At 71.0% G+C, this 57671-nt stretch carries 47 protein-coding genes (2 of these 47 running past the window's edge); 28 read left to right on the top strand and 19 right to left on the bottom strand.

Translation table 11 applies throughout. From position 1 onward, the window contains the following. Positions 1-45: the 3' end of an MDR family MFS transporter gene (locus BLS25_RS05680; RefSeq protein WP_074694727.1), read on the top strand. Its footprint begins 1428 nt before the window's first position; the window shows 45 of its 1473 coding nt (coding positions 1429-1473); its start codon lies beyond the left edge, outside the window; the stop codon is at positions 43-45. A gap of 63 nt (positions 46-108) precedes the next feature. Beyond that, positions 109-1365: an alpha-hydroxy acid oxidase gene (locus BLS25_RS05685; protein WP_074694728.1), complete on the top strand. Its 1257-nt coding sequence runs from the start codon at positions 109-111 to the stop codon at positions 1363-1365. Between the two features lie 105 nt (positions 1366-1470). On the opposite strand, the gene BLS25_RS05690 is transcribed toward BLS25_RS05685, so the two are convergent. The 5 genes from BLS25_RS05690 to BLS25_RS05710 all read right to left on the bottom strand — a co-directional run bounded on the left by BLS25_RS05690 (position 1471) and on the right by BLS25_RS05710 (position 5923). Next, positions 1471-1656: a hypothetical protein gene (locus BLS25_RS05690; protein WP_176786314.1), complete on the bottom strand. Its 186-nt coding sequence runs from the start codon at positions 1654-1656 to the stop codon at positions 1471-1473. Further along, the gene (locus BLS25_RS05695) at positions 1653-2252 is read right to left on the bottom strand and encodes a hypothetical protein (protein WP_074694730.1); all 600 of its coding nucleotides are present in this window, start codon (positions 2250-2252) and stop codon (positions 1653-1655) included. The genes BLS25_RS05690 and BLS25_RS05695 overlap by 4 nt, the downstream gene beginning before the upstream one ends. A 131-nt stretch (positions 2253-2383) precedes the next feature. Continuing rightward, complete coding sequence (locus BLS25_RS05700) at positions 2384-3985, bottom strand: MFS transporter (RefSeq protein ID WP_074694731.1); 1602 nt, start codon at positions 3983-3985, stop codon at positions 2384-2386. 106 nt (positions 3986-4091) lie between these two features. Continuing rightward, a complete protein-coding gene (locus tag BLS25_RS05705; protein WP_074694732.1) occupies positions 4092-5465 on the bottom strand; it encodes an MFS transporter in 1374 nt (457 codons plus the stop codon). Continuing rightward, positions 5462-5923: a MarR family winged helix-turn-helix transcriptional regulator gene (locus tag BLS25_RS05710; protein ID WP_074694733.1), complete on the bottom strand. Its 462-nt coding sequence runs from the start codon at positions 5921-5923 to the stop codon at positions 5462-5464. The genes BLS25_RS05705 and BLS25_RS05710 overlap by 4 nt, the downstream gene beginning before the upstream one ends. A gap of 87 nt (positions 5924-6010) precedes the next feature. Between BLS25_RS05710 and BLS25_RS05715 the strand changes: the two genes are divergently transcribed. From BLS25_RS05715 to BLS25_RS05745, 7 genes are all read left to right on the top strand, one after another. After that, positions 6011-6859 carry an alpha/beta fold hydrolase gene (locus BLS25_RS05715; protein WP_074694734.1) on the top strand — a complete coding sequence of 283 codons (849 nt, stop codon included), beginning with the start codon at positions 6011-6013 and terminating at the stop codon, positions 6857-6859. 291 nt (positions 6860-7150) lie between these two features. Continuing rightward, positions 7151-7999, top strand: a complete 849-nt coding sequence (locus BLS25_RS05720) for a carbohydrate ABC transporter permease (protein WP_176786315.1) — start codon at positions 7151-7153, stop codon at positions 7997-7999. Next, positions 7996-8928 carry a carbohydrate ABC transporter permease gene (locus BLS25_RS05725; protein WP_074694735.1) on the top strand — a complete coding sequence of 311 codons (933 nt, stop codon included), beginning with the start codon at positions 7996-7998 and terminating at the stop codon, positions 8926-8928. The genes BLS25_RS05720 and BLS25_RS05725 overlap by 4 nt, the downstream gene beginning before the upstream one ends. Positions 8929-8970: 42 nt before the next feature. Further along, positions 8971-10287 (top strand): extracellular solute-binding protein, encoded by a 1317-nt coding sequence (locus BLS25_RS05730; RefSeq protein ID WP_074694736.1) that lies wholly within the window; start codon positions 8971-8973, stop codon positions 10285-10287. A 1-nt stretch (position 10288) separates the two neighbouring features. Further along, a complete protein-coding gene (locus tag BLS25_RS05735; protein ID WP_074694737.1) occupies positions 10289-12109 on the top strand; it encodes a BNR-4 repeat-containing protein in 1821 nt (606 codons plus the stop codon). 65 nt (positions 12110-12174) lie between these two features. Continuing rightward, positions 12175-14430 carry an FAD-dependent oxidoreductase gene (locus tag BLS25_RS05740; RefSeq protein WP_074694738.1) on the top strand — a complete coding sequence of 752 codons (2256 nt, stop codon included), beginning with the start codon at positions 12175-12177 and terminating at the stop codon, positions 14428-14430. Between the two features lie 85 nt (positions 14431-14515). Further along, complete coding sequence (locus tag BLS25_RS05745; RefSeq protein ID WP_074694739.1) at positions 14516-15409, top strand: LacI family DNA-binding transcriptional regulator; 894 nt, start codon at positions 14516-14518, stop codon at positions 15407-15409. A 44-nt stretch (positions 15410-15453) separates the two neighbouring features. On the opposite strand, the gene BLS25_RS05750 is transcribed toward BLS25_RS05745, so the two are convergent. After that, the gene (locus tag BLS25_RS05750; protein ID WP_056224428.1) at positions 15454-16248 is read right to left on the bottom strand and encodes a DeoR/GlpR family DNA-binding transcription regulator; all 795 of its coding nucleotides are present in this window, start codon (positions 16246-16248) and stop codon (positions 15454-15456) included. A gap of 47 nt (positions 16249-16295) precedes the next feature. On the opposite strand from BLS25_RS05750, the gene BLS25_RS05755 reads away from it, so the two are divergent. The 8 genes from BLS25_RS05755 to BLS25_RS05790 all read left to right on the top strand — a co-directional run bounded on the left by BLS25_RS05755 (position 16296) and on the right by BLS25_RS05790 (position 25470). Continuing rightward, on the top strand, positions 16296-17294 hold the full coding sequence (locus tag BLS25_RS05755) for an acetylxylan esterase (RefSeq protein WP_074694741.1): 999 nt from the start codon (positions 16296-16298) through the stop codon (positions 17292-17294). Next, the gene (locus tag BLS25_RS05760; protein WP_074694742.1) at positions 17291-18262 is read left to right on the top strand and encodes an acetylxylan esterase; all 972 of its coding nucleotides are present in this window, start codon (positions 17291-17293) and stop codon (positions 18260-18262) included. The genes BLS25_RS05755 and BLS25_RS05760 overlap by 4 nt, the downstream gene beginning before the upstream one ends. Positions 18263-18513: 251 nt before the next feature. Continuing rightward, entirely contained in the window at positions 18514-19713 is a 1200-nt protein-coding gene (locus BLS25_RS05765) for an inositol-3-phosphate synthase (protein ID WP_074694743.1), read from the top strand. Next, positions 19710-20576, top strand: coding sequence for an SCO3242 family prenyltransferase (locus BLS25_RS05770; protein ID WP_074694828.1), 867 nt, complete (start codon positions 19710-19712; stop codon positions 20574-20576). The genes BLS25_RS05765 and BLS25_RS05770 overlap by 4 nt, the downstream gene beginning before the upstream one ends. Next, entirely contained in the window at positions 20573-22039 is a 1467-nt protein-coding gene (locus BLS25_RS05775; protein ID WP_074694744.1) for an EboA domain-containing protein, read from the top strand. The genes BLS25_RS05770 and BLS25_RS05775 overlap by 4 nt, the downstream gene beginning before the upstream one ends. 1 nt (position 22040) lies before the next feature. Further along, positions 22041-22925 carry a TatD family hydrolase gene (locus tag BLS25_RS05780; protein WP_074694745.1) on the top strand — a complete coding sequence of 295 codons (885 nt, stop codon included), beginning with the start codon at positions 22041-22043 and terminating at the stop codon, positions 22923-22925. Next, positions 22922-24091 carry a metabolite traffic protein EboE gene (gene eboE, locus BLS25_RS05785; RefSeq protein ID WP_235556904.1) on the top strand — a complete coding sequence of 390 codons (1170 nt, stop codon included), beginning with the start codon at positions 22922-22924 and terminating at the stop codon, positions 24089-24091. The genes BLS25_RS05780 and eboE overlap by 4 nt, the downstream gene beginning before the upstream one ends. Then, positions 24088-25470: an alkaline phosphatase family protein gene (locus BLS25_RS05790; RefSeq protein WP_074694747.1), complete on the top strand. Its 1383-nt coding sequence runs from the start codon at positions 24088-24090 to the stop codon at positions 25468-25470. The genes eboE and BLS25_RS05790 overlap by 4 nt, the downstream gene beginning before the upstream one ends. A 362-nt stretch (positions 25471-25832) precedes the next feature. Here BLS25_RS05790 and BLS25_RS05795 read toward each other — a convergent pair whose 3' ends face one another. From BLS25_RS05795 to BLS25_RS05805, 3 genes are all read right to left on the bottom strand, one after another. Continuing rightward, complete coding sequence (locus BLS25_RS05795; RefSeq protein WP_074694748.1) at positions 25833-26837, bottom strand: sugar phosphate isomerase/epimerase family protein; 1005 nt, start codon at positions 26835-26837, stop codon at positions 25833-25835. A 38-nt stretch (positions 26838-26875) separates the two neighbouring features. Continuing rightward, positions 26876-28066 (bottom strand): Gfo/Idh/MocA family protein, encoded by a 1191-nt coding sequence (locus BLS25_RS05800; protein WP_074694829.1) that lies wholly within the window; start codon positions 28064-28066, stop codon positions 26876-26878. 92 nt (positions 28067-28158) lie between these two features. Then, the gene (locus tag BLS25_RS05805; protein WP_056224412.1) at positions 28159-29208 is read right to left on the bottom strand and encodes a substrate-binding domain-containing protein; all 1050 of its coding nucleotides are present in this window, start codon (positions 29206-29208) and stop codon (positions 28159-28161) included. A 299-nt stretch (positions 29209-29507) separates the two neighbouring features. Here BLS25_RS05805 and BLS25_RS05810 point away from each other — a divergent pair, with 299 nt between their 5' ends. The 3 genes from BLS25_RS05810 to BLS25_RS05820 all read left to right on the top strand — a co-directional run bounded on the left by BLS25_RS05810 (position 29508) and on the right by BLS25_RS05820 (position 33311). Continuing rightward, on the top strand, positions 29508-30983 hold the full coding sequence (locus BLS25_RS05810; RefSeq protein WP_056224410.1) for a sugar ABC transporter ATP-binding protein: 1476 nt from the start codon (positions 29508-29510) through the stop codon (positions 30981-30983). After that, positions 30980-32029, top strand: coding sequence for an ABC transporter permease (locus tag BLS25_RS05815; protein WP_056224409.1), 1050 nt, complete (start codon positions 30980-30982; stop codon positions 32027-32029). The genes BLS25_RS05810 and BLS25_RS05815 overlap by 4 nt, the downstream gene beginning before the upstream one ends. A 100-nt stretch (positions 32030-32129) precedes the next feature. After that, positions 32130-33311: an ROK family transcriptional regulator gene (locus BLS25_RS05820; protein ID WP_056224407.1), complete on the top strand. Its 1182-nt coding sequence runs from the start codon at positions 32130-32132 to the stop codon at positions 33309-33311. A 605-nt stretch (positions 33312-33916) separates the two neighbouring features. On the opposite strand, the gene BLS25_RS05825 is transcribed toward BLS25_RS05820, so the two are convergent. From BLS25_RS05825 to BLS25_RS05845, 4 genes are all read right to left on the bottom strand, one after another. Next, positions 33917-35116 (bottom strand): hypothetical protein, encoded by a 1200-nt coding sequence (locus BLS25_RS05825; RefSeq protein ID WP_074694749.1) that lies wholly within the window; start codon positions 35114-35116, stop codon positions 33917-33919. Between the two features lie 74 nt (positions 35117-35190). Continuing rightward, positions 35191-36462 carry a hypothetical protein gene (locus BLS25_RS05830; protein WP_056224402.1) on the bottom strand — a complete coding sequence of 424 codons (1272 nt, stop codon included), beginning with the start codon at positions 36460-36462 and terminating at the stop codon, positions 35191-35193. A 17-nt stretch (positions 36463-36479) separates the two neighbouring features. Then, positions 36480-37508, bottom strand: coding sequence for a sugar phosphate isomerase/epimerase family protein (locus tag BLS25_RS05835; RefSeq protein WP_235556903.1), 1029 nt, complete (start codon positions 37506-37508; stop codon positions 36480-36482). Between the two features lie 86 nt (positions 37509-37594). Continuing rightward, positions 37595-41128: a PQQ-dependent sugar dehydrogenase gene (locus BLS25_RS05845; protein ID WP_081349697.1), complete on the bottom strand. Its 3534-nt coding sequence runs from the start codon at positions 41126-41128 to the stop codon at positions 37595-37597. Positions 41129-41545: 417 nt separating this feature from the next. Here BLS25_RS05845 and tatA point away from each other — a divergent pair, with 417 nt between their 5' ends. Both tatA and BLS25_RS05855 read left to right on the top strand, forming a co-directional pair. Then, on the top strand, positions 41546-41785 hold the full coding sequence (gene tatA / locus BLS25_RS05850) for a twin-arginine translocase TatA/TatE family subunit (protein WP_056224398.1): 240 nt from the start codon (positions 41546-41548) through the stop codon (positions 41783-41785). A 53-nt stretch (positions 41786-41838) separates the two neighbouring features. Continuing rightward, positions 41839-42249: a twin-arginine translocase TatA/TatE family subunit gene (locus BLS25_RS05855; RefSeq protein ID WP_074694750.1), complete on the top strand. Its 411-nt coding sequence runs from the start codon at positions 41839-41841 to the stop codon at positions 42247-42249. On the opposite strand, the gene BLS25_RS05860 is transcribed toward BLS25_RS05855, so the two are convergent. Next, entirely contained in the window at positions 42162-43085 is a 924-nt protein-coding gene (locus tag BLS25_RS05860; RefSeq protein ID WP_056224397.1) for a LysR family transcriptional regulator, read from the bottom strand. The genes BLS25_RS05855 and BLS25_RS05860 overlap by 88 nt on opposite strands. Positions 43086-43157: 72 nt before the next feature. On the opposite strand from BLS25_RS05860, the gene BLS25_RS05865 reads away from it, so the two are divergent. Further along, the gene (locus BLS25_RS05865; RefSeq protein ID WP_074694830.1) at positions 43158-44135 is read left to right on the top strand and encodes a DMT family transporter; all 978 of its coding nucleotides are present in this window, start codon (positions 43158-43160) and stop codon (positions 44133-44135) included. Here the strand turns inward: BLS25_RS05865 and BLS25_RS05870 are convergent. Genes BLS25_RS05870 through BLS25_RS05880 form a run of 3 tightly spaced genes read right to left on the bottom strand, consistent with a single transcriptional unit; the run spans position 44083 to position 45979 of the window. Further along, positions 44083-44343, bottom strand: a complete 261-nt coding sequence (locus BLS25_RS05870; protein ID WP_074694751.1) for a hypothetical protein — start codon at positions 44341-44343, stop codon at positions 44083-44085. The two genes, BLS25_RS05865 and BLS25_RS05870, sit on opposite strands and share 53 nt — an antisense overlap. Continuing rightward, on the bottom strand, positions 44340-45362 hold the full coding sequence (locus tag BLS25_RS05875; protein WP_218128159.1) for a WxL protein peptidoglycan domain-containing protein: 1023 nt from the start codon (positions 45360-45362) through the stop codon (positions 44340-44342). Before BLS25_RS05875 ends, BLS25_RS05870 begins: the two co-directional genes overlap by 4 nt. Next, a complete protein-coding gene (locus tag BLS25_RS05880) occupies positions 45359-45979 on the bottom strand; it encodes a hypothetical protein (RefSeq protein WP_056224391.1) in 621 nt (206 codons plus the stop codon). The genes BLS25_RS05875 and BLS25_RS05880 overlap by 4 nt, the downstream gene beginning before the upstream one ends. A 462-nt stretch (positions 45980-46441) precedes the next feature. On the opposite strand from BLS25_RS05880, the gene BLS25_RS05885 reads away from it, so the two are divergent. The 5 genes from BLS25_RS05885 to BLS25_RS05905 all read left to right on the top strand — a co-directional run bounded on the left by BLS25_RS05885 (position 46442) and on the right by BLS25_RS05905 (position 55158). Beyond that, positions 46442-49789: a 3-keto-alpha-glucoside-1,2-lyase-like domain-containing protein gene (locus BLS25_RS05885; RefSeq protein ID WP_143017834.1), complete on the top strand. Its 3348-nt coding sequence runs from the start codon at positions 46442-46444 to the stop codon at positions 49787-49789. A 71-nt stretch (positions 49790-49860) separates the two neighbouring features. After that, positions 49861-52023, top strand: a complete 2163-nt coding sequence (locus tag BLS25_RS05890) for an MMPL family transporter (protein ID WP_074694753.1) — start codon at positions 49861-49863, stop codon at positions 52021-52023. Positions 52024-52032: 9 nt separating this feature from the next. Continuing rightward, positions 52033-53082 (top strand): lipoate-protein ligase LplAB, encoded by a 1050-nt coding sequence (locus BLS25_RS05895; RefSeq protein WP_056224387.1) that lies wholly within the window; start codon positions 52033-52035, stop codon positions 53080-53082. Further along, positions 53061-54032 (top strand): DNA-methyltransferase, encoded by a 972-nt coding sequence (locus BLS25_RS05900; RefSeq protein WP_235556902.1) that lies wholly within the window; start codon positions 53061-53063, stop codon positions 54030-54032. The genes BLS25_RS05895 and BLS25_RS05900 overlap by 22 nt, the downstream gene beginning before the upstream one ends. Before the next feature lie 142 nt (positions 54033-54174). Next, entirely contained in the window at positions 54175-55158 is a 984-nt protein-coding gene (locus BLS25_RS05905) for an LLM class F420-dependent oxidoreductase (RefSeq protein WP_056224383.1), read from the top strand. Positions 55159-55249: 91 nt separating this feature from the next. Here BLS25_RS05905 and BLS25_RS05910 read toward each other — a convergent pair whose 3' ends face one another. Continuing rightward, complete coding sequence (locus tag BLS25_RS05910; RefSeq protein WP_074694754.1) at positions 55250-56713, bottom strand: carboxylesterase/lipase family protein; 1464 nt, start codon at positions 56711-56713, stop codon at positions 55250-55252. Positions 56714-56873: 160 nt separating this feature from the next. Beyond that, a protein-coding gene (gene galK, locus BLS25_RS05915) for a galactokinase (RefSeq protein ID WP_056224379.1) crosses the window boundary here: on the bottom strand, positions 56874-57671 show its 3' portion. The gene runs 366 nt beyond the window's last position; 798 of the gene's 1164 nt are visible here — the last part of the coding sequence; its start codon lies off the right edge, out of view; it ends in the stop codon at positions 56874-56876.

Here is a 57671-nt window from a genome sequence, read left to right on the forward strand (position 1 = left end):
ACGCCGAAGCAGGTCGACGGGGTCGAGGGGACGCCGGCGCACTGACGCTGGTCGTGGGGCCCTCTCGCGCGTACGATGTGGTCTGACCACATTGACGAGAGGGTCCCCATGGTTCAGCGTCAGCTGCCGAAGGTCGGCGAGCTCCTCGAGCTCATGCAGTTCAAGAAGCCCGAGCTCGACGCGCGCAAGCGCCGCCTCGACGCCGCGCTCACGATCGCGGACCTGCGCACGATCGCCAAGCGCCGCACGCCCAAGGCCGCGTTCGATTACACCGACGGCGCCGCCGAGGGCGAACTGTCGCTCGACCGCGCCCGCCGCGCGTTCGAAGACGTCGAGTTCCACCCCGACATCCTGCGCCCCGCCGCCGACGTCGACACCTCGTGCCAGATCCTCGGCGGTCCCTCGGCCCTGCCCTTCGGCATCGCGCCCACGGGCTTCACGCGTCTCATGCAGACCGAGGGTGAAACGGCCGGTGCCTCCGCGGCCGCGGCCGCCGGCATCCCGTTCACGCTCTCGACCCTCGGCACCACCTCGATCGAGGGCGTGAAGGCCGCGAACCCGGTCGGTCGCAATTGGTTCCAGCTCTACGTCATGAAGGACCGCTCGATCTCGTACGGTCTCGTCGAGCGCGCGGCGAAGGCGGGCTTCGACACCCTACAGTTCACCGTGGACACCCCCATCGCCGGCGCGCGCCTGCGCGACAAGCGCAACGGCTTCTCGATCCCGCCGCAGCTGACGGTCGGCACGATCGTCAACGCGATCCCGCGCCCCTGGTGGTGGATCGACTTCCTCACCACCCCCAAGCTCGAGTTCGCCTCGCTCAGCACCACCGGCGGCACCGTCGGCGAGCTGCTGAACGCCGCGATGGACCCCACGATCAGCTACGACGACCTCGACGTGATCCGCGGCATGTGGCCCGGCAAGATCGTCGTCAAGGGCGTGCAGAACGTGACGGATGCCGCACGCTTGGTCGACCGGGGTGTCGACGGCATCGTGCTCTCCAACCACGGCGGGCGCCAGCTCGACCGCGCGCCCATCCCCTTCCACCTGCTGCCGAAGGTCGTGCGCGAGGTCGGCAAGGACGCCACGGTCATGGTCGACACCGGCATCATGAACGGCGCCGACATCGTGGCATCCATCGCCCTCGGCGCGAAGTACACCCTCATCGGCCGTGCCTACCTCTACGGCCTCATGGCCGGCGGGCGGCAGGGCGTCGACCGCACGATCGCGATCCTGCGCAGCGAGATCGAGCGCACGATGACCCTGCTGGGCGTCTCGTCGCTCGACGAGCTCGAGCCCCGCCACGTCACACAGCTCACGCGGCTCGTGCCGGTGGCCGATCAGGCGGTCGACGCGCGGGTGTGACGCCCGCTGCGCACCCTCGGTGATTCGCGCATCCTCAGCCGAAGAGGGCGGGATGCCGCTGAGGTCGTGCGGATCGCTGAAGATCTGCGAGGGCGAGACCCCCCGTCACCGACAGAACGGCCGTCCGAATCCGAACAGCACGCCGCCGACGGCGACGCCCTCGTCCGACCCCGTCGACCACTGTTCGCCCACGTTCGTGCGTACGGTCACCCGATCTGTGCGGAACAGCGAATACGACCCGTCGTCGGGCACCCTCGCGGCCCGGAACCACGGGGGGATGTCGGCGATCACGACGCGTCCGTCGACCAGCAGGTCGAAGCTGCGGGGCTCCCACCCCTCGTACGCCCAGGCCACCACCGCTCCGCGTCGGCGAGCGTCCACGTGATGCGGAACGTCCGCGTCTCGCTCGTGTCTCCGGCCGGACTCCAGGTGGCCGCCCCTGAACCGTACGAGGAGTGCGCGCCGGTGGAGCCCGAGAGACGCCCGTCGAACACCGTGCTCTGCGGGATGAAGCCGTCGCAGGTGCCGAAGCCTGCCCCGGTCCCCTGCTCGACGCGGAGGATCAGGTGGTCGGCCAGGCCCGCGGTGCCCGACACGTCGTCGGCGTACAGGCGCACCTGCGAGGCCAGGCTTCCGGTCGAGGTGACGGCGATGCAGTTCGTCTCGCCGTCGCCGGGCTTGGCGTTGCCCGCGGTGAACAGCGCGCGGCCGGCATCGTCGTCGTCGAGCTGGGCGGTTCCCGCCCGCCAGCTGTTCTGCTGGTTCGACCCGGTGTCGGAGAAGGCGGCGTACGAACTCGTCGACACCAGGACGCCGGCCGCGATGAAGGCGGCGGGTACGGCGATCGCGGGGGCGATGCGAGAGGAACGGCGTGTGAATTTCGGCATGATGAATCTCCCCCCGAGATCAGTAAGCGAATCAGACACCCGCACGATAGGGGAGCGAACCGGTCGCTTCGCGCAGCGGCTTTCGGCTTGACAGGCCCCCCGGAGACATGGCATCCATTCGAGTGAATGGACTAATCGGCTCGCACCTCATTGTCCTCGCGACGACGCGCGGCTGCCCCGAGCGTCAGCGTCGAGGCGAGGCCCAGGGTGAGGAACGCGGCGGCGGTGAAGGCAGCGGCTTTCGTGCCGTCGCTGAACGCCGCGCGGGCGTTGATCGCGAGATCCCGGGTCTCAGGTGACGCATCGAGGCCCGCGATCGCCGCTCCGGCGCTGTCGACCACCTGTGAGACCACCTGATCGCGCTCGGCCGCGGCGATGCCGCGATCGTCGAGAGTGGATGCCAACACCCCCGCCGTGGTCGAGAACAGCACGGTGCCGAGGATGGCGACGCCGAGCGCTGCTCCGAGCTGTCGCGACGTCGACTGAGTGCCGGAGGCCTGGCCGCTCGCGGACGGCGGGACGTCGGCCAGGACCACGCCCGTGAGCTGCGCCGTCGCCAGGCCCACGCCGAGCCCGTACACGAAGAGGAAGGGGATGAGCGGGCCCCAGACGGCATCCGGCCCGATGGTGAAGGCGACGCCGGCGACGCCGATGATCTCGGCGAGAAGCCCGCCGCGCACGATCCAGACCGGAGCGACCTTGCCGCTGAGGGCGCCCGCGACCCCGCTGGCCACGAACGACCCGATCGCCAGCGCGAGCAGCAGCAGGCCCGTCTGCAGGGCGTCGAAGCCCACGACGAACTGCAGCCAGAGGGGGAGGGCGAGGATGATGCCGAACTCACCCAGAGACACGACGGCCGCGGCGATGTTGCCGTTGCGGAACGAGGTGATCCGGAACAGATCGAAGGCCAGGAGCGTCGAGCGACCGTGACGCTGGCGGCGGAGGCCCCACGCGGTGAACGCGACCAGGGCGACCACGGCCACCGCGAAGGCGATCGGCACGGGCGAGATCGGAAGCGGCCAGCTCCCGTCGCCGATCGAGGGGGCGGTCGCGACCGTCCACCATCCGTAGGTGCGCCCCTCGATGAGTCCGAACACGAGCGGGGCCATGGTGAGCACCGAGAGCAGGGATCCGACTCCGTCGATGCGCTCGGCCCGATCGCTGCGCGATTCGGCGACCGTGAGGGCGACGCCGATCACGATGATGACGCCGAGCGGGATGTTGATCCCGAAGGCCCATCGCCACGAGAAGGCTGTGGTCAGCCAGCCGCCGAGCAGGGGGCCGACGGCCGCCATGCCGCCGATCGTCGAGCCCCAGACGGCGAAGGCGATGCCGCGCTCGCGGCCGCGGAAGGTGGCGTTGATGATCGACAGGGTCGTCGGCAGGATCATCGCACCGCCGACTCCCTGGACCAGGCGCGACAGGATCAGCAGCCCTCCGGTGGGGGCCGTGGCCGCGGCGATCGAGGCGCCCGCGAAGATGATCACGCCGAGCAGCATGAGCCGGCGTCGCCCGAATCGGTCGGCGAGGCTGCCGAAGACGAGCAGGAAAGATGCGAAGACGAGGGTGTAGGCCTCTTGGACCCACTGCACCTCGGTCGACGAGATCTCGAGCTCTTCGACGATCGAGGGCACGGCGACGTTGACGATCGTCGAGTCGACGATGATCAGCGACACGGCGATGCTGATGAAGACGAGCCCCGCCCAGCGGCGCCCTGCCTGTGTTCCGTTCATGTCGCTAGCTTATCTAGCTAAATGCGTCGACGCGAGGGGTTGCGCGCGCGACCATGACCGCCTCCGGCGAACGCGGGGCGCGACCTCTCGAATCGGGCGTTCGCCCTCAGTCCCCGTGACGCGGGCGAGGCGTCGCTCGCGGCGAGCGCTCGCCCGGGGGCAACGGGATCGGCGTGGTTCCGGCGATCTCGTCGCTGAAGTCCTCGGGTTCGGGTGCGATCGTGGTGATCGGACGCGTCTCATCGAGCGTGAGGCGGAACCGCTTCGTCTCGTGTCGGTGCAGGCGGCCCGACAGTGCCGTCCAGGTCGCGCCGATGCCGCACGCGATGACCGCCACGACGGCGGCGAGGGCGATCGCCACGCGCGGGCCGAACTCCGCCGCCACCGCGCCCACGATCGGCGCGCCCACGGGCGTCCCTCCGAGGAGGATCGCCATGTACAACGCCAGGACCCGACCGCGCAGGACGGGATCGGTCGTCGTCTGCACGTACCCGTTCGCCGTCGTGAGCGTCGTGACCACGCAGAACCCCGTCAAGACCAGGGTGGCCGCGTACGCCCCGTAACTGGGGGCGAACACGGAGAGAGCGGATGCCACGGCGAAGCCGCCGGACCCGACGATCACGACCCGCATCCGGGCGCGTTCCCGCCGCGCGGCGAGGAGCGCGCCCGCGAGCGAGCCGATGGCGACGAACGAGCTCAGGAGTCCGAAGCCATCCGCACCGCGGCCGAATTCGAGCGCCATCGTCGAGGCGAAGATCGGGAAGTTCATGCCGAAGGCCCCGAGCAGGAACACCATCACGAAGATGACGACGAGGTCGGGTCGCCGGGCGACGTAGCGGAAGCCGTCGGCCAGTCGCGCCGGGCCGCCGCGGCGGTGGCGCGCCACGAGTTCGTGCGGCCGCATCACGAAGAGCGCCGCCAGCATGGCGACGAAGGTGATCGCGTTGACGAGGAACACCCATCCGGTGCCCACGATCACGATCATCACGCCCGCGGCGGCCGGGCCGATCAGGCGGGCCATGTTGAAGGACGCGGCGTTGAGCGCGACGGCATTGGACGCGTTCTCTTGGGACACGAGGTCGGACACGAAGGCCTGGCGCGCCGGGTTGTCGAAGGCGGTGACCACGCCGAGGGCCAGTGCGAACCCGAACATCAGCGGCAGGGTCATCGCTCCGCTGAGCAGCAGGACGCCGAGCGTCACGGCCAACAGCAGCAGGGCACTCTGCGTGCACATGATGAGCTTGCGGCGGTCGAAGCGGTCGGCGACCCACCCGGTGACGCTCACCAGCAGGAGCGGGGGAGCGAACTGCAGGGCCATCGTGACGCCCATGGCCGCGGCGTCGTTGTCGGTCAGCTGGGTGAGGACGACCCAGTTCTGGGCCGTGGACTGCATCCAGGCGCCGACGTTGGAGACGAGGGCTCCGATGAACCAGACGCGGTAGTTGAAGATCGACAGCGACCGGAACATCGACGTGCTCATCTGTCGGCCACCTTCCTCATGATCGTCGTCGCTCGAGCGAGAACCTGTCTTTCTTCGGCGGAGAGCTCGGCGAGAGCCTCTTCGACGAAGGCGTCTCGTCGGCGCACCGTTTCGTCGACGATGCGGCGCCCGAGGTCGGTGAGGTCGATCGTCACGCGCCGGCGATCGATCTCGTCGGGGATGCGCGAGATGTATCCCGCCTCCTCGAGGAGCGACACCGTGCGGTTCATCGAGGGTGCCGTGACGCGCTCCCGGTCGGCCAACTGCCCGAGTGTGTGAGCGCCGTGAACGGTGAGGGCGGCGAGGACGGCGAATTGCCCGTCGCTCATGGTGTCGACGGCGCGCTGGGCCCGGAGGCGGCGCGCGAGCCGGAATGTCGCCATCCGCAGCTCGGACGCCGCCGCACTGTGGTCAGAACTCAGGTCGGTGAGGGGGGATTCGTCGACGCGATCATTCATGTTCCTCTGGACAGGGTAGCTCATTAGCCTTGCTAAGGGAATGGTCGGGCGGGGTCGCCGACGGGGCCGCCGCCCTAGACTCCCCCCATGCCCGAGTTCGACGACGCCTACGGCATCCGCATCGTCTACGACGTGTACGAGGCGGTCGAGCCCCGCGCCGTCGTGCAGCTGCTGCACGGGGTGGGCGAGCACGCCGGCCGCTACGGCGCCCTCATCGAGGCCCTCGTCGGCGCGGGCTACACCGTCTACGCCGACGACCATCGCGGCCACGGCCGCACGGGGCTCGGGCAATGGGGAGGCGATCACGCCAAGCTCGGGCGTCTCGGCCCCGGCGGTCTCGGCGCCGCCCGCGACGCGGTGTGGACCCTCACGCAGCGCATCCGCGAGGAGCACCCCGACCTGCCGCTCGTGCTGCTCGGACACTCGTGGGGCTCGTTCCTCGCGCAGATGCTGCTCGATCGGCATCCGGATGCCTATGACGCGGTCGTGCTGAGCGGCTCGGCCCTGCGCTGGCCCGGGTCGTTGAACGCGGGTGACCTGAACGCGCCATGGAAGCACCTCGGCGGTTCCGGAATGCAGTGGCTCTCGAGCGATGAACAGGTGGGTCGCGACTTCGTCGCTGATCCCCTGACGACGTCGACGCCCCTCGCGCGCCTGTTCGGACCCCTCGAGACGCTCAAGCTCATGGGGCGCCCTCGTCGCGACCTCGGCCGCGACGTGCCGATGCTGCTGATGGTGGGTCGCGATGACACCGTGGGCGGCCCGCGCAGCGTGCACCGCCTGGCCGACGCGTACCGGCGGCGGTCGGGGCTGACGGATGTGACGACCCTGGTGTATCCCGGGGCGCGGCACGAGATCTTCGCCGAGCGCGAGCAGGCCGCGGTGCGCGCCGATCTGCTGGCGTGGCTCGACGAGCGGATCCCGTCGCGCGTCTGACCGCGTGGGGCTGTTCGTCGTCGTGCAGACTCGTTCGAACATGCGAAATAACAAGAACACTCACTAACTCACACGTCGTGATCTAAGCGTTACTCGCGCGAATTGACCTCGTCGCGCTGACCGGCGAAGCTGAAGTCGCCGAAAGCGGGATAAACCGCCTCGATCGGGCCACCTGGTCCCTCATTGCCGAGGAAAGCGCACATCGACGTGACGACTCTAGATACACCAAAAATCACACAAACAAACAAAAGCTCACGTCGGGCCAGTCGGCCCGAGCGGCTCGGAAACGGGATGTTCGCCGTGCTGCTGGTGGTGCCGGGTATGGCGCTCATGGCGGTCGTCGTCGCATACCCCCTTGTCTCTGCGCTGGTCACCGCGTTCTTCACGCAGAGCCTCGTGCTGCCCGGGCGCGAGTTCGTCGGCCTCCAGAACATCGTCGACGTGCTGGAGGACGACTTCTTGCGTCTGCTCGGACAGACGCTCGTCTTCACCCTGGGCACGACCATCGCCCCCTTCGTGATCGGCTTCGCCCTCGCGCTCGCGCTGAACACGCAGATCCGTGGATCGAAGGTGTTCCGCGGCCTGATGCTCATCCCCTGGCTCGTGCCCGGCGTCGTGGTGTCGTTCCTGTGGATGTGGATCTTCAACGCCAACTACGGCGTCATGAACGCGATCCTCGAACCGCTCGGGGTCTCACCGCAGGCCTGGCTCGCGCAGCCCGGAACCGCGATGTTCGCCGTGATCGTCGCGAAGACCTGGCAGTCCTTCCCCTGGATGATGGTCATGCTCCTCGCGGGCCTGCAGACCGTGCCGCGAGAGCTGCACGAAGCCGCCGAGATGGACGGCGCGGGAACGGTCCGCCGCTTCTTCTCGATCACCGTCCCGCAGATCGGCGGGATCATCGGCCTGGTGCTGCTGCTGGAGTTCATCTGGAACTTCCAGCACTTCGACATCATCTACGTGCTCACCGGCGGCGGCCCCGCCGGCTCCACCGAGACCTTCGCCACCTCGGTGTACGAGACCGCCTTTCACGGCTTCGACCTCGGCCGCGCCGGCGCGCTCGGCCTGCTGTGGCTCGTCCTGCTGATGGCGCTCGTCGTCGTCTACGTCCGATTCTCCGAGAGGAGTGAGAAGCGATGACCAGCACCGCCCTCCCCACCGTCGCCCCTGCCCCCGAGGCCCCGCCCGTCGTCGTCGACGCTCCCGCGCGTCGCCGCCGACGCCAGAGCTCAGGCCTGCGCTCCGATCGTCCGGGAGTGCGCCTCGCGTCATGGGCCGCGCTGATCGTGTGCGGCGGGTTCGCCCTGCTGCCGGTCTACTGGCTGCTCGCGACCTCGCTCACCCCTCGCGATCAGGTGTTCTCGTACCCGCCGAAGCTGTTCCCCACCGAGATCACCTTCGACGCCTACATCTCGCTGACCTCCAACCCGCAGCTGTTCACCTACCTGCAGAACAGCGTGATCGTCTCGGTCATCACGGCCCTGCTCTCGGTGATCGTGTCGGCCTACATGGGCTACTCGTTTTCGAAGTTTCGCTACCGCGGTCGCCGGCAGCTGATGTACTTCGTGCTGGCTTCGCAGATGTTCCCGCAGGCCCTGTTGCTGGTCACCCTCTACAGCGTGTTCAGCGCCTACGGCCTGCTCAACACCTACACCGCTCTCGTGCTGTCGTTCACGACGTTCACGCTGCCGCTGTGCGTCTGGATGCTGAAGGGCTTCTTCGACACCATCCCCGATGAGCTCATCGAGGCCGCCCGCGTCGACGGCGCCTCGCGGCTGCGCACCATCCACTCGATCGTGCTGCCGCTGGCGGCCCCGGGGCTCGTCGCCGCCGGACTCTTCGCCTTCGTCCGCGGCTGGAACGACTTCATCTTCGCCCTGACGCTCGCCGGTCCCGACAAGCAGACGCTCCCGCCCGGACTCGTCAACACCTACGTCGGCGAGGCGGCCACCGCCTGGCCTGAACTCATGGCGGCATCGCTCGTGGTGTCGCTCCCCGTGGCCGTGGCGTTCATGCTGCTGCAGCGGTACCTGGTCAGCGGTATGACGGCCGGCGCCGTCAAGGGCTGACCCCGACTTCTCTCTCTGCTCGCCCTGTCAAGGAGGACACCTATGTCTACGTCTCTGCCCAACCCGCTCATCACGCGCCGTCGCGCGCTGCAGTTCTTCGGCATCGGTGCCGCGGCCGCAGCGCTCGCCGGATGCGTCCCCACCGGAAGCAGCGGCCCCGCCGCCGGCGCGGCGGGACTGAACGGCGCCGACCCCACCGATTTCGCGTTCGCTTCCTGGTCCCTCACCGAGGAGTCCGCCAAGCCGGCGCTCGAAGGCACGCTCTCGTCGTACGAGAAGGCCAAGGGCGTCGCGGTCAAGCGCACCGCGTTCCCGTACAACGAGTACATCAACCAGCTCATGCTCCAGGTGACCGGCGGGCAGTTCACCGGCGCCGCGCACGTCGACGTCGCGTGGCTCGGCAGTCTCGCGGCCACCGGAAAGCTGCAGGACGTCTCGGCGTTGGCATCCGGCCGCGGATACACTTCGTCGGCTCTGCAGGCGGCCACGTTCGACGGCGTGCAGTACGCCCTGCCGTGGACCATCGGCGCGATCGGCCTGATCGCCAACTCCGAGACCCTCGGCAAGGCGGGCCTGTCGGCCGACGCGTTCCCGACCACGGTCGACGAGTTCGAGAAGGCCCTCGTCTCACTGAAGGGCCTCGGCGGGGGACTCATCCCCTACGCCGCGTCGACCAAGGCCGCGCAGCTGAAGGACATCCTCATCTGGATGCAGACCTTCGGCAGCCCGCTCGTCGACGGCGACACCATCACGATCGGCGACGACGCCAGCGTCGAGGCCGTCACCTGGTACAAGGGCCTCTACGACCAGGGCCTCATCGCCGCCGACGTCGACCGCTTCGACGCCCGCAGCCTGTTCGCCCAGGGACGTGCCGCGATGTACGACGACGCCCCGGTGGGCCGCGGAGCGGTCACCAAGGAGTCGCCGGATGCGAACCTCGCCACCAAACTCGCGCCGGTGTCGCGTCCCGTGCTGAAGAAGGGCGAGACCCCGCGCGCCCTCGTCTGGGGTGGCGCGATCGCGGTCGTCAACGGCACCGGTGCTGCGACCGCGGGCGACTTCGCCCAGTACGCCACGAGCGACCTCGACGCCATCCTCGCCGACTACGCGATGCGCGGTCTGCCGCCCGCGACGACCGAGGCGCTGTCGTCGTCGGAGGTCGCCTCCGACGCTTTCGGCGCCCAGTTCAGCGAGCGCATCACCGCGACAGCGAGCTCGAACCCGCTGTGGAAGTTCACCGCGTACTCGCAGATCGAGTCGGCGATCGCCGATCGCGTGCAGGCCGTCCTGATCGGGTCCGCCTCGCCGAAGGACGCCATGAAGCAGGCCGGCGAGGCCGCGCAGAAGCTGGTCGGTTGAGATGAGGATCCTCCGCGGGGGGAGCGCGGTCGCGGTTGCGGCGCTCGCCCTCGGGCTCGTCGTCGCGCCCTCGGCGTCGGCGACCGTGAGCTCTGCGACGACCGTCGAAGAGCTCCCCTTCGCCGTCGACTCATCGAACCAGGCGGCATGGTGGAACCCCCTCGACGTGGTCGGCGAGACGACGCTCTTCGCCTTCAACGCCCCGGCCGCCCAGGCTGCTCGACACGAGGTGCACCTCGCCTCTCGCTCTGCGGACGGTGCGTGGACAGAAGGATGCCTCCGTGCTTCGGCGCAGACGGCGTGCGTCACCTTCGTGGACGACAACGGTCATAACCAACCGTCCATCGTCGTCGACGGCGACGGGATCATCCACGCCTTCGTCTCGATGCACAACGAGCAGTGGAACTACTTCCGCTCCGACACCGCGGGCGACGTCCGCACGATGGTCGACCGGACCTCGACCATGCCCGACCTCGACGTCGACATCACCTACCCGGTCACGGCGCGCGGAGCCGACGGCGACGCCTGGGTGCTGGTGCGGACCGGTACGGATGCCGACGGGGCACGGGAGGGCGTGCTGTATCGCTACGACCGCACTGCCGGTGCGTGGGCGCGAGAGACGACGATCGCCGCGGCGAAGGGGTACTCCTTCTACCCCGACGACCTCGAGGTGTCGCCCGACGGTCGGGTGCACGTGCTGTGGGAGTGGGGTCCGTTCCCCGCCGACCCGGCGCGGCATCTCGGCTCGTACGCCGTCTATGACCCCGCGACGGGGTCGCTCACGGACGCCGCGGGCACCACGCTGGTCGCTCCGATCACCCCCGCCACGGCGGGATCGGTCGTCTGGCGCCCCTTCGTGCCCGGCGAAAGCATCCGCAGCTATACCCCCGCGGTGCAGTCGGCCAAGCTCGCCCTCGACGGTTCTGCTCTCGCGGGGGTCGCATATCGCTTCGTCGAGGCGGATCGTTCGGCCTACGACGCGCATTTCGCACGGTGGGACGGCTCGGGATGGGTCGATGAGAAGGTCCTCGACACCGCGGCCCTCGGCGACGGTGTCGCCACCTCGGCAGCGGTCGACGTGACCCGGGCGGGGACGACGACTCGGCTCTACACCGTCGTCACCGCTCAGGTGTGCGGCGAGGTGCGCAGCCGTGCCGTCGTCGCTGAACGCGATGACGCCGCATCGTCGTGGACCTTCGCCGGCATCGGCGAATCGGGCCTCGGGCAGCAGCGTCTGCGCGTCCAGACGCGGTCGACCGACGACGCCGACATCGCGTACCTCTCGGCGCCGGCCGCGGCTCCCGCCCGGCTCGCGCGGGCGGTCGTCCCGCGCGACGCCGCAGTAGGACCCGCCACCTCCCTCTCGACCCTCGTCGCCGACCTCCGCGATGACCCGGGAGGGGTCAACGTGGCTCTCGGTGCCACGGCGACAGCCTCGTCGAGCCTGCGGTCCGACACGGGCCCGTCCCTCGCCGTCGACGGCGTCTGCAGTGACGCCAGCCGATGGATCTCGGCGGCGGGTGACTCCACTCCGTGGATCTCGGTGGACTTCGCTGCGGCGGCGCTCCACGAGGTGCGCGTGCGGAGCGGTTACAGCGCGGACACGGGTTCGGCGGCCGTCCTCCGTTCGTTCGACGTGCAGGTGCACACCGCGGCGGGCTGGACGAGCATCGGCTCCATCGCCGGGAACACGCAACGCCTGGTGAGCATCCCGGCCACGGGAGTCGTCGCGGACGGGGTGCGCCTGTTGATCAGCGACCCCTCGGCGTCAACCACCGACGTCGCGCGGGTCTTCGAGATCGAGGCGATCGCCGTGGACTGAGCCCATCGACCTCCCCTCGCACGACACTCGGACGCCCCCGCGTCCCCAGGAAGGACACCCGCAGTATGCGTTCACACACGGCCGACTACGACGTGGTCGTCGTCGGTGGTGGGCTCTCCGGAGTCGCCGCCGCCATCGCCGCCGCCCGGCTCGACCGACGCGTCGCCCTCATCAACAACCGACCGGTGCTGGGCGGGAACTCCTCGTCGGAGGTCCGGGTCTGGGTGTGCGGGGCGACCGCGCACGGCAATCAACGCTGGGCCCGCGAGAACGGGATCATCGGTGAGCTGTACCTCGAGAACCAGTACCGCAATCCCGACGGGAACCCCATCCACTGGGACGACGTCGTGCTGGATGCCGTGCGCGCCGAGCCGAACATCTCGCTGTACCTCAACACCGATGTCCGCGACGTGGTCGCCACCGGCCCCGAGGGGGCGCGTCGCATCGAGTCGGTGACGGGGTGGACCATGGGAGCCGAGACCGAGACGCGCTTCGTCGCCCCGGTCTTCCTCGACTGCACCGGTGATGGACTCGTCGGTCACCTCGCCGGGGCGCGGGCGCGGCTCGGCAAGGAATCGCGCGGAGAATTCGACGAGGACTGGGCGCCGGAAGAGGCCGAGCGCACTTTTCTCGGCTCGACGCTGCTGTTCTACACGAAGGACGTGGGGCACCCGGTGCGCTTCGTCGCCCCCGCCTCGGCGAAGTCGATCCTCGAGACCCCGATCCCGTCATCGCGCATCATCCGCAGCGGTGACAGCGGTGCGCACTATTGGTGGATCGAGTGGGGCGGTGAGCTCGACATCGTCCACGACAACGAGCGCATCCGCGACGAGCTGCGCTCGGTGATTCTGGGCATCTGGGACCACATCAAGAACTCGGGCGAGTTCGACGCCGAGAACCTCGATCTCGAGTGGATCGGCAATGTGCCCGGCAAGCGCGAGTACCGCCGCCTCGTCGGCGACTACACGCTGCACCAGCGCGACGTGATCGAACAGACGCGATTCGACGACGGCGTGGCCTTCGGCGGCTGGTCGATCGACCTGCACCCGAAGGAGGGCATGTACGCGACGGGTGCGGGCGCCGTCCAACGCTTCTCGAACGGAGTCTTCGAGATTCCGTTCCGCTCGCTCTACTCCGCTGACGTCGAGAACCTCCTGATGGCCGGGCGCGACATCTCCGCCACGCACATCGCCTTCGGGGCCGCGCGCGTGATGGCCACCTGCGCGGCGATGGGCGAGGCGGCCGGGACAGCGGCATCCCTCGGCCTCGCCCGTCGAACGACCCCGCGGGGGCTCTACGAGAACCACCGCGAGGAGCTCCGTCAGCTCCTGCTGCGTCAGGACGCCCCGCTGATCGGCGTCGTCGATGCCGATCCGGCGAACCTCGCCCTCTCCGCCCGTGTCTCGGCTTCGGGCGTGCGGGCGGGACTCGGCCCGAGCGACATCGCGGTCGCCCGTCCGCATCCGCTCACCGAAGATGTCGGAGTCGTCGTTCCCGTTCACCCGTGTCTCGACGGATTCGAGGTGCGTGTCGCCGCCGAGCAGGACGTGGACCTCGCGGTCGAGGTGTGGTCGACGGGGCTCGCCCAGAACGTCGTGCCCGAACGCCTCGAGCATGCCGTCACGGTGGCCGTGGCCGCGGGGGATGCAAGGTGGGTGCACGCTCCGGTGCGCTGGGAACCCGAGACTCCGGCGAACGCCGTCATCGTCGTCCGCGCCCAGACCGGGGTCACGCTCTTCGTGACGGACGAGCTGCCCCCCGGCGTTCTCACACTCGTCCACACCTCGGACGCCGAGGATCAGAACGTGCAGGTGAGCCTCGACGAGCTGCTGGTGCAGTGGCCGACGAAGCCGCTGCGGGGGCGGTCGGTCCAGTTCCGCGTTCCCACCGCATCGGAGGCGTTGGCACCGGAACGCGCGGTCGGTGGATACCAGCGCCCCTTCGGCGGACCGAACCTGTGGGCCTCGGCACCGTTGACCGAGGCAGAGGCGTGGCTGCGGCTCGATTGGGACCGGCCCGTCGTCGCGCGCGAGATCGTGCTGGTCTTCGACGACGACCCCGACATCGAGCTGAACACCCTTCACCATCACCGCGATCCGCACCTCGTGATGCCCTCGCTCGTCGACACGTACCGGGTCGAGATCCAGGTGGCCGGGTCCGAGGAGTGGACCGAGGTCGCGACCGTGGCGGACAACCGTAGCCGCCGGCGCAGCCACCCGCTTCCTCCCGGAATGGGCGCGATCGACGCCGCCCGCGTGGTCGTGACGGCGACCCACGGCGCTCCGGAGGCCCGCATCGTGGCCTTCCGTGTCCAGGAGTGACATGCCGCGCGATACCGTAGCCCCCAGAACAGACCGCTCGGCGGTGCGCGCGAGCGCCGCCCGGTCCTCGACGAGGAGTCCCGCCATGACCGACACGCCTTCGGCCACGCGGCGGATCTCGCCGCTCTCGCGCCGACAGCGCACCCGGATCATCGCGCTCGCCGTGCCCAATCTCGAGGAGCCCTACTTCGCCGAGCTCACGACCCTGCTGGCGCGCGGGGCCGAGGCGCGCGGGTTGTCGATCCTCATCCAGCAGACCGAGGGCGACCATCAGCGGGAGATCGACGTCGCGAACGGGGTGGGGCTCCCCGAGACCGACGGCCTCATCCACATCCCGCGTTCTCTGACGGTCGGGGACCTCACCCGGCGTACGGATCCGGGACCGCTCGTGCTCCTCGGTGAGCACATCGCGGTCAGCCCTTTCACGCACGTCTCGATCGACAACCGCCGCACGGCTGACCTGGCGACCGCGCATCTCGCCGACGCCGGGTGCCGCCGGGTCGCGTTCCTCGGACCTCGCGTGTCACGCCCCTCGGATGCCGCCGACCAGCGTTTCGCCGGGTACCGCGACGCCGTGTCGCGCCTGGGCCTGGCCGACGACCCGGAGCTCATCGTCTCGGTCGATGCGTTCACCTCCGAGGAGGGCGCGGCGGCGCTGGGCCGACTTCACTCCTCGGGCGTCGCATACGACGGCGTGGTGTGCTCCAACGACTCCGTCGCTTTCGGCGTGCTCGCGGCTCTGCACGAGCGCGGGCGGGCGGTGCCGAGCGACGTCGCGGTGATCGGCATCGACAACGTGCACGCCGCGCAGTTCTCGGTCCCTGCGCTCTCGTCGGTGGCGCCCGACGATCACGGGATCGTCGAAGCGGCGTTCACCGAGCTCGAGCGTCAGATGGCGGCTCGGCCCGGCGCGGACGTTCCGGTGCGACACATCGTGGTGGATGCCACGGTGATCGCGCGAGCGAGTACCGCGCGGTGAGCCCGGCTCTCGCCGTCCGTTCCCCGCGCGGGGGCGGGCGGGTCTCAGTCGTCGCCGTGGGCGGCCACCCACAGCTCGGTGACGTGCGCGCGCAGCGTCTCTTCGGCGTCGGGCGCGAGTCCCTCGTCGGTGACCACCAGGTCGACCTCGTGCAGATCCACGATGGTGGTGAGTCCCACGGCTCCCCATTTCGTGTGGTCCGCGAGGACGACCGCTCGGCCCCCCGCCGCGACGAGGGCGCGGTTGGTCTCGGCCTCGAGCAGGTTCGAGGTCGTCAGCCCCGCTGTGAGGTCCAGGCCGCGCACACCGAGGAAGACGATGTCGCAGTGCAGATGCTCGAGGGACGCGACGGCGACCGGACCGACCAGTGCGTCGGCGGGAGTGCGGACGCCGCCGGTGAGCACCACCGTCTGCGTGTAGGGCTCGTCCGCTCTGTCGGGGCGGGCGAACACGTCGGCGACGGGCAGGGAGTTCGTCACGATCGTCAGGTCGTCGATGCCGCGGAGCTCGCGCGCGAGAGCCCACGTCGTGGAGCCTCCGCTCAGTCCCACCGACATGCCCGGCTCGACGAGCTCGGCCGCGCGGCGGGCGATGGCCCTCTTGCCGTCTCCGTTGCGGCGGGACTGCGTGGCGAAGTCACGGGATGCCGCGACTCCGGGCTGCGGCGTGCGAGCGCCCCCGCGCACCTTATCGACGCGGCCATCGGCCGCCAGCACGTCGAGATCGCGCCGAATGGTCATCTCGCTGACCCCGAGGGTCTCGGCCAGATCGGGGACCGCGGCGGCTCCCTGTCGGCGAACCTCGGCCAGGAGGCGGGATCGGCGTTCGGCGGCGAGCACGATCGCTCCTCTCGTTCGGGCCTCCAGTCTTCCACGGCGGCCCGCTCGTGAACGGCGTCATCGCCGATCCCGCGGGGGAGGGCGATTACGGCTTCGAGCTGCCGGCCCTTCGCGCGGTGCCCCCGGTCGCTCCGCCCGTCGGTTTCGCCGAGCGCTGGGAAGCCTGGGCGGCGGCGGCAGCCGAGGTCGACCCCGATCCGAGGATGACACCCCTCGGGCGCGCGGACGGGCGGTCGCTCTTCCTCGTCGACCACACCGTCGCCGACGGTCTGCGCGCTCGCGGGTGGTTCGCGACCGCGGTGGGCGGAATGCCGCCGCGGGTGGGGATCGTCCACGGTCACGGCTACGGCGGGCGCGAGGCGCCCGACTTCGATCGCGTCCCGGACGATGCGGCGGTCTTCTTCCCCGTCGCGAGAGGACAGGGGTCGCTCAACGCCGGGCTCGGCGCACCCACGCCCGCCGACGGGCACGTGCTCCACGGCATCCACTCGATCGACGAGTACGTTCTCGGCCGATGCGCCGTCGATCTCTGGCATGCCGGGTCGGCGCTGAGAGCTTTGGCCGGACCGATCCCGCTGTACTACGTGGGCGAGAGCTTCGGCGGCGGGATCGGGGCGCTCGCTCTTCCCTGGGATGACCGTTTCGTGGGGGCGACGCTGATCGTGCCGAGTTTCGGCCAGTACGATCTGCGCCTGCGCCTGCCCTGCGAAGGCAGTGGCGAGCGTGTGCGGGCTCACGTCGGGGCCCACCCTGCGTCGCGCGAGGTCCTGCGCTTCTTCGATGCGTCCACGGCGGCGACGTTCGTCCGCGTGCCGGTGCGCGTGGAATGCGCTTTACGCGACCGTCACGTTCCCCCGCCCGGGCAGTTCGCCGTCGCCAACGCGATCGACGAGGCGACGGGTGCCGAACTGGAGCTCGACGTGCAGCCCTACGGCCACCGCGAGTACCGCGGACTCGACGCCGTCCGCTCGCGGGCATTCGCCGCGACCCACGCGCACATCGACCGGGTGCTCTCGCGAGCGTCCGCGGAGAAGGAGAACCCGTGACCCAGTTCGACCTGCCGCTCGCCGACCTCGAGGCCTTCCGCCCGCCGCGAGAGGAGCCCGCCGACTTCGACGCCTTCTGGGCCGAGACGCTCGGCGAGGCAAGGGCGGCGTCGTGGACCGCGCGCTTCACCCCGCTCGACACCGACGACACCGGTGTGACCGGCGTCGAGGTCGACGATGTCGTCTTCGCGGGCTTCGGGGGGCACGAGGTGCGCGCGTGGCTCCTGCGCCCGCGCGGAGCTTCGGGGCCTCTGCCGTGCGTCGTGCAGTACATCGGCTACAACTCCGGTCGCGGCCTCGCCCACCAGCACACGCTGCTGCCCTCCGCGGGGTTCGCGGTGATGGTCATGGACACGCGGGGGCAGAGCAGCGGCGCGCTGCCCGGGGCGACCTCCGACCCCGTGGGCGGAGCGCCGCACGTCGCCGGTCGCGTGACCGAAGGGCTCGACGATCCTTCCCGCTCCTACTACCGCCGTGTCTTCTGCGATGCGGTGCTCGCAATCGATGCGGTCCGCTCGCACCCGGCGATCGATGCGACGCGCGTCAGCGTGTGGGGCGGGAGCCAGGGCGGGGGCATCGCGCTCGCCGCAGCGGCGTTGAGCGAGGGACTCCGGTTCGCCGCGATCGACTTCCCGTTCCTCAGTGCGATGCGTCGGGCGGTCGCCATTACCGACGCCGCGCCCTACAGCGAGATCATCGCGTACCTGCAGACTCGGCGCGGCGAGGAAGAGGCGGTGTTCCGCTCTCTCTCGTACCTCGACGGCGTCAACTTCGCCGCGCGAGCGAGGGTTCCCGCCCTCTTCTCGGTGGGACTGCGCGATGCCGTGTGCCCTCCGTCGACCGTCTATGCGGCGTACAACCATTACGTGGGCGAGAAGAGCATTCGCGTCTACCCGTGGAACGGACACGAAGGAGGCGGCCCGGTGCACCAGCTCGAGGTGCTGCGGGCTCTCGCCGCGCGCGGCTGAGCGGGGCGTCCTTCCCTCTCGTCGAGCCGTCGACGAATATTGCTCCTCATTCCGACATCTTTTGGTTGCCTTACCGCAAAAGCCGCACTACTGTCGGAAGGACCAGGACACCTCGACGACGAGTCCCCCACCACCCCGGGTCGCCCTCCATCCCCCTCGGAGCGCCCCTCTCGAACGGCTCCGCCCCCACGGAGTCGTGCCGTCGTGCGTACCCGGTATTCGACGTCCCTCAACGAAGAACGGACCCCCGCGTGAACACTTCGGACACCCGCCGCACCGCCGACGTCGGCGCCTGGTTCATCGGCGCTCGCGGCTCGCTCGCGACCACGGCCACCCTCGGCATCCACGCCCTCGCCCTGGGCGTCGCGACGCCCGTCGGCCTCACGACCGAGACCGACGCGGTGCGCGTCGACGAGTTCCCCGCGATCGCCGACATCGTCGTCGGCGGACACGACATCTCGTCGACCCCGCTCGAGGAACGCGCGCGTCAGCTCGCCGCCGGCGGGATGTTCCCCGTGGCCCTCGTCGACGCGGTGGCCGAGCGCCTGCGCGAGACCGAGCAGAACCTCCGCCCCGTCCCCACGATGACGGCGACCCAGCAGGACGAGATCGACCTGCTCGCGGCCGACATCGCCGACTTCCGCGACCGTCACGACCTGCGCGAGGTCGTCGTCATCGACGTCTCGTCCACCGAGCCCCTTCCCCCGTACCACCCCGGATTCGAAGACGACGCCCTCCTGCACGCGGCCCTGACGACCCCGGGTGTGCGGGTCCTTCCGCCCAGCTCGCGCGCCGCCCTCGCCGCCATCGCGGCCGGAGCCGCCTACGCCGCCTTCACCCCCTCGGCATCCCTCAACCTCCCCGTCCTGCGCGAGCGCGCCGAACGCGCGGGCATCGCGTACGCGGGGCAGGACGGCAAGACCGGCGAGACGCTGCTGCGGACGGTGCTGGCGCCGATGTTCGCCGCCCGCGGGTTCCGGGTGCAGTCCTGGGCCGGCACCAACCTCCTCGGCGGCGGCGACGGCGCGACCCTGGCCGACCCCGAGGCCGTCCGCTCCAAGCTGGTGTCGAAGAACCGCGGTCTGCACGCTCTCGTCGGCGACGACGTCGTCACTCCGCTGCACATCGACAACGTGCCCGACCTCGGCGACGTGAAGACCGCGTGGGACCACGTCAGCGCGACAGGGTTCCTCGGCAGTCGCGTCACGCTGCAGACCACGTGGAGCGCCTACGACTCCGCTCTCGCGGCGCCCCTGGTCATCGACCTCGTCCGAGCGCTGTCTCTCGCGACCCGCGCGGGCCACGCGGGGGTCGTCACCGCCCTCGGCTGCTTCTTCAAGGATCCGTGGGGGAGCGACGTCCACGGCTTCGGCGAGCAGACCGCCCAGTTCGTCTCGTGGGTGCACGAGACCGCAGCCGCCGTCGCGGCAGCCCGGGTCGCCGCACCGTGACGCGGGTCGCGGACTACCTCGACCTCGTCCGCGCCCCCGCCTCGCTCACCGTCCTCGGCGACGCTCTCGTCGGGGCGTTGAGCGCGCGCGGGCCGGGCGGCGACGGTCCCCTGCGCGTCGGCGCGCTCGCGGCCGCGTCCGTCTGCCTGTACAGCGCCGGGATGGCGCTGAACGACTGGGCGGATGCCGACCTCGATGCGCTCGAGCGCCCCGAGCGCCCCATCCCCTCGGGGCGGATCAACCGCGACCGCGCGCTCGCGGTAGGCGTCGGTCTCACCGCCCTCGGGGTGGGCGCGGCGTTCGCCGCCGGCCGCCGCTCGGGTCTGGTGTCGGTCGCTCTCGCCGGAGCGCTGTGGGCCTACGACACCGCGTTCAAGCCGACGGCGGCCGGTCCGGTCGTCATGGCCGTCTGCCGCGGGCTCGACGTGATGATGGGTGCGGCCGGGCCGGGGTGGCGCTCGGCCCTGGTCCCCGCGGGTGCGGTCGCCGCCCACACGGTCGCCGTCACCGCGATCTCGCGGGGCGAGGTCGACGGGTCGACGGCGAGCACCGGTCGCGTCGCCGTGGCCACGAGCGTCGCCGTGGCGGCATCCGGTCTCCTCGGACGCTCGAACCGCTCCGCCGCCGTGCTCGGGGGAGCGCGCTACCTCGCCGCGGTCCTGCCCGGCCAGTTCGCGGTCGCTCGTGATCCCGGGGCGGCTCGGGCACGGGACGCCACCCGGGCGGGCATCCGCGCCGTCGTGCCCCTGCAGTCCGCCCTCGCCGCCCGGGCGGGCTCACCGCTGGCGACCGCGGCCCTGCTGGGCATCGAGATTCTCAGCCGCGTACTCGGCCGCCGCCGTTCGACGGGAGACATCACATGAGCTGGACCTGGGGATACGGCACCAACGGCTTCACCGACCACCCGCTGCCCTCCGCCCTCGACGTGCTGCAGCATCACGGGTACGGCGCCGTCGCCCTGACCCTCGGTCACCCCCACCTCGACCCCTTCGCCCCCGACTGGCGCGAACAGAGCGAGGCGCTCGCTGCGGACCTCCGCCGCCGGGGACTGCGGGTGGTCGTCGAGACGGGCGCACGCTACCTGCTCGACCCCCTGCGCAAGCACCGGCCGACCCTCGTCGACCGCGACGCCGCGTCGCGCATGGCCTTCCTGCGGCGGGCGGTAGAGATCGCCGCGATCCTGGATGCCGAGTGCGTCTCGCTGTGGAGCGGGGTCGTGCCCGACGACGTCTCCACCGATCAGGCGCGCGTGCTCCTCGAGGAACGTCTCGTCGAGCTCGCCGCGTTCGCCGCCGACGCCGGCGTCACCCTCGCTCTCGAGCCCGAGCCGGGGATGCTGGTCGAGACCGTGGCCGACGCCCTCGCGCTCCGCGCCCGGCTCGGCCACCCCGCGAACCTCGGCCTCACGGTCGACCTCGGTCACTGCGTGGTGGTCGAGCCCGACGGGGTGGTGGGTGCTCTGCGAGCGGCGGGCCCCCTGCTGCGCAACGTGCAGGCCGACGACATGCTCCCCACCGCGCACGAGCACCTTCCGTTCGGGGAGGGCGAGCTCGACCTGGATGCCGCCCTCTCGACGCTGCGCGAAATCGACTACCGCGGCGTGATCGCGGTGGAGTTGCCGCGGCACGCGCACGCGGCCCCCGAGCTCGCGGCGTCGAGCATGGCGGCGCTGGTCGCGGCGGGGGAGCGCTCGGTCATCGCCCCGACGCGGAGCGCGGTCGAAACCTCGTCCTCCGGGGACGGTCGGCCCCTCCACCCCTGGACCGCCCTCGCCGTCGAGCAGGTGCGCGCGGATGCCGCCCGCGCCGCGCGCCTGTTCGCCGCGGCGGGTCGCGAGGTGGGGCGGGACCCCCTCTCGGCCGCGCCGTTCGGCCCCACCGCCGACGATGTCGCCCGCGCCGCCCTCATCGCGGCCCTGGCCGACAGCGGAGCCGACCCGGCCCTGGCGGTCGCGCTGTATCGCCGCGGCGACGACGCCGAGCGCCGCGGGGTGCTGCGCGGCCTCGACGCGATCATCGCGCCCACCGCCGCCTGGCGTGAGGCCGGTCTGGAGCTCGTCGCGGACGCCCTCCGCGCCAATGACACGCGACTGGTCGCCGCCGCCCTCGGGCGCTTCGCCGCCGACCACCTCGACGACCACGCGTGGCGTCACGGCGTGCTGAAGTGCGTGTTCCTCGGCATCCCCCTCTCGGTCGTCGTCGCCCTCGACGCCCGCGCCGACGACGAGCTCGCCGCGATGGCGGAGCGCTTCGCCGCCGAGCGTCGTGCCGCCGGCCGTTCCGTGCCCGACGACCTCTCCTTCCTCCGTGCTCGCGAAAGGGCCTGACATGCGCATCTTCGATCCCCACATCCACATGTCCGCCCGCACGACCGACGACTACGAGGCGATGTACGACGCGGGCGTGCGCGCCCTGGTGGAGCCGGCGTTCTGGCTCGGCCAGCCGCGCACGAGCGTGGGGTCGTTCCTCGACTACTTCGACGCGCTGATCGGGTGGGAGAGGTTCCGTGCGGCGCAGTTCGGCATCCGCCACCACTGCACGATCGCGCTCAACCCGAAAGAGGCGAACGACGCGCGCTGCCGCGAGGTCATGGCCGAGCTGCCGACGTACCTCGCCAAGGACGGGGTCGTCGCGGTCGGTGAGACCGGCTACGACTCGATGACCCCCGAAGAAGACGAGATCCTGCGCCAGCACCTCGCGCTCGGCATCGAGTTCGACCTCCCCGTACTCGTCCACACTCCGCATCGCGACAAGACCGTGGGCACCCGGCGCACGCTCGACGTGGTGGCCGAGTCCGGCATCGCGATGGAGCGCGTGCTCGTGGACCACCTCAACGAGACCTGCGTCGACGCGGTCGCCGACAGCGGCGCCTGGATGGGCTTCTCGATCTACCCCGACACCAAGATGGACGAGCAGCGCGTCGTCGCCATCATGCAGCGCATCGGGCTCGACCGCGTCATCGTGAACTCCGCGGCCGACTGGGGCCGCTCCGACCCGCTCAAGACGGCGAAGACGGGTCTGGCGATGCTCGACGCCGGGTTCAGCGACGACGACGTCGACCGGATCCTGTGGCGCAACCCGCGCGACTTCTACGCGCAGAGCGGGCGCGTGAACACCGACCCGATCGACGGCTTCGCTCCCGCGAGCCAGGGGCCCGAGCTGTTCGCCGGCAACTCCGTGCTGCGCGGTATGGCATCGCGCCAGGGGGCGTGAGGGTGGAGCTGTCGTACTGCACGAACGTCCACCCCGCCGAAGACCTGCCCGGCATCGTCCGCCAGCTCGACGAGCACGCGGGCCCCGTCCGGCGGGCGGCGGGCCTCGAGCGGCTCGGCGTCGGACTGTGGATGCCGGTGGGCGTGGCATCCCTCCTCTCCGACGACCCGCGGGCCCGCGGTGTCCTCGCCGACGCCCTCGCGCGAAACGGGCTGGAGCTGCGCACGGTCAACGCCTTCCCGTACCGCGGGTTCCACGACGACGTCGTGAAGCTCGCGGTGTACCGCCCCGACTGGACCACGCGCGAGCGCCTGGAGTACACGCTCGACTGCGCGCGCGCCCTCGCGGCGCTTCTTCCCGCCGGGGCCGAGGGCAGCATCTCGACGCTCCCGCTGGGATGGAGGGAGGGGTGGGATGCCGCGGCCGACCGCGCCGCGGAGGAGCACCTCGCCGGACTCGTCGAGGGCCTCGCCGCGCTCGAGCGCGAGACGGGACGCATCGTCCGCGTGGCGATCGAACCCGAGCCGGGCTGCATCCTCGACGACGTCGCCGACGTGGTGGCCTGGCTCGGCGCCCGCCCGCACCTGACCGCCGGGGGCCGACTCGGGCTGTGTCTGGACACCTGCCACCTCGCCGTGTCGTTCGCCGACCCCGCCGGAGCGGTCGCCGCGGCCGCCGCCGCCGGCATCCGCATCGTGAAAGTGCAGGCCTCGGTCGCCCTCGAGGTGCCCGACCCCGCCGACCCCCGCACGGCGGACGCCCTCCGCCCCTTCGCCGAGGAACGCTACGTCCACCAGGTGCGCGAGGCCGGGGGTCGACGCTCCGCCGATGACCTCCCCGAGGTGCTCTACGCCGCCGCGCCGTGGCCGACCGACCGCGCCTGGCGCGTGCACGTCCACATCCCCCTGCACGCGCGTCCCGCAGCCCCCCTCCGCGCCACGACCGAGGTGCTGCTCGCCGCGGTCGACGCGGTCCTCGAGACCCCCGGTGGCGGTGACGCCCACCTCGACATCGAGACCTACACCTGGTCGGTGCTGCCCGACGAACTGCAGCCCGAAACGCTCGTCGGCGGGATCGCGGCCGAACTGCGCTGGGCGCACGCGCACCTGCCGCGCGCTGTCGCCGGGGTGCCGGCATCCCGAATCGACGAAAGGAGCCTGGTATGAGCAAGGTCCTGCTGCTGGACATCGTGGGGCTCACCCCGCGCGCGCTCGCCGCGATGCCCCGACTCACCGCGCTCGGCCGCGCCGGCGGGCAGCTGGGGCTCGACACGATCCTCCCGGCCGTCACGTGCAGCGTGCAGTCGACCATGCTCACCGGCACGATGCCGCGCGAGCACGGGATCGTCGGCAACGGTTGGCACTTCCGCGGCCTCGGCGACCCTCTCCTGTGGCGCCAGCACAACAAGCTCGTCGCCGGAGAGAAGGTGTGGGAGACCGCGCGGCGCTCGCGCCCCGAGCTGACCACGGCCAACCTCGGCTGGTGGTTCGCGATGGGGGCGACGACCGACATCACCGTGACCCCGCGCCCGATCTACCACGCCGACGGGCGCAAGAGCCCCGACGCGTACGTCCGCCCCGCGGCCCTGCACGACCAGCTGGTCGGGGCGCTGGGCGAGTTCCCCCTGTTCCAGTACTGGGGCCCGACCGCGACGATCCAGAGCAGCGCGTGGCTCGCCGAGGCGACGCGCGGCGTCATCACCGAGCGGTGGGGTCCGGCGCCCGACCTGGCGATGGCGTACCTGCCGCACCTCGACTACGACCTTCAACGCTTCGGCCCGAACGGCCCCGAAGCCGAGCGCGCGGCGCGCGAGCTCGACGACGCGATCGCGCCCCTGCTGACCGATGCGCTCGACCGCGGGTACAGCGTCGTCGCGGTGTCGGAGTACGGCATCGAACAGGCATCGCGCCCCGTCGACGTCAACCGCGCCCTGCGCCGCGAGGGACTGCTCGAGGTGTACGTGCAGGACGGCCGCGAACAACTCGACCCGTGGACCTCGCGCGCGTTCGCCGTGGCCGACCATCAGGTCGCTCACGTGTACGTTCCGGATGCCGCCGACCTCCCCCGCGTGACGGCGCTGCTGCGCGGACTCGAGGGTGTCGACGAGGTTCTCGACCGCGACGCGCAGGCGCGGTACGGCCTGGACCACGAGCGCTCCGGCGAACTGGTGGTGGTGGCCGAGCCCGGCGCCTGGTTCACCTACTACTTCTGGCTCGACGACGAGCGCGCCCCGGAGTACGCCCGGGGCGTCGACATCCACCGCAAGCCCGGATACGACCCCGCCGAGCTGTTCTTCGACCCCGCCGACCGTTTCGCCAAGGCCAAGGCCGGCGCGAACCTCGTGAAGAAGAAGCTGGGCCTGCGCTACGCGATGAGCACGGTGCCGCTCGACCCCTCGTGCGTCCGCGGGACGCACGGCCGCCTGTCGTCGACGCGGCGCGACGGACCGATGCTCGTCTCGAGCGACGCAGGCCTGCTGCCCGACGCCGAGTCGCTGCCCGCCGCGGGCGTCCGCGACCTGGTGCTGCGCGGCCTGGGCGTCTGACCCGGCGGGACACAACGCAGGAGTCTCGGACTCGAGCCCCGTCCCGCGCCCGCCAGAGGCGGTGTCACCGGGGTGGATCTCCTGCGTCGTGGCCGCTGGCCCGCGGTGGAGGACGCTCGGGCCGCCGTAGCTCGGAGCTCGGCCAGGGCGACCCCGCATCGCGGCTGCGGGCACAACGCAGGAGTCTCCGTCCCACATCCGCCCGCCGTGCGGCCAGAACGGTATCGCGCGACCGGATCTCCTGCGTCGTGTCGCGGGGAGCAAGGGCGCTTCGGCGCCCCCTCAGGCCCCGCCCGGGCAGACGGAAGGGCCGGATGCCTCCGCATCCGGCCCTTCTTTCGCTTCCGACCGATCCCCCCGGATCAGCGCTGGCTGAACGCCGCGTCGAACGCCGCCCCGGAGGGCTCGTACGACGACAGCTTCCGCACGAATCCGAGCGCCTCGGGCGCTCCGACCAGGCGGTCCATGCCCGCGTCCTCCCACTCGACCGACAGCGGCCCGTCGTAGCCGATGGCGTTGAGCATGCGGAAGGCGTCCTCCCACGGCACATCGCCGTGCCCGGTCGAGATGAAGTCCCACCCGCGGCGCGGGTCGGCCCACGGCAGGTGCGACGACAGGCGTCCGTTGCGGCCGTTGCCGAGACGCTTCTTCGTGTCCTTGCAGTGCACGTGGAAGATCTTGTCCTGGAAGTCCCATAGGAACGCGACCGGATCGATGTCCTGCCACACCATGTGCGAGGGATCCCAGTTCAACCCGAAGGCCTCGCGGTGCCCGATGGCCTCGAGAGCCCGCTGGGTCGTCCAGTAGTCGTAGGCGATCTCGGAGGGGTGCACCTCGTGGGCGAAACGCACGCCGACCTCGTCGAACACGTCGAGGATCGGGTTCCAGCGGTCCGCGAAGTCCTGGTATCCGGCATCCACCATCTGCTCGGTGGCGGGCGGGAACATCGCGACGTACTTCCAGATGCTCGAGCCGGTGAAGCCCGTGACGGTCTTCACTCCCAGCTTGGATGCCAGGCGGGCGGTGTTCTTGAGCTCTTCGGCGGCGCGCTGACGCACGCCCTCGGGGTCGCCGTCGCCCCACACCCGGTCCGACACGATGTCGCGGTGACGCTGGTCGATGGGGTCGTCGCAGACGACCTGTCCCTTGAGGTGGTTCGAGATGGTCCACACCTTCAGGCCGTTGCGCTCGAGCACGTCGAGCTTGCCCTGCACGTAGGCCTCGTCGTCCCAGCGCCAAGGGTCGAGGTGGTCCCCCCAGCAGGCGATCTCGAGGCCGTCGTAGCCCCACTCGCCGGCGAGACGGGCCACCTCCTCGAAGGGGAGGTCGGCCCACTGGCCGGTGAAGAGGGTGATCGGTCGCGTCATCGCGGCGTCCTTTCGTCGGTGCGGTTCCGGGATCGGATTCAGGATGCCGCGAACGCGCGGCCCCCGGAAGAAGCGGTGGCCAGGTCGGCATCGACGCCGGTCCAGACGCCATCGGCCTCGGAGCTGCGCGCGACGGCGTCGAGCACCTCCTGCACGTGCAGGCCGTCGGCGAACGAGGGGGTCGGGGCGGCTCCGGCGGCGACGGCCTCGACGAAGTCCTTCGCCTGGTGCGAGAAGCCGTGCTCGTAGCCGAGCATGTGACCGGTGGGCCACCACGCGGCGACGTACGGGTGCTCGGGTTCGGTGACGAGGATCCGACGGAAGCCCTGCTCGGCGGCGGGGAGCGTGGCGTCGTAGAACTGCAGTTCGTTCGGGCTCTCGAGGTCGAACGACAGCGAGCCGAGGGATCCGGCGATCTCGATCCGCAGGGCGTTCTTGCGGCCGAGGCGGAAGCGCGAGGCCTCGAACGAGGCGAGGGCGCCGCTCTCGAGGCGACCGGTGAACAGGGCGAGGTCGTCGACCGTGACGGCCCCGCGTTCGGTGCCCGCGGAACCGGAGAGGCCGGTCGAGGAGGCGAGGACGGGACGCTCGTCGACGATCGTCTCGAGGATGCCGGCGACGCGGCTCACGCGCTGCCCGGTGATGAACTCGGTGAGGTCGACGGCGTGGGCGCCGATGTCGCCGAGGGCGCCGGATCCGGCGCGGTCCTTCTGCAGGCGCCACGTGAGCGGGGCCTCGGCGTCGCTCAGCCAGTCCTGGAGGTATTCGGCGCGCACCTGGCGGATGTCGCCGAGGCGGCCCGCGACGACGAGGTCGCGGGCGAAGGTCGTGGCGGGAAGACGCCGGTACGTGAAGCCGACCATCGAGCGGATGCCGTTGTCTGCGGCGGACGAGGCGGCCTCGGCCATGCGCCGGGCCTCGTCGACGGTGTTGGCGAGGGGCTTCTCGCACAGGACGTGCTTGCCGGCGGTGAGGGCGGCGATCGCGATCTCGGCGTGCGAATCGCCGGGGGTGACGATGTCGACGACGTCGATGTCGGAGCGGTGGATGACCTCGCGCCAGTCCGTCGCGCTCTCCTGCCAGCCCCAGGTCTCGGCGGCGGCCTGCGTGCGGGCCGCGTCGCGCCCGACGAGCACGCTCATCTCGGGGGCGAGGGGGAGGTCGAAGAAACGAGGGGCGACGCGCCATCCCTGGGAATGCGCGGCGCCCATGAATCCCGCACCGATCATGGCGATGCGAAGGGGCTGGGTCACGATGACGTCTTTCTGTGGGGGGACGGGGGACGGGGCGCCCGCGACGAACGCGGACGCCCCGGACCGGGTCAGGACTGGAACGAGAGGTCGATGAAGGACGCGACGTTGTCCTTCGTCACCACGGGGGCGTCCAACACGATGCGGTTGGGGACGCTGGGCGTGATGAGGTCACCGGCGGTCTTGCCCTGCGCGATCAGGCGCGCCAGGGCGATGCCGTCGGCGGCCTGCGTCGACGGGTAGATGACCGTGGCCTTCAGGACGCTGTCGTCGGCCTGGATGGACTCCATCGCGTTCCGGCTGCCCGCGCCGCCGACCATGATGAACTCGTCGCGACCGGCTGCCGTGATGGCGGCGAGCACGCCGATGCCCTGGTCGTCGTCGTGGTTCCAGATGGCGTCGATCTTGGGGTTCGCCGACAGCAGCTGCGAGGTCGAGGCCTCGCCGCCCTGGACGGTGAAGTCCGCGGCGACGCGGGGTCCGACCTTCAGGCCGCAGTCCGACAGGGCGTCGGCGAAGCCCGCCGAGCGGTCCTGCGTGAGCGGCAGGGAGTCGATGCCCGCGATCTCGCCGACGACGGCACTGCTGTTGCCCTCGAGCTGCGAGCAGATGTACGTGCCGGCGCTGACGCCCATGCCGTAGTTGTCGCCCAGGATGGTCGAGCGGGCGGCGAAGGGGCTCGAGAACTCGCGGTCGACGTTGATCACGGGGATGCCCGCGTTCATCGCCTTGATCGCGACCTCGGTGAGGGCGGCGCCGTCGCTCGGCAGGAGCACGATGGCGTCGACGCCGTCGTTGATGAAGGTCTCGACGGCCGCGATCTGAGCGTTGACGTCGTTCGTCCCCTCGGCGACCTTGAGGTCGACGTCGGGGAAGCTCTCGGCGGCGGCGAGCGCACCCGAGTTGATGGCGCCGAGCCACCCGTGGTCGGCGGCGGGGCCCGAGAACCCGATGGTGACGGTGTCACCGGCGGCGGCGTTCTCTTCGGTCGTGGTGCCCTGGTCGACGACGTTCTGGCTGTCGCCGCCCGAGCCGGTGCAGCCGGCGAGAAGGCCGACCGAGGCGACGACGGCGATACCGGTCAGGACGAGTCGCGAACGCGACTTCCACTGTGAGCGCATGTTTCCTCCTTGAAATGTGATGCAGCTGGGGTCATCGCGGCCCCGGGTCATTCCGGAAGGAAGGGTCCACTCTGACGTGGCTCACGCTAGCAGAAGTGTCGGTTGATTGAGCATCTTTTGTTTTTCAAGCCGCATAAGTCGGCGCACACGCTGATTCCGACAGGAAAGCGCTCGCGCGCATGCGGGAGGCGGCTTCCCGGCGCGACGCCGAATTCGGGTCGCGCGACGGTGAGGCGGCGTGTTATGTTCGCCGCGTGATCAAAGTTGACCATCAGTCGTCATTACTCACCGTCCGAGGCGTGACCAAGTCCTTCGCCGGCGTCCGCGCCCTGCGCGGTGTCGATCTCGACATCGTCGCCGGTGAGGTGCACTGCGTGCTGGGCCAGAACGGCGCGGGCAAGTCGACTCTCATCAAGACCCTCGCCGGAGTGCACCGCCCCGACGAGGGAGAGATCGTGTGGCTCGGCGAGAACGTCGAGATCGCCGACCCCGATGCGGCCATCGACCTCGGCATCGCGACGATGTACCAGGAGCTCGACGTCGTCGACGGCCTCACGATCGCCGAGAACATCTTCCTCGGGCACGAGCTCGCGCGCGGTGGCTTCACGCAGCGCGCCGAAGCCGCCCGGCAGACCCGCGAGCTGCTGCGCCGTCTCGGACACGCCAACCTCTCTCCGAACACCGAGGTCGGCTCGCTCAGCGCCGCCAACAAGCAGATCGTCAGCATGGCGCGCGCGCTGTCGCACGACATCAAGCTGATCATCATGGACGAGCCCTCGGCCGTCCTCGACACCGAAGAGGTCAAGAACCTCTTCGCCGTCGTGCGCGAGCTCACCGCCGCGGGCATCGCCGTCGTCTACATCACGCACCGCCTCGAAGAGATCCGCGAGATCGGCGACCGCATCACCGTCCTGAAGGACGGGCGGACCACCGCGGTCGGTCTCTCCGCCGCCGACACCCCGAAGGCCGAACTCATCCGGCTCATGACCGGGCGCGAGGTGGCCAACGTCTTCCCCGAGCGTGTGCCCGTGGCATCCGATGCCCCCGTCGTCCTCGACGTGCAGGGACTCGGGCTCGACGGGGTCTTCTCCGACGTGTCGTTCTCGGTGCGCGCCGGTGAGGTGGTGGGGCTCGCCGGACTCGTCGGCTCGGGTCGATCCGAGATCCTCGAGACGGTCTACGGCGCGCGACGCTCGAACGCCGGCTCCGTTCGCGTCCGTGACAAGGTCCTTCCCCGCGGATCGGTCCGCGCCGCCGTCGGCGCGGGCATCGGTCTGTCGCCCGAGGAGCGCAAGAGCCAGGGGCTCGTGCTCGACGAGCCGATCTTCGTCAACATCGCGCTGGCCTCCATGAAGCGCTTCGCCAAGGGCGGGTTCCTCGACGACCGCGCCGCGCGCAAGGTCGCCCGCGAACAGATCGACGCCTTCGAGCTGCGCCCGGCCGATCCCGATCGTCCCGCGCGCACCCTGTCCGGCGGCAACCAGCAGAAGATCCTGCTTGCCCGCTGGCTCGTGCACGGCACCGAGGTGCTGCTGCTCGACGAACCCACCCGCGGCGTCGACGTCGGCGCCCGCGCCGAGATCTACGCCCTCATCCGCGATCTCGCCGCCGCAGGCAACGCGGTCGTCGTCGTCTCGAGCGAGATCGAAGAGGTCCTCGGCCTCGCCGATGTCGTCCTCGTCGTCGCCGACGGTCGCATCCTGAGCACCCTCCCCTCCCACCAGATCGACGAGCACGGCGTGCTCGATCTCGTCATGAAAGGATCCGCCGCGTGAGCGAGCCGACCACCCCGACCCGTGCACGCACGGTCCCCACCGAGACCGGGGCCGTCGCGGCTCCCGCTCCCGAGCCCGCTTGGCGCCGCTTCCTCTCCGGATCGGCCGGCCGCAACATCGGCCTCGTCGTCGCGCTGCTGGTCATCGTCATCGTCGGCGCCATCACCGCGCCCGGGTCGTTCACGAGCGTCGACAACCTGCTCGTCATCCTCCGCCAGGCCTCGATCATCGGCGTCATCAGCATCGGCATGACCCTCGTGATCATCGCGGGCGGCATCGACCTGTCGGTCGGCTCGGTCATGGGCCTCGCCTCGGTGGTCGCGACCCTCGCCGCCGTGCAGGATCTCGCCGACAACCTGCACTGGAGCGTCATGGTCGTCATCGCCCTCGCGGTGGGCGTGGGCGCCGGCCTCATCAATGGCATCGTCATCGCGTACGGCAACGTCGTGGCCTTCATGGCGACCCTCGCCATGCTCGTCGGCGCGCGCGGCCTGGCCGAGATCCTGGCCGAGCGTCGCACGCTCGTCGTGCAGGACCGCGGCTTCATCACCTTCATGAACGCCGACATCCTCGGCGTGGACATCCTCATCTGGATCTTCGCCATCGTGGCGGCCCTCGGCTGGGTGCTGTTGAACCGCACCACCTTCGGGCGTCGCACCGTGGCCGTCGGCGGCAACCGCGAGGCCGCGCGCCTGGCCGGCATCGACGTGCGTCGGCACACGATGTGGCTGTACGCGATCACGGGTCTGTGCGCCGGTATCGCAGCTGTCATGATCCTCGGCCGCACGACGGCGGGCACCTCGACCCACGGTCAGCTGTACGAGTTGGACGCCATCGCCGCGGTCGTGGTGGGCGGCACGCTCCTCGTCGGCGGCCGGGGCACGATCACCGGTACGGTGTTCGGCGTCCTCATCTTCGCGACGTTGTCGAACGTGTTCATCCAGAACAATCTCTCGTCTTCCGTACAGGCGGTGGCGAAAGGTGTCATCATCGTGGTCGCGGTGCTCCTGCAGCAGCGCTTCTCCCGTCCTCCGGGACGGGGCTGACGACCCCTTATGCCGACGGCGGCTGCGTGATTCGCGTAGTCGCCGTCGGTATGTGGATGGAATGCATTACTACTAATGGTGTACTGAGGGCGTGAAGAGGATGACGACAGATTCCGTGCAGTCGGTCAACGGCGTGAGCCAGTTGTTCCAGCTGCTGCGAGACGGCGTACCGCGTACGCGAGCGGAGCTGGCCAAGTCGACCGGCCTCGCCCGATCGACGGTCGCCGTGCGCGTCGACGAGCTCATGCGCATGGGCCTCATCACCCCCGTCGCCGACGCGGTGTCCACCGGCGGACGGCCGCCGTCGCAGTTCGCGATCAACCCCGCGGCCAAGGTCGTCGTCGCCGTCGACCTCGGTGCCTCGCACGCGACGGTCGCGATCGCCGACCTCACCGGCAAGGTGCTCAGCGAACGCACCGGCGACATCGACATCGCCACGGGTCCCGAGCCCGTGCTCACCTGGCTCGTCGAGACGGCGACGGCGCTGCTCTCGGAGTCGGGCCGCTCCACCTCCGACGTGGCCGCGATGGGCATCGGCGTCCCCGGCCCCGTCGAGCACTCCACCGGACAGCCGGTGAACCCCCCGATCATGCCCGGCTGGGATCGCTTCGACATCCCCGGCTGGATCTACCAGCACATGCCGGTTCCCGTCCTCGTCGACAACGACGTCAACATCATGGCGCTGGGCGAGCGCAGCATCGCCTGGCCCGCCGTCGACCACTTCATGTTCGTGAAGGTCGCCACCGGCATCGGCACCGGCATCATCTCCGACGGTCACCTGCAGCGCGGAGCCCAGGGCATCGCCGGCGACATCGGTCACGTCCAGGTCGCGCGCGGCGCCGACATCCCGTGCCAGTGCGGCAATCGCGGATGCCTCGAGGCCTTGGCATCCGGTCCCGCGATCGCGCGCGCGCTGCGCGCGCAGGGCATCGACGCGCACACCGGCTCTGACGTGGTCGACCTCGTCAAGCGCGGCAACATCGACGCGATCCAGGCCGTGCGCCAGGCGGGTCGCGACATCGGCGAGGTGCTCACGACGTGCGTGAGCCTGATGAACCCGTCGGTGATCGCGATCGGCGGGTCCATGGCGCGCGTGGGCGAGCATCTCATCGCGGGCGTGCGCGAGGTCGTGTACACGCGCTCCACGCCGCTGGCCACCGAGTACCTCTCGATCGTCCAGTCGGTCGCCGCCGAGAAGGCCGCCGTGATCGGCGCGAGCATGCTTGCGGTCGAGCACGCCCTCGCCCCCGAGTCGCTGAACGCCGCGTTCCTCCGCGCCTGACCCGCGACGGGTCGCTGCCGCCGCACGACTCCTGCAGATCGGACGGCTCCGCGCCGTCGGTGGGCCGCGGGCGCGCGATATGCAGGAGTCGTGCGCTCGTGCCGGGGTCCCCGGTTGGGCAGGCCGGCGGGGCCGCTGCGCCGTGCCGGGGCGGTGGCGCGTGCACAACTCCTGCAGATGGGCGGGTTTCGCGGCCCCGGGGGCCACGGTCGCGCGATGCGCAGGAGTTGTGCAGCCGAGCCGGGGTTGTCGGTCCGCCGGGTGGGTGGTGAGCCGGTCCGGCGCGTACGGCGGCGGACCGTTTCCCCGACAGGCCAATTCCGGATGCCGGGACTTCGGCGTGTCGCGGATTTCCCCGCGGTCGTGCCCGGTGCGGGGCCCGTCCCTCCCGTGGCATGACGCAGGACATCCGGGGGCGGCGGGCCATCGGGCCGGGGGGAGACGCCCCGACCGGGTCGGTGTTCCTGCGTTGTGGCCGCGGCGGGGCGGGGCGGGCGGGAGGCGGGCCGAGCCAGCGCACGAGGAACGCCCGTCGTGCATGAGCACGGCGGGCGGCGTCGATCGCTCGCGGCGCGGAGTGTCCCTCTCCACGCCGCGAGCGGGTCTCAGGGCGACCGGCGCGAGGCGCGGGTCGGGGCGGGGGAGGGAGCCTCGGGGACTCCCTCCGTGTCGGCCACGCCGCCGGCGGGCACCGGCTCGCGCTCGGCGGCCGCACCCGTCGCGGCACCGGGTACAGCGGCATCCGTTCCGTCCGCATCCGCTCGCGCGGCAGCCACGGCGGCGGCGATCTCCCGGGCGTGGGCCGCTCGACGGCGCCGGGCGGCGATGACGCGCCAGGCCACGAGCAGGGCGACCACGGCGAGGATCGCGAGCGCCGTCCATGGCACCGCGGCCGTGGCGGCCGCGCCCTGCGACACGAGGGGGTCGAGGGTCGACGGCTCCGCGCCGGCCAGCGTGCGCGACACGACCTGCGAGGTGGCGGTGACGTCGGCCGAGAGCAACACGAGGGGGACGACCCCGGCGACCTCGACGGTGCGCTTCAGCGAGCTGCCGGGCAGCAGCTCAGGGGCGTCGTCGGCGGCGGTCACGCGCGCCCAGCCGAACGGCCCGCCGAGGGCGACCTCGACGTTCGGGTCGAGACGCGTGTTGCCGGTGTTGGTCAGGGTGTAGCCCACGGTCGCGGATCCCGTCTCGGCGGGGTTCGCGGTGCCGTGGTAATCGACGACGACGTCGCCGACCGCGAGCGAGGGGACGAGGTCGCCCTGCACGCGGAGGTGTAGACGCGAGCCCAGGCGACGTTCGGTGACGGTGCCGTTGTCGGCGGTCACGAGCATGGATGCCACGATGCCGGCCGCGTAATCGCCCGGGGCGGCGTCGGCGGGCACGGTGACGGTGAAGGGGACCTCGGCGCTCGCGCCGCTGTCGAGGGTGAGCTCGGGTGATGCGATCGAGACCCAGCTGCCGAGGTCAGTGGATTCCGCGTCCCCGGCGAGGATGTCGAGGGCTCCGTCGTCGGTGAGGAAGCCGTCGGCGGCGTACACGCGCAGGGTGATCGGCTGAGGGCTGCGGTTCGCGACGTACAGGGCGTCGCCGACCGTTCCACCGGGCATCAGGTCGTAGGCGTAGTTGGGCCGGTCGCGCCCTTGCGCGGTGTCGGCGGGTTTGACACTCCACGTGACCGTGGTGTCGGGGGAGGGGGCGGTCGCCGCGGAGGCGGCGAGCGGGCTGGCCAGCAGCAGCGCGAGGCCGGTGAGGAACGACAGGAGCAATCGGAGCGGACGGGAAGTGGTCTTCGCCTGGGACATGGGCGTGGCTTTCGTGTGGAAGGGATCCCGTCGGGGCCGCGCCCTCGAGGGGCGCGACCCCGACGGGGAGGGGGTCAGCTGAGGGCGGTCAGCGTCACGGTCGCGGTGTAGGTGCCGCGGGGGGTCTCGAGCGGGAGCTTGAGATCCAGGTCGGCGCCCACGAGCGAGCTGCCTCGCTCATGGCCGTCGTTCGCCTGCGCGAGGGTGCGGGCGACCGAGAGGCCCTGGCCGCTGTCGAAGCCCGAGGGCACGGGGGCCCCGGCGACGGCGCCGCCCTGCGTCTCGAGCACCTCGGGCGTCCAGCCGAGGTACTTGCTCGACACCTCCTGGCCGTCGGCGGCGAAGTTCGACACCTGCGCGGTCAGGGACCAGCCGGGGTTGCCGGCCCGGGTGTCCTGGACGCGGATCGGGACGATCTCGCCCGCCGCTGCGTAGTGGTCGAGGTTCTCGGTCGCCACTCCGAGGTCGACGAGGCGCGAGGTGCCCTCGATCGACCAGGTGAGCTCGCCCGAGCCCTGGCCGGGGACGGTCACCGCGATCGACTGGTCGCCCGCGGGAGGGGCGGTCGGAGCCTCACCCGTGTAGTCACCGGTGGTCGAGCCGGCGCGCACGCCCGCGCCGAACGCCGCCGCCGGGGTGTTCCCGTCGAGGGCGAGAGCCCCGTACACGGTGGTGTTCGCCACGCGCAGGTTCGCGGTGTTCCCGGTGAGCGAGAGGCCCCCGCCGATCGAGTTGGCGAAGGCGTCGGAGCCGCCGTCGGCCGTCGCGCCGATCAGCACGTCGCGCGAGCTGCCGCTCACGGTGACGTCGCCCTTGACGACGGCGCCGGTCATCGACACGCCCCAGTCCGAACCGTCGATCGAGACGTCCGCACCGACTGACGTGCGCACGACGTCGACGTAGGTGGCCTGCTGCGTGAGCAGCGAGCCCGAGATCGCGCTGTCGACGACCTCGACGTCGATGCCGCCGGCTTCCACCGAGCCCCCGACCTTCAGGTCGTTGACGTAGAGGAAGCCCACGGTGGTGTCGGCGGAGTAGGCGCTGACGTCGCCGGCGACACTCGTGCCGTCGAGCGAGACGCCGTACGCGTCGGTGGCGACGACGTCTCCGGTGACCGTGACCGAGGTGGCATCCAGCCATCCCCCGGCCTCGACGACGATGTCGCCCTCGACGGTCGCGCCGCCGAGGACGCAGTCCGCTCCTCCCGGGACGATGAGGTTGCCCGAGACGGTCTGGCTGCCCAGGTCGTCGGTGCAGGTGAGGTCGGCCGCGTACGCGGGGACCGCGACCACGCTGCCCCCGATGACGAGGAGTCCGACGGTGGTCAGTTTCGTGATTCTGTTCATCAGTTCTTCCTCGTCGCTCAGCCGCGCAGGGCTGCGATGTTGTCGTAGCTGCGGTCGGCGTTCGCGAGCGAGTTCCCGGGGTTCACCGGCACCGAGGAGGCGTTGTCCTGCTCGAACATGCCGAAGCGCTGACCGCGGTCGCGCAGCTGCGACAGGAACGCCGTGTAATCGATGTTCCCGGCGCCGAACTCGACGATGTCGTAGCCGTTGGCGCTGTTCGGGTTGAGCTTGCCGTCCTTGAGGTGGAGGATCGGGAACCGCCGGGGGTCGCGCTTGATGTAGTCGATCGGCTCGAACCCGGGGTAGAGGAACTTTCCGACGTGCGCCCAATAGACGTCCATCTCGAAGAACACCGTCTCGGGGTTGAGGTTCTCCCAGTACAGGTCGTACACGCGCTCGTTGGTGTCGGTGGTGAAGCCCCACTCCTGCGCGTGGTTGTGCAGGTAGAGCTTGATGCCCGCGGCGCGACCCTTCTCGCCCATCTGGTTCCACGTGCCGATGGCCTGCATCCACGGGTCCTTGGCGAGGGGACCGCCGTAGCCTCCGGCGATGGGTCCGCCCTGGCCCAGGTGCGGCATGCCGAGCACGTGGGCGATCTCGAGCTGCTGGTCGATGTTGGCCGGGGTGAGGTTGACGTGCGCACCGGTCGCGCGCAGGCCGTTGTCGTCGAGCAGCTGGCGGATCTCCTGCGGCGTGATCGCGCCGACGTTGCCCTGGGTGTAGCCCGCGAACTCGATCTCGGAGTAACCGATGCGGGCCAGCTCCTCGAATACCGCACGGAAGCCCAGCGAGCTGACCTTGTCGCGGACGGTGAAGAGCTGGATACCGATGCGGTTGACGGGGACGAGACGCTTCCCGGCGCTGACCGGGGGAGCGGCCGCCGCGGCGCGGGCGCCGACGGCGGTGGAGGCGGAGGCTGCGGCGGGCATGGCGGCGGCGCCGATGCCGACGGCGACGGATGACGCCGCCAGGGCCTTGAGCAGCGTGCGCCGGCTCATGGGCCGATCCGGCACCGTGGGGTGCGCGTGGTCGTGGTGGTGACTCATGACTCTCCTTCGAGGTGGGTCCGCCCCGGGGCCGGGGACGACCGTGAGGGTGGTGGGGGCCGCAGTACGCGACCCCCACCGGGGTGTTACTTCTTGACGGTCAGGTTCGCGCTGCCGCTGCTCTTCGCGATCCCGGTCGAACCGGTGTACGACGCCTGCACCTGGTAGGCGCCCTCCGCGCTGAGCTTGGGCAGGGTCACCTGGACGGTGCCGTCGGCGCCGAGCGTGCCGGTGAGGGTGGCGACGACCGCGTTGTTGCGACGGATGGTCACCGTGGCATCACCGGTCGGGACGATGCCCGTCGACGAGGCCACCTGGACCGTGGCGGTGGCCGCCACGGCGGGCTTGACCGGCGTCGGCGAGACGGCGACCGAGGTCGTCGACTTCGCCTGCGAGACCGTGAGACGACCGATGCCGGCCGACCCCTTGAAGGTCTCGTCGGCTCCGTAAGTGGCCCGCAGGGTGTGCGTGCCGACCGGGAGGTCCGCCGGGAGGGCGACGACGGCGTTGCCGTCGGCGTCCAGGGTCGCGCGACCGAGCTCGGTGTCGCCGACCGTGAGCACGACCTCGCCCGTGGGGGCGCCGCCCTCTCCGCGCACCGACACCGTCACGTCGCCCGGGGCGCCGTAGGTGACTCGCGGGGAGCCGAGCGAGACGAGCGTGCGGGTGTCGACCGTCGGCTCGTTGGGAGCGTCGAGGTCGATCGTGAACGACACCGAACCGAGCTCCGACACGTTGCCACCGGTGTCGGTGGCGCGGTAGCGGATGTCGTAGGCGCCGTCCTGATCGAACGTCACCCCGTACTGCTGGTTCGCCGCGAGGTTCACCCAGGTCGCGCCGTTGTCGCGCGAGTACTGGACGCTCGCGAGCGTGCCGTTGTCGGCGGCCTGCACCGAGAAGCGGACCGGCTCGTTGAACACGCCGCCGACACCCGTCGGGGTGGCGGGGGCCAGCGTGTGCGCGACGGTGGGGGGCGTGACGTCTCCAACGCCGTCGCCGACCATGGTCAGCGCGTCGACGGCCAGCTCGTCGGCCGAGGTGACGTAGAGCGCTCCGGTGCCCTCGGGGGCCTCGAAGGCGATCTCGACGTCCTGCCAGCCGGTGCCCGCGGGGACGACAGCGGTCGCGAAGGGCTCGGCGTCGGCCGCTCCCCAGCGCAGCTGGACCTCGCCCGCGCCGCTGGCACGGACCACGGCCCCGTCGATCCCGGCGAAGTTCACCGGGTCGAAGGCGAGGTAGTCGCCCGCTCCCAGGCCGCGGATGGCGTTGCCGCCCGAGGCGTCGGTGTCGGCGTAGGTGGTGACGCCCTCGCGACGGATCGCGTGCTCGGCCTGCTGCAGCTTCGGGTTCAGGCGAACGGTCGCCTCACCCGTGGCCGCCGGCAGTCCGTTGGCGCCGGCGTCGGTGTACGTGACCACGACCGCGCCGTAGAGCAGGGCACCGGGGCCGTGCTCGGGCGAGTTCGGGTCGGTGCGGAAGACGCCCGTGCAGCCCGTGCCCGAGACCTCGGGGTGGGCGTGCTCGTCGTGGCCGAGACCGTAGGTCCACGTCACGCGCGAGCATTCCGTGGCGTCGCCGTCCTCGGCATCCGTCGTCGTGACCTGGAACGGGATCGCCTGACCCCAGTCGAAGAACGCGCCGTTGCCGGGAAAGGCCACGGTCACCTCGGGCGCCTGGTTGCCGACCGAGATCGTGCGCGAGGTCAGACCGAAGCGTCCGCCCGGGTCGGACACGCGCAGTCGGGCGCTGTAGTTGCCCAGTTCGGTGTAGGTGTACGACGTGGTCGCGCCGGTCGCATCGTAGGTGCCGTCACCATCGAAGTCCCACTCGTAGGTGAGGGCGTCTCCGTCGGGGTCGGTCGAGGTCGACGCGTCGAACTCGACGGTCAGGGGAGCCTGCGACGACGAGGTGGGCGTCGCGGTGAAACGCGCCTGGGGCGACTTGTTGCCGGCGACGTAGTCGATGCGGTACAGACCGGCATCGGGGTTCGCGCGGAAGAAGCCGTCGCCGTAGTCGAGCACGTACATCGAGCCGTCGGGCCCGATCTCCATGTCCATGGGGTTGTCGTGCGGCGGCTGGCCCAGGGTGCTGAGCGCCGCGTTCGGAAGGAAGTCCTCGATGTCGCTGACCTCGAAGGTGTCCCAGTCGAGCGTGAACGCGGCGATGTAGTCCTGCGAGAACTCGCCGATGAACGCCTTGCGGTCCCAGTGCTGCGGGAGCTTCGTGGGCGAGGGGTTGGTCTCGTCGTAGTGGTAGACGGGTCCGCCCATAGGGCCCTGGCCGGTACCGGCACCGAAATTCACCAGCTCGTCCCACGGCTGGTCGCCGGGGTTGTCGCCGTACCAGAGGGTCGCGGGCTGCGCGGGGGGAAGGTCGGTGAGACCGGTGTTCCACCGCGACTCGTTCTTGAGGTTCTGCGGGTCGAAGAACGCACCCGGCGTCGCCGTGGCGAAGTCCCAGTCGTTGTAGGCCTGGTTGTCGGCGTGGACGTAGGGCCACCCGGCGTTCTGGGGCTCGTCGAGGCTGATGGCGTTCCACTCCACCAGTCCCATGGGCCCGCGGCCGGCGGTCTGGGCCACGGCCTTCGTGGCGTCGGGGCCGTAGTCGCCCCACGACAGCGAGTTGGTCTCGATGTCGACCTCGATGCGGAACGGGTTGCGCACGCCCATCACGAAGATCTCGGGGCGGGTGAGTTCGGTTCCGGGGGCGAAGAGGTTGCCCTCGGGGATCGTGTACGAGCCGTCGTCCTCGACGTGGATGCGCAGGATCTTGCCGCGCAGGTCGTTGGTGTTGCCGGCGCCGCGGCGCGAGTCGAATCCGGGGTTGTAGCCGGGGGCGTCGTTGTTGGGCGCGAAGCCGTTCGCTCCCGGAGTGGATGCCGGGGTGTTGTCGCCCGTGCTCAGGTACAGGTTGCCGTCGGCGTTGAATCCGATGTCGGCGCCGACGTGGCAGCACTGCCCGCGCTGGACCTCGACGTCGAGGACGACCTGCTCGCTCGCGAGGTCGAGGGAGTCCCCGTTCCACTGGAAGCGGGCGAGGCGGTTCACGCCGACCCACTGGTCCCAGTAGGACTCGTCGGCCCCCGCGGGGAGGGTGTTGGGGGAGTTGCCCGCCGGGGTGTCGGCGACGCCGTCACCGTCGGCGTCGCGCGGGGAGTAGACGAGGTACACCCAGTTGTTCTCGGCGAAGTCCGGGTCGAGGGCGACCGTCTGCAGGCCGTCCTCGGAGTTGGCGTAGACGTCGAGGGTGTTGGTGACGCGGGTGACGCCGGTCGCGGGATCGGTCAGGCGCACGTCGCCGTTGCGGGCGGTGTGCAGGACGCGCTTGTCGGGGAGGACGGCGAGGTCGATGGGCTCGCCCACGTCCTTCGTGAGCAGGACGCGCTCGTAGTTGCTCCAGTCGAGGGCGCCGCCGTCTTCGCCGGTGTCGCCGGGGTCGGGGGTACCGGGGTCGGTGGGGTCGCCGTGGTCGCCCCCGGGGTCTGTCGTGCCGTGGTCGTGCCCGTCGTGCGCGAAGGCCGGGACGGGTGCGGCGGCGATGGCGCCCAGGCCCAGTGCGGTGGCCGCGAGGACCGCCGTCAACCGGGACCGGACGACCGGATGCCGAGAAGTAGAGTTCATCGTGAAACAGCTCCTGTGAATGCGTTCGAGTTGTTTTCACCGGGTCGCCACACAGTCGGTCTCAACGACTGATCGTGGCGGCCCGGGCTCTTCGTGCGGTGGCGGTCGGCCACGCGCGGTGTCTGCTCCTTACTCTTCGTCGAGTGGGAGGGGTCGCCGATCACCGCCTCTCAAGGCGGTTCGTGGGGCGAGCCTCGGGGGGATGAGGTGTCCGATTGTGGGGGACGTCGCTCGTCGTCATCCTGACGGATGTTTTTCCATAGGTCAATCAAAAGTTGCGTAATGCGCACACAACAAAAGTGCGCTTGACGCGAGCCTTGTGGTTTCCGTTCGTCGCGGGCTAGCATCGCCGCACGGTGCGTCTCGCGCCGATCCCCCACCCGTCGGCGAAGGCGCCGACACGGCCGAGGAGGCCTCATGCTCCATGGACTGACCGGATGGCACCTGCTGATCGTCCTGGCGGTGATCGTCCTCCTGTTCGGGGCCGCGAAGCTGCCGGCTCTGGCGCAGAGCGTGGGCAAGTCGGCCCGCCTCTTCAAGGGCGAGCTGAAAGCGATGAAGGACGACGACGCGACGCCCCTCGCCGAATCGGCCGCGCCCGCGGCTCCCGAAGCCCGTGCCTCGGCGGTCGTCGCCGACCCGCCCCCGACCCGCTGACCCGCCGCGTTCCGATGGTCGGCCCCCGCCGCCCCCGAGCAGGGGAGTAGCCCGTGTTCTTCGGTCTCACCATCGAGAAGATGATCCTCATCGGCGTCATCGCGGCGCTCATCATCGGTCCCGAGCGGCTTCCCGCCGCGACGGAGTCCCTGCGACGCGCGCTCATCCGTGCGCGCGGCTTCGCGAAGACCGCCCAGGAGCGGGTGCGCGACGAGCTCGGCTCCGAGGTGGCCGACGTCGACTGGCAGCGACTCGACCCCCGCCAGTACGACCCGCGCCGCATCATCCGAGAAGCTCTGCTCGCCGATCCGGAGCCGACCGTCGCGCCGCGCGCCGCTTCGACGGACGCCGACGACCCGACCCCCGTCGCCGCTCGTCAGACGGAGTCGGGGCCCGGGGACGCGTCCGCTGCCCGCGCCGATACCGACCGCAACGCCGACAGCACGCGCCGCACGGCCGCGTAGGCCAGGGCGTCGGGGCGGGCGAGCGCGTCCACGTGACGCACCAGGGCGAGATCGGCGAGGGGGCGCAGCACGAGCCCGTCGACAGCGAGCGGGGTCGTCGTCGTCCGGGGCATGACGGCGACCGCCGCGCCCGCGCGGACGATCTCGGCCGTCACAGAGAACTCGTTGATGCGGTGGGCGACCTCGAGAGGGCGTCCGACGTGTGCAGACAGGTGATCGAGGACCCCGGCGAGCGGGAAGCCGGCGTGCACCGAGACCCATCGCTCGTCGACGAGGTCGGACGCACGCAGCTCGGAGCGTCGAGCGAGCGGGTGGTTCGCGGGGAGTGCGATGTCGAGGGGCTCCTCGAGCAGTGGCACCGTCACCACGCGGTCCGCGGGCCACGGCTCGTCGTGAGCGAGGCGGTGGGCGATGACGAGGTCGTGGTCTGCGGTCAGTCCGGGGAAGTCGCGGTGCGCGACGTCGGCGTCGGCGAAGTGAAGGGGCGGAGAGTTGTCGAGTTCGCGCAGGAGGGGCCCGAAGAGCGTGAGGGCGGCGCTGTGGAAGGCCGAGACGCGCACCGGGCGATCGCTCGCGTCGAGAAAGGCGCCGACGGCCTCGCGTGCACCCACGAGGGCCTCGTCGACCCGCGTTCCCGCTGCGGCGAGGGCTTCGCCGGCCGGGGTGAGCGCGAGGGCGCGCCCGACGCGCCGGGTGAGGGGAACGGGAACGTGGGCCTGCAGTACGGCCAGCTGCTGCGAGACCGCGGAGGCCGACACGTGCTGCGCCGCCGCGACGGCGGCGACGCTTCCCCGGTCACGGAGTTCGCGCAGCACGCGCAGGTGAGCCACATCCATAAGTCAGAACTTACGCCACGGTGAAGAACATGCTGCTTGATCTTCCGTGTGGTCGCGGGGGATCGTGAGGGAGTGACCCGCCGCGCTCCCGAGATCCTCGTCGACGTCCTCCTCATCGCCGTCGCCGCGGTGTGGGGGGCGAGCTTCCTCGCCGCGAAAGAACTGGTCGCCGAGACGGGGGTCGCCTCGGGCGTCGCCCTGCGCTTCGTCGTCGCGGCGAGTGCTCTCGGCATCCTGTGTCTTCTTCGTCGGGAGCGGATGCCGCGCGGGCGAGGTCTCGTGATCGCCGCGCTCCTTGGCTGCTCGCAGGCGGCGGTGATCGGGCTCGAGACCGCGGGCGTGCACCTGACCTCGGCGACCAACGCGGGCCTGCTCATCAGTCTGGCCCTCGTCTTCACCCCGGTGCTGGAAAGCATCGCGGCGCGCTCGTGGCTCCCGCGGTCGTACTTCGTCGCGGCTGTGGCCGCGGTCGCCGGGGTCGCCCTGCTCGTCTCGGGAGGGGGCCTGCGGGCCCCCAACCCGGGGGATGCGCTCGTCATCGCGGCGGCGGTCGTCCGCGCCGTGCACGTCACCGCGAGCGGGCACCTCACCCGTGGGCGAGAGGACAGCACCCTCGCTGTCGTGTTCGTGCAGCTCGTCGTGTGCGCTCTCGCCTCGACGGCCGTGGCCGGGGCCGATCTTGCGCCCGCGGTGGCGGGGCTCTCGGCGGCCGGCTGGGCCGACGTGATCTTCCTCGGCCTGCTGTGCTCGGTGTTCGCCTTCGTGGTTCAGCTCTGGGCGGTGCGGCGCACCTCGGCGACCCGCGCGAGCATCCTGATGGGCACGGAGCCGGTCTGGGCGCTCGCCGTGGGCGTGGCGATCGGGGGCGAAGCCGTCGGTCTTCCCGGACTCGCCGGCGCCGCGCTCATCATCGCCGCGTCGTACGCGGGACAGGCGATCGAGCGTCGGCACCGCCGCTCGCGCGCGGAGGCGAGCGGCGGCGCCGACGGCGAAGCGGTCAGCTCCGGTCGGCGGTCGGTCGCCGCCACCGGCCCCAGATCGTCGCCGTGAGCCCCGCCGCCACCAACGCGACGGCGAGGAGGACCGAGGCGATCTCGCCTCCGGTGACCGGCAGTCCGCCCCCGGGGGATCCGGGGCCGGCGCCGGGCGGCGGCGAGCAGTCGACGGTGCAGGTGGCGGTCGGGAGGGGAGTGATCTCGACGGTGACGCCCACGCCGTCGTCGGCGACGGCCGTGGGGACGAAGAGCAGGTCGCTCATGAGACCTCCACCGCCTCGCGCCGACCCTCTTCGCGAGCGCGGGCCACGAGATCGTCGAGGCGCTGGCGGGATCGACGACGACCCGACGCGACGGCCGCGACGATGAGGGCGACGCCGACCGCGGCGGCGAGGTGCACCCACGGAACCGCCCACACCGTCACGCTGCGCGTCACGGGAGCTGCGGCGAGCGTCGAGTCGGGCACCGCGGCATCCACCGTCACGTCCTTCGTCAGCACGAACAGCGGCCACGCGGGCTGGGGCTCGGAGCGCACGTCCCGGGACTCGCCGGGCAGCAGCACTCCGCGCTCCGTCGTCGTCGCCTCGGCCGCGTCGCTCACGGCGAGGGCGGTGTTCCCGGTGTTCTCCGCCGTGTAGGCGTAGGTGATCGACCCCGGCGCGAAGAGGTTCCACGACGGCGTGTATTCCGCGCGGACCTCGCCGACGCCCACCGACGGGGCCAGCTGCCCGGTCACGCGGGTCGACACGCGGAAGCCGACGCGACTGTCGACACCGACCCTCGTCCCGTCCGCTCCCGCGGAGGTGGATCGGACGGATGCCGAGACCCCGGCCGCGTGGTCTCCGGGGGTGGCGTTCTGCGGCACGGCGATCTCGAACGACACGACCCGCGTCTCGTTGGGCGCGAGCGTGACCGTCGGTTCGACCGTGATCCACGTGCCGGCGTCGGTCGAGGTGCGGTCGGCGGGGAGCATCGTGAAGCGCCCCGTCTCGGTGTAGTAGCCGTCCGCGGCGCTCAGGGCGAAGGTCGCCTCGCGCTCGCTGAAGTTCTTCACGGCGAGGTGCTCGGTGACGCGTTGACCCGGGTCGAGTTCGACCTGCATCACGCGGCGGCCGTCCGGCCCCGCGGCCGAGGCCGGGGTGACCGACCAGGTGACCGCGGAGTCGGCGGCGTCGTCGGCCAGGGCGGGCGGGGCCGCCGCGAGGGCGATCGCGGCCACGAAGACACCCGCCATGCCGGCGGATGCTCCGCGCGCGAGCGCGACCCTCATCTCGGTGCTCACCCCTCGAGCAGGGTCAGGGTGATGGTGGCCGAGTACGCCCCGGGTGCCACGGTGGCCGGCGTCTTCAGCAGCAGGCCGGCGGTGGCGGAGTACGAACCGCCGGCGGCGTCCGCTGCGCTGTCGACGTTGGCGAGGAGCTCGGCGTCGACGAAGCCACCCGTGCCGGGGTCGACGTCGTCTCCGGGGGCGACCACCTGCGACCCGCCCGCGGGGTTGCCCGAGACGATGTCGGGGTACCAGCCGAAGCTGTCCGCCGACGAGATCGCGGGCTGGCCGGCGCTGCCGGTGAAGTCGCTGATCGCTCCCATGACGTACCAGAACGATTCCGGGTCGATGTTCTCGGCGAGACGGGTGTCGGTGACGGTGACCGTGGGCAGGGTGCCCGCGAAGGTGCGGTCGGTGCCGGACGCCTCGCCTTCGGTCAGCGTGGTCGCATCGTCCGCGACGGTGAGGGCGAGGACGCCGGGCTCCGCCGCGGGGGCGATCTCGACCTGCACGTCGATGCTGTCCTCGTCGGCGGCGAAGGCGCTGCCACCGCCCGCGGCGGCGAGGATGCCGACCCCGAGGGCGGCGACTCCGATGCGGGCCGACAGGCCGCGACGGGAGGTGAAGGACATGAGTGCTCCGTTCTTCCACCGGGGTCGGTGGAGTCGTCGGCGGGCGCCGGCGGGTGGTCGGGACGAGCGGCGAGGCGCCGATCGGCGAACGAGGGATGCCGTCGTTTCGGGCGGGCGCGGCGGACTCGGGGGAGCCTCGTGGCGGCGCTGTCACGGGTCGGTTCTGCGGGTTCGTTGCGACAGTAGTGCGGCTTCGGTGAGTCGTCAAGCAAAAGATGACTGATCGTCGGAATGGCGAGAGTCGGCGATTTTTCCGCGCTTTACCGGGATATTCGGCCGCAGTGGCCCAGGCGAAGGTTCTCGAAGGCGCCTCTGACTCGTTCCTGCGAGCATTTCGTAACGCAAATTAGTCAAGTTTTGTAGACGTATCGACAAAAGACTCCTACAGTGACCACGGTCGAGGGCGACCTGTGCGATCCGAGCGGTCGACGCCGCCCCCGCCGCTGATCCGAAGGAGCAATGATGCCCGTACCCGCTGTCTTGTCCGGCCCCCGCCGGCGCAGCACCCGTGTCGCGAGGACCCTCGCGGCCGGTCTCCTGGGCGGAGCACTCGTGGCCACAGGAGCGATCCTGCCCGCCGGTGCCGCCGTCGCCCCCGCCGTCAACACCCCGGCGGACCTGCCCAAGCAAGAACCGGGTGTGACGCTTCGCACCTACTCCACCCCGCCCCTCACCGAGCTCTGCACGCTGAAGTCGGGCCAGACCCCGAACGTCGACAAGCTCATGTCGACGATCGACTGGCGCACCGACGAGCAGTTCGGCGCGGGCGACAACTTCATCACGCACGCCCTGGCCAACCTCACCGTCAGCACGCCCGGTCAGTACGCCTTCCGCCTGACGAGCGACGACGGCTCGCGCCTCACCCTCGACGGCACGCAGCTGATCGACAACGACGGACTGCACGGAGCGGAATCCGTCGAGGGCACCGTCACGCTCGACGTGGGAGTCCACGACCTGTTCGTCGAGATGTTCGAGGCCACCAACGGCCAGCAGCTCACCGTCGAATGGAAGGTCCCGGGCTCCTCGAGCTTCACCGTCATCCCCAACAGCGTGCTCAGCACCGAGGCGGGTGTCGTGCGCGTCACCGCCCCCGGGACGAAGTACTGCGAGGGCAGCACCGACTCCGCCGGCGACGGTCTGCGCCTGGATGCCGTGAACCCCAACTACACGCTCGTGAACCTGCGCCCCGAGGGCTTCAACCCCAAGGTGTCGGGCCTGGCCTTCCTCGGCAACGGCGATCTCGCCGTGCTGACCACCGGCTCGGTCAACTCCGGGGGATGGGACACCTCGACCCCCGGCAAGGTCTTCGTGCTGAAGGGCGCCCAGGCGGCCGACGGACCCGAGGACGTCACCGTCGTCGAGGCGGCCGGCGGTCTGCTGAACCCGATGGGCATCGACGTCATCGACGACAAGATCTACGTCTCGGAGCGCTACCAGCTCACCGAGCTCAGCGACACGAACGGCGACGGCTCGTACGAGACGAAGCGCAAGGTCGCCGAGTACCCCTCGGGCAACAACTTCCACGAGTTCGCCTTCGGCCTGATCCACGACGAGAAGAACTTCTACGTCAACCTCTCGGTCGCGATCGACAACGGCGGGGCGACCACCAACCCGCAGCCGGCGAAGAACCGCGGCACCTCGGTCAAGATCGACCGCGCCACCGGGGCGATCAGCTACGTCGCCGGCGGTCTGCGGACCCCCAACGGCGTGGCCTTCGGTCCCGAGAACGAACTCTTCGCGATGGACAACCAGGGTGCCTGGCTGCCCGCGAACAAGCTCGTCAACGTCAAGCAGGATCGCTTCTTCAACCACTACACGAACCCCGCGGGCCCGTTCGATCAGAACCCCGTCACGCCTCCCGTCGTGTGGATCCCGCAGAACGAGATCGGCAACTCCCCGAGCACGCCCATCATGCTGAAGGACGGTCCCTTCGCGGGACAGATGATGTTCGGCGACGTCACCTACGGCGGCCTTCAGCGCGCCTTCCTCGAGAAGGTGGACGGTGAGTTCCAGGGCGCGGTCTTCCGCCACTCCGCGGGCTTCGAGGTCGGCGTCAACCGCGTCATCGAGGGCCCCGACACGTCGCTGTACATCGGCGGCACCGGAGAAGGCGGCAACTGGGGTGAGGCGGGCAAGCTCACCTACGGCCTGCAGAAGCTCGTCCCGAACACCACGCAGAACGCCTTCGACATGAAATCCATGAAGGTCGTCGAGGGCGGATTCGAGATCGAGTACACCCAGCCCCTCTCCGACGAGACGCTGGCGAACCTCGCCTCGGCGTACCGGGCCGAGCAGTGGCGCTACCTGCCCACCTCCACCTACGGCGGACCGAAGGTCGACGAGGAGATCCTCTCGCTCACCGGCGCGACGGCATCCGCCGACCGCAAGACGGTCACGGTCTCATTCGACGGTCTGAAGCAAGGCCGCGTCGTGCACCTGCGCTCGCCGCAGCCCTTCGCCGCAGCCAGTGGCGACACGCTGTGGAGCACCGAGGCCTGGTACACGCTCAACTCGCTGCCGGGCTACGTCTCGCCGGCCGACCAGGGCTGGTACGAGGCCGAGGAGGCCCGCCTGATCGGCGGCGCCAAGTTCGACGCCGAGCACAGCGGTTACTCGGGAGCCGGCTTCGCCGGCGGCATGTGGCAGGCCGGATCCGCGTTCGAGTTCACGGTGAACGCCGAGACCGCGGGCACCGTCCCCGTCTCGGTGCGCTATTCCAACGGCCCGAACCCCGCGCCCGGCTCCAAGGACGTCAACCTCTACGTCAACGGTCAGAACCTCGGGAAGTGGGACTTCGCCTCCACGGGCGACTGGAAGACCTGGGCCACGATCACGCGGGACATGCCGCTGGTCGCCGGGACGAACACCATCGCGCTGAAGTACGAGACGGGCAACAAGGGCAACATCAACGTCGACGTCCTGTCGATCGGCACCGCCGACATCTGCGCCCCGTCGCAGGTCGAGGACGGCTACCGCCCGCTCTTCGACGGCACGCTCGAGAGCCTGAACGCCGGGTGGCGCATGGCCGGCCCCGGCGGCTTCGGTCGACAGAACGACTGCAGCATCCGCGGCGAAGGCGGCATGGGCCTGCTCTGGCACAAGGCGCAGGAGCTGAACGAGTACAGCCTCAAGCTGGACTGGAAGCTCATCGCCGATCACAACGGCGGCGTCTTCGTCGGGTTCCCCGACCCGAAGAACGACCCGTGGATCGCGGTCAACCAGGGCTACGAGATCCAGATCGACGCGTCCGACGCCGCCGATCGCACCACCGGTGCGATCTACACCTTCCAGGGTGCGGATGCCGACGCGGTGAAGGCCTCGCTCAAGCCCGTCGGTCAGTGGAACGCGTACGAGATCGTCGTGAAGGGGCAGACCATCAAGATCTTCCTCAACGGCACGCTGGTGAACGACTTCACCAGCACCGATCCCGCTCGCGACCTCTCGCAGGGCTTCATCGGCCTGCAGAACCACGGCGGTGGGGAGGCGGTGTCGTACCGCAACGTCCGCGTCAAGGACATCGACGAGCCGGCCCCCCTCGCGGTGACCGCCTCGGCCGAGGTCAAGTGCCTGGCCAAGAAGGCGTCGGTGACGGCCCGCGCGACCAACACCGACACGGTGCCGGTCGACGTGACGCTCACGACGGCGTGGGGCGAGCGGGTCATCCCCGCCGTGCAGCCCGGGGCGACGGTGTTCCACACCTTCACCACCCGCGCCGCGTCCGTCCCCGCGGGCGAGGCGACGGTGACCGCGACCGGCGACGGTCGCACCGGCGGGGCCACGGCCTCGTACGCAGCCAAGAGCTGCGGCTGATCCCCCCAGCGCCCCCGGCGGCGGACTCGCGTCCGTCGCCGGGGGCGCTCCCTCATGTCCCAGAGGTCCCCATGCTCTCCTCCCTCGGCCGCCGCATGAGCCGGCACCGCCTTCTCGTCCTCCTCGCCTGGTCCGTGCTCGTCGTCGTCGGCGGGGCCCTCGCCGGCGACGCCTTCGACCGCACCGTCTCGGTCGCCGACGCCCCGGCCGGCAGTGAGTCCTTACGCGCCACCGAACGCCTCGACGCCCTCGATCCCGAGGGGGAGATCATCACCGCCGTCGTCCGCGGCGAGGACTTCTTCTCGCCGACGCTGCGCGACAGCGCGACCGCCGTCATGGCCTCGGTCCGCGCCGTCCCCGGGGTCGCCGAGGTGACCGACGCCTACACCGCGGGTGGAGCCATCGGTGACGACGGCCGCTCGTCCCTGGTCGTCGTCGAACTCGCGCTCGGTCTCACCGGCGACGAGGCCGTCGCCACGGCATCCGCCGTCTCCGACCTTCTCCACGAGATCGACGCGCCCGAGGTCCTCGTCGGCGGCCCCCTCCTGGCCGAAGAGGCCTTCGTCGATCGGGCGACCAGCGACGCGGCGATCGGCGAGGGCGTCGCGATCCTCGTCCTCGTCGTGCTGCTCACCCTCGCACTCGGCTCGCTCCGCATCGCCCTCGTTCCCGTCGTCGCCGCGCTCGCCGCGATCGCCCCGACGCTCGCGATCCTGGGTCTGCTCGCCCGCGTCGTCGACGTCAACGAGTTCGCGGTGAACGTCGTCACGATCCTGGGCCTCGGCCTCGCCGTCGACTACAGCCTTCTCGTGGTGCTGCGCCTCCGCGAGGAACGCACCGCCGATCCCACCGCGCCCCTCGACGAGCTCGTCGCCCGTGCCGTCTCGGGGGCCGGCCGCGCGGTTCTCGTGTCGGGTCTCGCCGTGGCCGTGGCCCTGCTCGGCATCCTGATCCTCGGCGACCCCCTGCTCTCGGGGATGGCCCTCGGCGGTGCGGTCGTCGTCGCGGTCGCCACCCTCGCGGGCCTGACGCTCGTGCCGGCCGCGCTGTCGTTCCTGCATCGCGCGCTCCCGTCCGCCGGGGCGCGCACGTGGGCGCGCCCGTGGGCGGGACGGGCGTCGCGCGAGGGACTGCTGGCCCGCTCGACCCGTCTGGCCCAGCGCCGACCGGGGATCGTCGCCGTCTCGACCGCGGCGGTGATGCTGCTGCTCGCCGCTCCCGTGGCATCCCTCGCGCTCGACGACTCCGACATCCGCTCCCTTCCCGCGGCGGCCGAGGAACGACGCGCGTACGAGGCGACGACGACGGGCTTCACCGGGATCGGGATCGAGCCCGTCACGGTCGTGCTCGACGGATCGATCCAGGATGCCGCCGTCACCGGCGTCCTCGACCGGATCGCGGCCCTGCCCGACGTCGCCGACGCCGACGTGGTGCAGGGGCTGCCGCCCGAGATCACCGCTGTCGCCTTCACCCCCGTCGGCGACAGCGCCACGGGAGACGCGGCGCAGCGGCTCGTGACCGCGGTGCGCGGTCTCTCGACGCCCGTCCCCGTCGAGGTCACGGGCCCCGCCGCCTCGCTCATCGACACGCGCGATCACCTGGCCGCGCGCCTGCCGTGGGCCCTGGTCATCGTCGCCGCGGCGAGCTTCGCCCTGCTCTTCGCGCTCACCCGCTCGCTCGTGGTCCCGCTGAAGGCGCTCCTGCTCGCCGCCCTCACGGTGGCCTCGACCCTGGGCGTGCTCTCCGCCGTCTTCGGGTGGGGCTGGGGCGCCCCTCTGCTCGGGTTCGAGCCCCGCGGCACGCTCGATGTGACCACCCCCCTGCTGATCGGGCTGCTCGCCTTCGGGCTCACGATGGACTACGAGGTGTTCCTGTTGTCGCGCATCACCGAGGGCTGGCGCGCGCGAGGGCGCTCCGCCGACCCGCGCACGGCGAACGCCGAGGCCGTGCGCCACGGCATCACCCGCACCGGCCCCGTCGTGACGCTGGCCGCGGCGGCGATCTGCGTCGTCTTCGTCGGCTTCGCGTTCGGCGAGCTGGTCGCAATGAAGGAGATCGGGGTCGGCATGGTGATCGCGGTGGTCCTCGATGTCACCGTCGTCCGCGGACTCCTCCTCCCCGCGCTCATGACGCTCCTCGGTCGCGCGAACTGGTGGCCGAACGCGCGTCGCCCGATCCCGGTGCCCGCCGAACCGACGCCCGCCGTCGATCGCCGCGTGCCCGTGCGGTCGTAGGCTGGAGACATGCACGGCGAGTACAAGGTCCCCGGCGGGAAGCTGGTCGTCGTCGACCTCGAAGAGCGCGAGGGCCGCATCCACGGCTTCCACCTCGCGGGCGACTTCTTCCTCGAGCCCGACGACGCCCTCGACGACATCGACGCGGCCGTCAACGGCCTCGCGGTGGAGTCCGACGTCCCCACGATCGCCGCGGCCATCCGCGCGGCCCTCCCCGAGGGGGCCCAGCTGCTCGGTTTCACGCCTGAATCGGTGGCGACCGCGATCCGCCGCGCCCTGGTCACCGCGCCGGGATGGGCCGACTTCGAGTGGGAGGTCGTCCACGACGGCCCCGTCTCGCCGCGCATGAATCTCGCGCTCGACGAGGTCCTCACCACCCGCGTGGGCGCGGGGCTGCGCAAACCCACGTTGCGCCTGTGGGAGTGGGACGAGAGCGCCGTCGTCATCGGCTCGTTCCAGTCGCTGCGCAACGAGGTCGACCCCGCGGGGGCGGCGAAGCACGGATTCGACGTCGTGCGCCGCATCTCGGGCGGGGGCGCCATGATGATGGCCGCGAACTCGATCGTGACGTACTCGCTGTACGTGCCGGCATCCCTCGTCGCCGGTATGACGTTCGCCGACTCGTACGCGTTCCTCGACGACTGGGTGCTGCAGGCGCTGCGCTCGCTCGGCATCGACGCGGTGTACCAGCCGCTCAACGACATCGCGGGTCCCCACGGCAAGATCGGCGGGGCCGCCCAGAAGCGCCTCGCCAACGGGGGCGTGCTGCACCACGCCACCCTCAGCTACGACATGGACGGTCAGGTGCTCACCGAGGTGCTCCGCATCGGCCGCGAGAAGCTCAGCGACAAGGGGACCGTGTCGGCCGCCAAGCGCGTCGACCCCCTGCGCAGCCAGACCGGTCTGCCTCGCGCCGAGGTCATCGAACGGTTCATCCAGACCTTCACCACGCTCTACGGGGCGACGCCCGGGCGCATCAGCGACGAGGAGTACGCCGAGGCCCAGGCCCTGGTCGACTCGAAGTTCGCCACCGACGCGTGGCTGCAGCGCGTCCCGTGAGCGCCGAGAACCTCGCCGACGCTCCCGCACCGGGTGGCGTCGAGATCCACCACGCCGACAATCTCACCGTCACGCCGCGCTACCCCGACGGCTCCTTCGCTCTCGTCTACCTCGACCCGCCCTTCAACACGGGACGCACCCGCTCGAAGGCCGTGGAGTCCGCGACGCGCAAGGCGCCGGTGGACGAGACTCCGGATGCCGCCGCGCCCGATGCCGCGGCATCCGTCGACGATCCGAACATGCTCGACTTCCCCGAAGAGGAGCCGCCCCCGCCTCCCGTGGTGCAGCGCGGCTTCCACGGCCGGGAGTACGCGCGCCTGCGCGGCGACCTGCGCACCTACGACGACCGGTTCGACGACTACTGGGGCTTCCTCGAGCCGCGGCTCGTCGAGGCCTGGCGCCTGCTCGCCGACGACGGCACGCTCTACCTGCACCTCGACTACCGCGAGGTTCACTACGCCAAGGTCATGTGCGACGCGCTCTTCGGTCGCGACCACTTCTTGAACGAGCTGATCTGGGCCTACGACTACGGCGCCAAGACCAAGCGCCGCTGGCCCACCAAGCACGAGACGATCCTCGTGTACGTCAAGAACCCGTCGGCGTACTTCTTCGACTCCGATGCCGTGGACCGCGAGCCCTACATGGCCCCGGGGCTCGTCACGGCCGAGAAGGCCGCGCGCGGCAAGATGCCCACCGACGTCTGGTGGCACACGATCGTGCCGACCACGGGCCGCGAGAAGACCGGCTATCCGACGCAGAAGCCCGAGGGGGTGCTGCGCCGCATGGTGCAGGCGTCCTCGCGCCCCGGCGATCGGGTGCTCGACATGTTCGCCGGCAGTGGCACGCTCGGCGCCGTCGCCGCCCCTCTGGGACGGAACTCGGTGCTCATCGACGACAACGCCGACGCGGTGGCCGTGATGCACAAGCGCCTCGAGCCGTACGCGGACTGAGCGCGACGCGGCTGGCGCGTTCGCGGGGGTGGGGCGGTGTTTTCCCGCCCCGAGCGCAAAATCCCGCCCCCAAACCCCCGGCCCGCATCCGGCTCCGTGAGAAGCCCGCCCAGATGTCGGCGGTCGCACCTAGGGTGAAGCCATGGACTTCGGCATCTTCGTTCCGCAGGGCTGGCGCTTCGACCTCGTGGGGATCGACCCCGCGGAGCACTGGCGGGTGATGAACTCCCTCGCCCAGAGCGCCGACGACGGCCCGTGGACGTCGCTGTGGGTGTACGACCACTTCCACACCACCCCCGTCCCGAGCACCGAGGCCACGCACGAGGCGTGGACGCTCATGGCCGCCTTCGCCGCCGCGACCGACCGCGTGCGCCTCGGCCAGATGTGCACGTGCATGGGCTACCGCAACCCCGCCTACCTCGCGAAGGTCGCGGCCACGGTCGACGCGATTTCGGGCGGTCGCGCCGAGATGGGCATCGGCGGCGGCTGGTACGAGCACGAGTGGAAGGCCTACGGCTACGGCTTCCCGCCCATCGCCGAGCGCCTCGGGCGCCTGCGCGAGGGTGTCGAGATCATGCACCAGGCCTGGACCACGGGCGAGGCGACCCTGTCGGGGAAGTACTACGAGGTCGACGGCGCGATCGTGCAGCCGAAGCCCCTGCAGCCCGGCGGCATCCCGCTCTGGATCGCCGGCGGCGGCGAGAAGGTCACGCTCAAGATCGCGGCGAAGTACGCCTCGTACACGAACTTCGGCGGCTCGCTCGAGGAGTTCGACCACAAGTCCGAGGTGCTGCGCGGGCACTGCGAGTCCCTCGGCCGCGACGCGTCCGAGATCACCCGCTCGACGAACTTCAACACGATCGTCGCCGAGACCGAGGCCGAGGCCTCCGACCGCTTGGCCGCGGTGGTCGCGCGCCTGCGTCCGCACGTCGGAGATGAGCGGGCGGATGCCATCGAGGCCGACTACCGCTCGTCCGACGCCTTCGGCACCCCCGAGCAGATCGTCGAGCGCCTGCGAGAGCGCGCCGACCACGGCCTCGGCTACGCGATCCACTACTTCCCCGAGGCCGCCTACGACACCTCGGGAATCTCCCTCTTCGAGCGCGAGGTCATCCCGCACCTCTGATCATCGTCCCCTTTCGCGTGAGGGGTCGCTTTCTGTCGCCGCGCAGACGTCTGAGCGACAAGAAGTGACTCCTCACGCCGGAGGGCGCGGGTCAGACCAGAGGCGCGACGTCGGCGTAGGCGTCGGTCTCGACGGCGGGGACGGATGCCGAGGCGCCGAATACCCGCGCGCGCCGGGTCGTGGCATCCCACGTCGGCCATCCCGGGTCCCCGTCGCGCGCGAATCTCACCGCTGCGCCGTGCATCTCGGCGGCCAGAGCGGGCGGGGGAGTCTCGCCCGCGATGCGATCGACCCCCTCGGCGTCGAGGTGGTCGAACCAGAACGGCACGTCGAGGCAGTGGCAGGCGACGCCGATCGAGGGCACGGGCGATGCCCACGCGAAACGGTAGAGCCAGGTCGAGGCGTCGCCGCGCGCCCGGGCGGTCCTGCGCACCGTCGCGCGGATGACCCGATCGGTCACGTATCCGCCGAGCAGGGCTGCGGCCCCGCGCCGTCGCGTGCGCTCGAGATACGCGCGTCGCCGCGATCGCCGCAGACCGAGCACGGCGATGGCGAGAGGGACCGGCACCACCCGGAGGGCGCCCGCGAACCGGGCGGTCAGGCCCGTGAACTCGTCGTCCGTCGACCCGATGACGAGGGGGATGTCGGCCCCGGCACCGTCGGCGAGAGCCTCGAGCGGATGCCGGGGCAGCACGTCCGTGTCGATCACCGGCCCCAGCGGCAAGCCGTCGTCGAGCAGCGTCGCGAGCGACGACAGCGCCCGGACCAGGGGCGGCGTGAGGGTGCTCTTCTGCGCCGCGAGAATCCGCTCCTCGGGCACCGAGGCGAAGCCGTTGCGGTCGGCGCGGACCCCGACGCGCGCGGCGACCCGGTCGGCGAAACGCCTGGCCGCCTCGAGTGGCACCGCGCCGATCGCGGGCGAGATCGCCATCGCGGCGTGGAAGAGTCCGGATGCGGCGGGGCTCGACAACAGCGCGAGCACCGACCCTCCGCCCGCCGACTGCCCGGCCACCGTCACTCGGGTCGGGTCGCCGCCGAACGCGCGGATCTCGTCGCGCACCCACTCCAACGCCGCGATCTGGTCGCGCAGACCCCGGTTGGCGGGAGCTCCGTCGATGAGACCGAAGCCGTCGAAGCCGATCCGGTACGAGATCACCACGGTGATCACCCCGTCCCGCGCGAACGCATCGCCGTCGTACCAGCGGCTCGCGGGCGAGCCCGAGGTGAAACCACCCCCGTGGATCCACACGAGCACCGGCAGAGCGGCATCCGGACCGCTGTCCACCGGGGCGAACACGTTGACGTTCAGCGTGGCGTCTCCCGGCACGCTCGGCTCGGGGATGAGGGTGATCCCCGCGTCGCCCCGCTGCGCGGTCGCGCCGTGCGCGGTGGCATCCCGCTCGCCTTCCCACGCCTCCACCGGCACGGGAGCGGCGAAGCGCAGCGCCCCGACCGGAGCCTGAGCGAACGGGATGCCGAGGAACACTGCGGCGGCACCCCGCCGGAATCCGCGGACGGCCCCCTTCGAGGTCACGGCGAGGGGAGTGGCATCCATCCCCTCATCCTGCCGCGCCACCCGCGCGAGGGGTCGAAAAGTGTCGCCTCGGCGTGCCCGGAGGCGACAGATCTCGACCCCTCACACGCGCACGCGTGCTCCGTCCTCACGGCGCAGCACGGGCAGCTCGGTGCAGCAGGCGTTCATCGGGGAGGGCGGGTTACGCGTCGCGGCGCGCGCCCTCCGAGGGGGTCACCGTGAAGATGTTCGGGGCGCGGAAATCGGATGCCGCGAACGCGGCGCGCACGGCCGCCGTCGCCGCCGGGACGAGTCCGGTGGGGATCAGCGCGATGGCCGCTCCGCCGAAACCGCCGCCCGTCATGCGGGCACCGAGGGCGCCGTTCGCGAGCGTCGTCTCGACGGCGAGGTCGAGCTCGGGCACCGAGATCTCGAAGTCGTCGCGCATCGACGCGTGCGAGGCGACCAGAAGGTCGCCGATCGCGGAGGGGCCGTCGGCGTCGAGGGCGGCCACGGTGTCGAGCACGCGCTGGTTCTCGGTGATGACGTGGCGGACGCGGCGGAAGGTCACGTCGTCGAGGATCTCCTCGGCGCGCGGCAGGTCGTCGACGGTCAGATCGCGCAGCGATCCGACGCCGAACGCCGCCGCTCCCCGCTCGCAGGCCTCGCGACGCTCGCGATAGCCACCGGTGGAGTGGGCGTGCTCGACGAGGGTGTCGGTCACGAGGATCGAGAGCCCCGCGTCGGCGAAGCCGAGGGCGACGGCGCGCGTCTCGAGGGTGCGGCAGTCGAGGAAGGTCGCGGCATCCGCCACGCCCAGCATCGACGCCATCTGGTCCATGATCCCGGTGGGAGCGCCCACGGCGTCGTTCTCGGCGACGCGGCCGACCCGCGCGAGGGCGACCTTGTCGAGGCCGGCGGCCCACACGTCGTTCAGGGCGGAGGCCACGGCCCCCTCGATCGCGGCGGACGACGACAGGCCGGCACCCACCGGCACGTC

Origin of the sequence: Microbacterium testaceum StLB037 (assembly GCF_900104345.1) — a bacterium.
Taxonomy (GTDB): Bacteria; Actinomycetota; Actinomycetes; order Actinomycetales; family Microbacteriaceae; genus Microbacterium; species Microbacterium testaceum_A.

Excerpts from the sequence above, each read along its gene's own strand:
- BLS25_RS05685 (WP_074694728.1), top strand. The coding sequence starts at position 109 with ATGGTTCAGCGTCAGCTGCCGAAGGTCGGCGAGCTCCTCGAGCTCATG.
- BLS25_RS05695 (WP_074694730.1), bottom strand. The coding sequence starts at position 2,252 with ATGCCGAAATTCACACGCCGTTCCTCTCGCATCGCCCCCGCGATCGCC.
- BLS25_RS05700 (WP_074694731.1), bottom strand. The coding sequence starts at position 3,985 with ATGAACGGAACACAGGCAGGGCGCCGCTGGGCGGGGCTCGTCTTCATC.
- BLS25_RS05705 (WP_074694732.1), bottom strand. The coding sequence starts at position 5,465 with ATGAGCACGTCGATGTTCCGGTCGCTGTCGATCTTCAACTACCGCGTC.
- BLS25_RS05710 (WP_074694733.1), bottom strand. The coding sequence starts at position 5,923 with ATGAATGATCGCGTCGACGAATCCCCCCTCACCGACCTGAGTTCTGAC.
- BLS25_RS05715 (WP_074694734.1), top strand. The coding sequence starts at position 6,011 with ATGCCCGAGTTCGACGACGCCTACGGCATCCGCATCGTCTACGACGTG.
- BLS25_RS05720 (WP_176786315.1), top strand. The coding sequence starts at position 7,151 with ATGTTCGCCGTGCTGCTGGTGGTGCCGGGTATGGCGCTCATGGCGGTC.
- BLS25_RS05725 (WP_074694735.1), top strand. The coding sequence starts at position 7,996 with ATGACCAGCACCGCCCTCCCCACCGTCGCCCCTGCCCCCGAGGCCCCG.
- BLS25_RS05730 (WP_074694736.1), top strand. The coding sequence starts at position 8,971 with ATGTCTACGTCTCTGCCCAACCCGCTCATCACGCGCCGTCGCGCGCTG.
- BLS25_RS05735 (WP_074694737.1), top strand. The coding sequence starts at position 10,289 with ATGAGGATCCTCCGCGGGGGGAGCGCGGTCGCGGTTGCGGCGCTCGCC.
- BLS25_RS05740 (WP_074694738.1), top strand. The coding sequence starts at position 12,175 with ATGCGTTCACACACGGCCGACTACGACGTGGTCGTCGTCGGTGGTGGG.
- BLS25_RS05745 (WP_074694739.1), top strand. The coding sequence starts at position 14,516 with ATGACCGACACGCCTTCGGCCACGCGGCGGATCTCGCCGCTCTCGCGC.
- BLS25_RS05775 (WP_074694744.1), top strand. The coding sequence starts at position 20,573 with ATGAGCTGGACCTGGGGATACGGCACCAACGGCTTCACCGACCACCCG.
- BLS25_RS05780 (WP_074694745.1), top strand. The coding sequence starts at position 22,041 with ATGCGCATCTTCGATCCCCACATCCACATGTCCGCCCGCACGACCGAC.
- BLS25_RS05790 (WP_074694747.1), top strand. The coding sequence starts at position 24,088 with ATGAGCAAGGTCCTGCTGCTGGACATCGTGGGGCTCACCCCGCGCGCG.
- BLS25_RS05795 (WP_074694748.1), bottom strand. The coding sequence starts at position 26,837 with ATGACGCGACCGATCACCCTCTTCACCGGCCAGTGGGCCGACCTCCCC.
- BLS25_RS05800 (WP_074694829.1), bottom strand. The coding sequence starts at position 28,066 with ATGATCGGTGCGGGATTCATGGGCGCCGCGCATTCCCAGGGATGGCGC.
- BLS25_RS05805 (WP_056224412.1), bottom strand. The coding sequence starts at position 29,208 with ATGCGCTCACAGTGGAAGTCGCGTTCGCGACTCGTCCTGACCGGTATC.
- BLS25_RS05820 (WP_056224407.1), top strand. The coding sequence starts at position 32,130 with ATGACGACAGATTCCGTGCAGTCGGTCAACGGCGTGAGCCAGTTGTTC.
- BLS25_RS05825 (WP_074694749.1), bottom strand. The coding sequence starts at position 35,116 with ATGTCCCAGGCGAAGACCACTTCCCGTCCGCTCCGATTGCTCCTGTCG.
- BLS25_RS05830 (WP_056224402.1), bottom strand. The coding sequence starts at position 36,462 with ATGAACAGAATCACGAAACTGACCACCGTCGGACTCCTCGTCATCGGG.
- BLS25_RS05835 (WP_235556903.1), bottom strand. The coding sequence starts at position 37,508 with ATGAGTCACCACCACGACCACGCGCACCCCACGGTGCCGGATCGGCCC.
- BLS25_RS05845 (WP_081349697.1), bottom strand. The coding sequence starts at position 41,128 with ATGAACTCTACTTCTCGGCATCCGGTCGTCCGGTCCCGGTTGACGGCG.
- tatA (WP_056224398.1), top strand. The coding sequence starts at position 41,546 with ATGCTCCATGGACTGACCGGATGGCACCTGCTGATCGTCCTGGCGGTG.
- BLS25_RS05860 (WP_056224397.1), bottom strand. The coding sequence starts at position 43,085 with ATGGATGTGGCTCACCTGCGCGTGCTGCGCGAACTCCGTGACCGGGGA.
- BLS25_RS05870 (WP_074694751.1), bottom strand. The coding sequence starts at position 44,343 with ATGAGCGACCTGCTCTTCGTCCCCACGGCCGTCGCCGACGACGGCGTG.
- BLS25_RS05880 (WP_056224391.1), bottom strand. The coding sequence starts at position 45,979 with ATGTCCTTCACCTCCCGTCGCGGCCTGTCGGCCCGCATCGGAGTCGCC.
- BLS25_RS05885 (WP_143017834.1), top strand. The coding sequence starts at position 46,442 with ATGCCCGTACCCGCTGTCTTGTCCGGCCCCCGCCGGCGCAGCACCCGT.
- BLS25_RS05890 (WP_074694753.1), top strand. The coding sequence starts at position 49,861 with ATGCTCTCCTCCCTCGGCCGCCGCATGAGCCGGCACCGCCTTCTCGTC.
- BLS25_RS05895 (WP_056224387.1), top strand. The coding sequence starts at position 52,033 with ATGCACGGCGAGTACAAGGTCCCCGGCGGGAAGCTGGTCGTCGTCGAC.
- BLS25_RS05905 (WP_056224383.1), top strand. The coding sequence starts at position 54,175 with ATGGACTTCGGCATCTTCGTTCCGCAGGGCTGGCGCTTCGACCTCGTG.
- BLS25_RS05910 (WP_074694754.1), bottom strand. The coding sequence starts at position 56,713 with ATGGATGCCACTCCCCTCGCCGTGACCTCGAAGGGGGCCGTCCGCGGA.